The following is a 56,508-nucleotide window of genomic DNA, read 5'->3' as shown; positions in this document are numbered from 1 at the left end:
TCCCCGGGTTACGCTGTGAAAAGTCCGTCCGAATTTCCGTTATCGTAACAATTCCTGATGCTTCCATTTCCTTCTTGATTTGATGTAGTTCCGGTAAAAGAAATTCTGCATCTGCCATGGATATGTTGCCTGCAATAGCTGTCTCGTTACTTTTAATTCCCGGTGTCACAACAGAAATAACATGTACTTCTGCTTTTTCTGTAATTGACGCCTGATTCTTTGCCTCTTTAATCGCCTTTTTACTACGATTTGAACCATCATACGATACGAGAATTTTTCGATTCATTTGCATTCCTCACTTTATTAAAGGTTAGCTACTTAATCCACTTAATTTATTATACATGGATACGTCTAGAGAGGTTAATTTTTTAATGGCTTTCGTCAGACTTCATATTTGGTAAGTTGACGCTGATGTACGGACTGCGCCCCATATTTTGGAGTAGGTTCGACTTATCGAACATTCCTGCGCAGGTGATTCACTCCAGGGTATAAGTGCTACTAATCTATGTCTTCCCAAGTCGGTAAGTCTTCGTTATCGTGTCATAAGGTATTTATCCACAGCATTCCCTGGTATCAAAAAAAGGAATAAGCTTCACTGCTTACTCCTTTTCTCTAACTTAATATCCGATTGCGTTTTTCACTTCATAGGCCGCTACTAGTTTACAAATAGACGCTCTTTCTGACTCCGTCAATGGTACAAGTGGTAGACGAACACCACCAACTGGTACTCCAATATGGTTCAGTGCTTCTTTTACTGGGGTAGGGCTTGGAGCTGAAAACAATGCTTTCATTACTGGCAAAATATGTCGGTGTATAGCACTGGCATTAGCTACATCACCATTCTGAAAAAGCTTTACCATCTCTTGCATCTCATTACCTAATATGTGTGATGCTACAGAAATAACCCCAGTTCCACCTACAGCAAGTGTCGGCAATGTCAGGCTATCATCCCCGCTGTAAACAGTAAAATTATCAGAAGTATGGCTTATAATCTCCGAAACCTTATCTAAATCCCCACTAGCTTCTTTTAGTGAAACAATGTTTGGGATTCTAGAAAGTCGAACAATCGTTTCTAATTCCATGTTTACCACACTTCTACCTGGAATATTATAAAGCATGACAGGAAGTGCTGTACTTTCTGCAATCGATTTAAAATGCTGATACATGCCTTCTTGTGACGGTTTATTATAGTAAGGAACAACAAGCATAATCCCGTCAACACCTGTAGCCGCTGCCTCTTTCGTTAATTCAATAGATGCTCTTGTATTATTCGTACCAGTTCCCGCAATAACAGGAATCCTTCCATTTACTTCTTCTACAACTGTTTGAAATAACTTCACTTTTTCATTATTAGAAAGTGTTGGTGATTCCCCCGTTGTCCCAGCAACAACTAAACCTTCTGTACCGTTTGCTATCAAGTAATTAACTAACCCCTTTGTTCGTTCAAAATCAATTTCTCCCGCCTCATTAAACGGAGTAACCATTGCTGTTAATACATTACCAAAATTCATATCAATACACCCTTTTCATCCAATATTTTATTGATGCTTTAGGACCAAATTAAAAAGCAGCAACGAGAGAGAGCTCGCTGCCGCTTATAGAACATTATTTACCGTTCTAAGCTTGATAGCCCTCCATATAGTTTCCTATATGACAGTCCCGTATCTATTTGATAACAGGCCCAGCTTCAGAAGATGAGTCTTCTTCCACTTCGGCAAATCCCCCTTTCCTCACATTTCTTCAGAGCTCATTCTCCTCCATGTAAGTATTAATGGTCTTTGCACCTCTACCCTTACTTTACAAATCTAAAATAAGAAAGTATTTAATTATTATGTGTATTATAACAGGGATATATCTAGAAAACAAGCATTTGAACCACATGAAAAGAACATCATAACTTTCAAAATGATGGGCAGGATAAGCGAACAAAACATACGCTATTACATAACTTAATTCTGAGGAGGTAATTAAGATGGAGCGAAATTCATATCGTGACCTCCCTGCAAATTTCGGTGATAAGCTAATTCTAGTAGGTGGTTTAATTAGTACCATTGGAAGTAATTTGGCAGTTATTGGTTCCTTTATCACATACGAACAGGAAAAAGAAGTGGAACTACAAGTAAATCAGGAAAAGATACAGATGGATCAGCAGATTCTATTGATGCAGCAGCAAATAACAGACTTGCAAAAAAAGATAGATATGCTATATCAAGATCAAAATCACGGGAAGTCATAGTTGCATGTTAAGCAAAGAAACTGTTGTCCAAACTTATGTTTAGAGAACAGTTTCATGCATTTTAGCTAAATGTATCATAATGTACAATTTCTTCTCTTGCTAGGTGTTTTTTCGGTTTTAATGCTTCTTGAGGATACCCCATTCCCAAAATAGCGACAATACGGTGTTCTTCCGGAATGCTAAGCAGCTTTCGCACATGATTTTCCCTAACGATGGATTCGTTCTCATCCTCGGAATGATAAACCGCTCCAAACGCTGCACCAAGCCCAACCTCAACTGCTTCGAGCCAAATAAACGCACAAGCAATTGATGCATCCTGCAGCCAGTATTTACTTATTTGGGGCTTTCCCGTGACGACAATCGCCGCCTGTGCCTCTTTTAACCATTTCATATAAGGTGTTGTTGCAGCAAGACTGTCCAAGGTAGAACGATTCCTTACTACAATTAACGACTTTGACGGAAGATTATTTCCTGATGGTGCATAATAACCTGCATCCACGACTTTTTCTAGTACTTCATTCGGAATGCAACGGTTAACATACGCAGTAATTTCGCGCCTTTCTTGTATCGCTTGAAAAACATCCATCGTACAACCTCTCTCCCTTTATTTTTATTTTCTGAATTAATCATATCAAACTAATATGATTTAGACCACCAAACGTCAAGTTATTTTTAACAATCCATGAGTATGTGTTTAGTGACAGACCCTTCAAAAGTGCTATAATAAAAATTAGCATTCTAGAGGAGGTTCTATCAATGACAATGAAAAAAACGTTAACACTTGCAGGTTCGGACACAAGTGGAGGTGCAGGTATCGCTGCTGATTTAAAAACGTTTCAGGAGCATGATGTATATGGTATGACTGCATTAACCTGCATCGTTACAATGAATCCAGAGGGATGGAATCATCACGTAACACCAATTGACCTGGATCTTGTAAACAGACAATTAGACACGATTCTATCCGTCGGAGTAGACGCGATGAAATCCGGTATGTTAGGATCGGTTGATATCATTAAGCTTGGTGCAGAAAAAATCGATGCATATAAAATTAATAATTTCGTACTAGATCCAGTTATGGTTTGTAAAGGCGAAGATGAAGTATTACAGCCGGAAAATACAGACGCAATGCGTGAATATCTTCTTCCGCGCGCACTCGTTACAACACCTAACTTATTTGAAGCTAGTCAATTAGCACAGACTAAGCCCTTAAAATCAATTGAAGATATGAAACAAGCTGCATTAAAAATCCACGAGCTCGGTGCCAAGAATGTTGTCATTAAAGGCGGCAAGGCGCTGGATCATGAAAAAGCGATTGATTTATTTTATGATGGTACAGACTTTGAAATACTTGAAAAAGAAAAAGTCGATACCACATATAATCATGGAGCTGGATGTACATTTGCTGCAGCAATCACAGCAAATCTAGCAAATGGCAAAAGTGTAAAGGAATCCGTATTTGCTGCTAAGGATTTTGTTACTGCAGCAATTGCTAATGGTTGGAAGCTAAATGAATATGTTGGCCCAGTTATGCATGGTGCCTACAACAAAGTAACAAACAACAAATAAATATTAGAACAAGCCTTGGAAACGAATGCATTCGATTTTCAAGGCTTTTAATAAGCATTAGAATTCACAATCACTTCCTGATACAAATTACTTAGAATATTCTAGTTCTATCATTCGAATCTACAATTAAGATTCTTACCATAGGTGAAAAGATACAAAATGCTATTACATCGTTTAGTTTTTAGGCTTTTGGGCAATATAGTGGTATAAACTATTAGATAGGAGTGAGCACCATGAAAAAGTTTATGGTACTAATAACAATAACAACATTAGCCTTTCTTATTGCAGCATGTGGAGGAACTACGGAAGAAGATACAAATCCTCCAGCGGATAATAATGCGGGAGAGACGGAAAACAACGCCACAAACGATCAAGATAATGCTTCTAACGATCAAAATAATGGCAATACAGACAGTGGTTCAGCGACAGATAATAATGCAACGAATGACAGTGATAATGTAACAACAGATACGGAATCCGATTACGCGTTTACTAGCTTTGATTTAGAAGCAGATTTCGAAGGAACAGAAGATATTGTCGAAGTAGAATATGAGCAGGATACGAACGAAACGGAAGCATCCTATCGAAATGAAACACAAGGAATTCAATTACGAGGCGATGAAGCGATGCAAGAGCTTGATAGCATCTTCTCTACTTTTGACTTTGATGAAAATACGCCAAAGGAAGAGGTTCTAAGTACTGTCCTTGAAGCTTTCAATATCCCAACTGACGCGCAGAATGTTGAACTAGACATCGAGTATGCTGGTGGTACGGAAGTCGAATATCAACAGTAAACCATTTGCAGCATAAGCTTCAACTAAAAACTCCGCTGTTTTGTATACGATACAAGCAGCGGAGTTTACTATTAATCATTATTTTACATCAGCAGTTACTTTAAAACTTTCAGTCCAGCTAACAAAATTCGTTACAACGGAATCAATAAATTGAACAGTTGGCTCATCTGTCAGATTCCCTTGTGCGTCAATTTTTTCATGAACAGAGCCAACAAAAACTTCATTTCCAGGCAATGTCAATGTTGCTACTCCTGGCGCATTCAAAATTTGACGTAAATGCAGTTGTGCTTTCACTGTACCTAACGCCCCCATTGAAGCTCCAACAATCATTGCTGGCTTTTTCACCATTACTTTTTCTACACGAGAAAACCAATCAATTGCATTTTTTAGCATTCCAGAAATAGAGCCATTGTATTCTGGAGTTGCAAATAAGATTCCATCACTTGCCATTATTTTCGCACGGATTTCTTTTACAACCTCTGGCGGATTTAGTTCGTCATCTTCGTTATACATCGGCAGCTGATCAATCGGTAAAATTTCAATATCAACTTTTCCTGCATATCTATTCTGCATGAATTGAACAAGCTTCATGTTATAGGACTCTTTACGGTTACTTCCTACCATCGCAACAATTTTCATTCTATAATTCCTCCATCTATAGTTACGTATCTTATTGTAATACTTTAATTACATAACTATATGTTTATCAAATTCAGGTCATATATTCAAGTAATGTGACTTCTCGAACTCACTTTCAGCTTTCACTCAAAATAATTGTTATTTCAGATATGAAAATAAAACGCTTACAAAATGAAATGTTTAATTATTGTAGAAAATAGGCTAAAATAAATCTAGTTGAAAGGAGATTCATATGAAAAAATTAATAATGCTTTTATTAATATCGACCGTACTTTCCGGTTGTTCCTTCATTGAGGAGACGAATAATACATTGGACTATGCAACAGAGGCAACGGAGTATTTAAATGAATTGAGCAGCTTTACAGAAGAGGTTCCAGGACTTGTAGATCAAGCAGTTTCCGACCCGGCAGTACAAGAAGATTTAAAAAGTCATTTCATAGCCTTAGAGGAATCCATTGCTGATTTTAATGCCATAGATGTTCCTGAACTCGCAGTAGGTCTGCATCAAAATTTCACAGAAAAAAATCAAGAACTCTTGGACATTACATCAAATGTTATTCAAAATGGAGAAGTCGCTGTTGAGAAGCTAGAGGAATCGGAATTATTCCAAACGATTGAAACGATTACTGAACTCCAAAATCAAATCGAAGACCTTGGATTTTAATATATGAATCGGTTATGATGCATCGCCTGCGTTCATAGCCGGTTTATTTTTCATCTGGTCTTATGCCAAAGAAATAAAATTTCCCTAGCTAGACTATCCGCTTGATCATGGTACTAAACTCGGCCCGCTCACTTTGAAATTTAGTTTGTTCAACAAAGCCCGCTTTTTCATAAAGACGAATGGCTCGTTTATTAAAGGTAGCAACGGTTAGTCTTATATCTATTCCTTCATAGTTTTCTGCTACAAAATCAAGAATAGCTGAAAAAAACGAAAAGCCAAGCCCTTTTCCAGTAAATGCTGGCTTCATACCTAATCCCACATCTACACAAGCTTCTTGATATGCACCATGTGGATAGCCAGCAGGCACCTTAGCAGAAGCTCCAACACAGAAAAATCCTATCAACACATCGTATCGGTCAAAGACAACATAGTATTTATTTCCCGTCAATTCCATAATTGCATGACTTGTTAATACTTGATTATAGAAATTATATGGTCGTTCATATTTCCAGCAAAGAACCTCAATCGCATACGTTTCTGTCATGTTCCTTATCGTATATTGCATGTCATTTCCTCGCTTTTTCTGCGGTATGTATTATCCCAATATATACTTAATTATAACAAGGAGAATTGATGATTGTCTAAAAAATGATAGCCAGCTCTCCATTAATATTTTAGAGGCGGCCCAATTTGAACCACCTCTACAACAATTAATTATAGTTTCTTTTAGCCTTCCGATTTTTCCACAGTTTTCTAATGATTGGATAAAGAATCGGACCATATCGAATAAGTCTTCGTAGTAATCTGCTCATATGCATCTCCCTTACAGTAGTCGATTTTAATCCTATATCATTATCATTCCTTTGAATCAACATAATTAAACTAATCTAATTATTTCACATAAAGAAGTTATTTTTCCGCTTCTGCTTCTTTAATTTTTTCAATGAAAGTCCATAGCAGCTGGAAGACTTGTCGTTCATTGCCAATTACTTCTCGTTCATCAACTATTTTTGACAAAGACATGAGAACACTTTCTACTAAAAAGAGTCGTGGTTTTTCCATTTCTAATTCACCGATTAAAAATTGCAGATATTCACCTTTCTTTGTATGATTTCCTTCTCGTTTGTTTACTTCTTTAAGTAATGTCTCTAACTGAGAAATTGTTTGTATTTTTAAAGACATGATATTCTCACCTATATCTTCTGGAACGTTTGAAATCATATCCGCATGAAAAAGCACTTCCTGGGAGTGTCCTTTCACAATGGGCTTTATAGAATCGATAGCAAATTGTATCACTTTTCTTGGCGTTATTTCTTTATTCTCATTGATTTTCAAAAGATGAACGGCGTGATGGATAGTCCCCAAAAGAATGACAGCATGATCCAATGCAAAGCGTTCTGTATTCGCTCCATTAACCTCTTTTAGTCTTTTTGCAACCCATTGTAATTCCCTTCTGTGTTGCTTACCAATGAATGCTTGTAAATCTTCATCATCTAAAAGCGATATCGAAGAAAAAAGCGCCATCATGCTATGCTTGCGATTCGTATCCATCCGAATAGCTATTTGTTCAGCTAAAACCTTCTCATCATTTATATTTTTCCCATGCGCAATCTCATTTCTTTTTTGGTTCGTTTCTTCATATACAAATTCCAATATTGCCATTAAGCATTCATTTTTTGAAGTAAAGTAATTATAAAACGTCCCCTTTGCAATTTCCGCTTCATCTAAAATATCTTGAATTGATGTTGCTACAAATCCTTTTTCAATAAACAAACGATGTGCAGCATTTATAATTTGCTTTTTCTTACGGTTCATTTAATCACCTTTTTATAATAGTCGTCTAGTTATAATATAGTCTTTTAAACTTGTTATATCAATTTTTACATAGAAAATAAATTATATACTTGATATTATTAGACTGTGAGTATAGAATATACTTTGTCCTAAATGCAGGACTATTTAATTATAGAAAGAAGGATTAGGAATAATGAGTGAAATAAATCCTATTCAACATAAACCTCCATATGGTATGATTGCAATTTTATTTATCGGCGCCTTTGTTTCCATCTTAAATGAAACCCTGTTAAATATTGCTCTGCCATCTATTATGGATGAATTTCAAGTAAATCCTACAGCTGTCCAATGGTTGTCTACAGGATACATGCTTATTAACGGAATTTTAATTCCTGCGAGTGCATTTTTTATTCAACGTTTTACGAATCGCAGTCTATTTCTGACTGCAATGACATTGTTTACGATAGGCACATTGCTTGCAAGCTTGTCTCCAACATTCGGTATACTTCTTACTGCAAGAATGATTCAAGCAGCAGGATCAGCGATGATGATGCCATTGTTAATGAATATCATGCTAACTGCCTTTCCAATCGAAAAAAGAGGTACTGCGATGGGTATCTTTGGAATGGTTATGTTTGTGGCACCAGCAATCGGGCCAACACTTTCTGGCTGGATTGTTGAACACTACAGTTGGAGAATGCTGTTCGACATTGTATTACCTTTTGCTGTCTTTACCTTAATTTATTCCATTTTCAAACTGAAAAATATTACACCACAGCGTCATATAAAGCTCGATGTATTTTCCATTGTTTTATCTAGTTTCGGCTTTGGCGGACTATTATACGGCTTCAGTTCAGCTGGTGACAAGGGATGGGATCACCCACTTGTATACAGCACAATTATCGTCGGTATCATAGCTTTAATTGCCTTGATACTTCGTCAGCTTCGAATGGATGACCCAATGCTCGAATTCCGGATATTCAAATATCCAATGTTCGCATTATCATCAGCAATCTCCATTGTTTTATCCATGGCAATGTTCTCTGCGATGATATTAGTACCGATTTATATTCAAACCATTCGTGGTTTTTCTCCAATGGACGCTGGATTACTCATGCTTCCTGGAGCAGTCGTAATGGGATTCATGTCCCCGATCACCGGCCGTCTTTTTGATAAATACGGAGCAAGAACGCTTGCCATTATAGGGCTAATTATTGTCGTAACAACGACCTTTTTCTTCAGTCAACTAGATATGGAAATGTCCTATGTGAGTCTCATGCTTTTATTTACTTTCCGTAGCTTTGGAATGTCTATGGTAATGATGCCAGTCATGACAAATGGATTAAATCAGTTACCCATGGAAGCAAACCCACACGGGACTGCAATGAATAATACGCTTCAACAGGTTTCTGGTGCAATTGGTGCTGCATTATTAGTTACCTTAATGAATAATCGTACAGAAGCAAAAGCACTTGAATTAACTGAAAATGCGATGGCAACAATAGATTCTAGTATAGCACAATCTAACCAAGCAATTGCAGAGGCACAGGCACAAATTATCAATGAAGCAATGCTTCATGGAATCAATTTTTCTTTCTTTGTTTCCACCATAATCGGAGCTGTAGCACTAGTTCTGGCTTTCTTTATTCGTCGTGTTAAATCAGATGGTACGATTGAAAAAAGGAATGTAAAGAAAAAGGAAGCGGATAAAGCAATTGCAGGATAATAACTGATATAACAAAAAAATCCCTTGAAATTCAACTAAATTCCAAGGGATTTTTAATGCATTAAATTTCTATATCAATTAAGGAAAAGGAATCGAAATGGAATAACCCCTGATCCGTAAGCTTTAATTCAGGTATTACTGGTAAGGTTAAGAAAGATAGAGTTAGAAACAAATTAAATGATTCACTTGCACCTAACTTGCTTGTTGCAGCATTCATTTTTTGTAGCGTTTTGTAAGTATCTTCATAAGTAGTGTTAGACATCAATCCTCCAACAGGTAAAGATAAGGAAGCTAACACTTCTTTTCCATCTACAACTACTAATCCACCATTTGTTTTTAAAACTTCATCGACCGCGCGAAGCATCTCCTTATCAGATACTCCAACAACAACAATATTGTGAGAATCATGTGCCACTGAAGTAGCAATTGCCCCTTTTTGCAATCGAAATCCTTTCACAATCCCTATTCCAACATTTCCGGTACCCTTATGTCTTTCAATCACAGCCACCTTCAGATGATCAGTTTTTGCTGAAGCAACAAACAATCCATTTTCTACGTGTACACTTTCTTTTAAATGCTTCGTCACAATACTGTTCGGCATAATTTCGATAATATTACAATCAGTTGATTTAAGAGGAAGCTCTAAATCATTTTCAGTTAGCTTTTTTGTATGAAATGCGGGAAGAGAAGCCATCGTGCTTTGAATTGATCGCACCTCAGAAAATGATGCTTTATTAATTTCTCCCTTATCTACAACACACTTGCCACCCTTATATACTTGATGAATGGAGACAGACTGTAAGTCATCTAACAGCAGAAAATCTGCCTGATATCCTGATGCAACAGCTCCAATATGACGTAAACCAAAACATTCAGCAGCATTCAAGCTTGCCATCTGAATCGCAATTGCCGGGTCTAGTCCCTTTTCCATTGCAAGTCGGACAATATGATCAATGCTTCCTTGCTCTACAAGATCATCTAACAATATATCATCTGTTACAAACATACACCTTCTGGAATTTTGTGCTGTGATAATCGGAAGTAATGCCTCTAAGTCCTTGGCAACAGTACCTTCTCTTACCATTAGATACATCCCTAAATCAAGACGGGCTTTTCCTTCTTGACTGCTTACACTTTCATGATCCGTGCGAATTCCCGCAGCCATATAGACGTTTAAATCTTCCTTATCAACTCCTGCTGCATGTCCGTCAATTACTCCTCCATTCGCTTGAACCATTGCTATCTTGTTAATAATCTGTTTCTCTCCATTTTTCACAGAAGAAAAATCCATGACCTCAGCAAGACCCAGAACATTTGAATGAGCCAAAAAGGGCTGTAAATCTTTCGCATCTAATGTTGCACCATTGTTTTCAAACATAGTTGCCGGTACACTGGATGGCAAATTGATGAAAATATCCATCGGCAGATCTTCGGCGTCATTCAAAAAAAACTGGATTCCTTCTGCTCCGGCTACATTGGCAATCTCATGTGGATCCGTTATAACTGTCGTTACACCATGTTGTAGCGAAAGCTTGGAAAATTCCCGTGGAGTGAGCATCGTACTTTCGATATGAACGTGACCATCAATAAATCCTGGTACCACTGTTTTCCCACTGGCATCTATTTCTTCCATTCCGTCATACGATCCAATTCCAGCAATATAGCCATCGACAATCGCAATATCTCCATCCATCATTTCTCCTGTAAAAACATTTAGAATATCAGCATTTTTAATAACGGTATCGGCAGGAGTTCTTTTGCCAGCTACTGCTATTCTTTTTTTAATTGCTTCTGAATTGCTCATCAAAACAACTCCTATTCATGTTCTGGAAATACTTCTTTCGTCACAGCTATTTAAACTCCATCATAGCTTTTTCATTATTGAACCGTCAACTTGTACCCAACGTATAATATTCCTGCGCTTGAAATGTTCGAAAGCCACAGGATTCATATAATTTCAGCGCATTGGAATTTTTCGCTTCTACATCTAGAAATACATCGTAACCATTTCTATATTCATTCATTATTACTTGCCTTAAAGCTCTTCTTCCAATTCCTTTTCCTTGAAATTCAGGAAAAACAGCGAATCCATAAATCCAAGCTTCTGACTCTTCATGAGAAATACGTATTTTTCCAACGGACCTCTTTTCATGTTCAATGATAAAAAATCGCTGTTTATCATCTCTCCTTATCCGCTGATTATAATCAACTGCTTCGTCTTCTAAGAAATTAAAACAGCTTATATCTAATTGTATTTCTGTTTTAAAATCCTGTTCTGATAGAGAAGGTCTAACTATAACTTCTATGTCTTCATGAAGGTCCATATTCGACCACTTCATTTGATATTCTGTTGATGTACGGTCACATTTAATTGTTTTTAAAAATTCCTTTGCTGTTGCAGATGCAGCTGGTGCATTCAATAAAATCTCTCTATACTTCCGGTTTTTACAAATGGCAAGTGCTTCATCAAGCAACCTTGAAAATATACCTTTCCTACGATACGCCGGCTTAACCATTCCACATATCTCTGCTTTATTCCCAAATCCATACAAACCTAAAAATGCAATCAGTTCTTCATCTTCATAATAAAAAAAGTCATTCTTTTCGTTTGCCTCTCTATTTTGCAACATATCCCAATTCAATTTTAGCGTTATTTGATCGTCTGCTTCACAGAGATACTGAAGCGCTTTGATATCACGTAATTGTTTTGTCGTTAACATATATTCCCCCATGTTTCTAGCTTATTGGCACATATTCTTCAAGCGGAAAAACGTTATATGCTATGACGTCTTCCGCTTCATAAGCAAACCGATATTCATATGTATTTTCTTCTTCTAGCATCTGCGACAAATAATAGTGCAGATTAGCTATGCCAGTATTTTCGGGATGCAGAATCCAATCGATTTTTTTCCAGTCTAATATTCCTTCTTCAGTTTTGAATGGCGTTTGATAAGTATAATTTTTAGGCACCTCTGCAATAAATGCGTGCATGCCGCCTGAATAATGGCTCTTGTCTCCCCATGTAACCGTTCCTTTATACTGAACCACTGATAAGAGGATTCCGGTTTCCTCTCTCACTTCACGTAAAATACAATCAGTTGGCGTTTCCCCAGGTTCGATTTTCCCTCCTACACCATTCCACCTGCCCATCCAAATAGGCTTTTCTCGATTTAGCATTAATAGTTCATCACCCCGTCTAATGAAACAAATGGTATATTTAAACATTATTCATTTCCCTTCATTTTGAAACCAACGAGTGCCCCTAGTGAACAGCCTGCAACATGAGCAGTGTCGATTTCTAAATAATCCATCGTCTCCAACAAAACCTTTGCAGATTCGTTAAAATAATCCACATACGCTTCCGAATCGGATTTCCCATGACCACATAAATCCGGTAAAATCACCTGATATTTCCACGAAAATAAGAGTTTGTTCCGCAAGCTCCGTTCCACCTGTCTGTAGCGCTGTATGCAGGAAAATAATCGTTCCCCCTTCCCTTGACTTTTCCGTATGTAAAATCATTTATTTCCGTCCGATTACTCAACCAGCTCCTCTCTTCCTGTTTTAGAGAGAGGAGCAGCGCTTTTTTTCTTCTTTTTCTGTTTACCAAATTAGTGCAACCGCACCTGCAACACCTAAATTGCGATCCATGATTCAATATTCATCTGTTTCCATACAAACCAGTCATTATCACATCTCACTTCTGCTTGCACAACTTCTATCGTCTATTATTCCACATAGGTTAACCATTCACTTTTCATACGCCCGTTCAGCAACCTTCTGCAACTGTTTCAAATCCGACCATCCATAAACAATTTCATGCATGAACGCACCAGCTATTTTGATTTCTAAACGATCGACAATATGCGCCCCTAATGATTCATAAAAAACCCTTGATGGATTTTCTTCAATCACCTTAACAATCATTGTAGTTATTCCTTTTTGCAGCAATTCTTCCACGACAGGTTGAATAAGCAGCTTTCCGATACCTTGCCGCTGATATGCTTTTAAAATATAAATCGCATTAAGTTCCCCTTCATACCCGTCATACATTTCTGTTCTTTCCTTTTCACCGATAGAAAAACCAACAACTTTGCCCTCAGCATTTTCCGCAACGTATACATTCTGTTCCAATGTATTACGCTCCCAAAGCATTGTTCGTTGTTCATAGGATAAACGATTTAAAAATTCGTCAGGTAAGATCCCCTTATAAGCTGTCTTCCAGCTGTCTACATGTACTTTAGCAATATCTTCTGCATCAACAATCGTTGCTTTTCTTATCATCATTGTTTCTCTCTCCCTTTAATTAGATAGGTTATTTCCCTAGACGCAATACCATTCGAACCGTATTCAACATGTGCCCCTCTAAGTTATCATCATACTCAGCTACCACTTCGAATCCTTTAGCATGATAGAAATTCATTCCAATTTGGTTATTTTTCTCCACATTCAAATGAAGTTCTCTCAAACCAAATTGGTCAATACCGGCTCTTAAAAACGCAGTACCAATTCCTGCCCCTTGATACTCCGGATATATATAAATCGCTCCTAATTCTACTCGCCCACTTTCAGGAACTTGAAAAAAATTAGCAAACCCTACTATTCGGTGATTTATCTCAGCAACAAAAAAGGTAGTGTTTTTTAGACGCCATTTTAAATTTTGCTTACTGTAAACAGTTTTTAGGAAGCGCTCTTGAATATCCATAGGAATAATCCCTTCGTAAGTGGCACTCCAGCTTGTTTTCGCAACGTCTTGCACCTGCTTCATATCTCGCTTTTTCATTTTGCGAATCAAATAATCCATAAAACTCATCCTTTTGAACACTCTTTTTAATTGTTGCTTAATTCGAATAGTTTCTAACATTATATCATCAATTAATTTAAAAAGGAGTAGGCAATCACAATTTTTTACATACAAAAAGCATTGCAGCTGTTTGCAATGCTTTAATCTATTAACGATTTTTCTTTATTTTTTATTCCCTTTTTCCAAATGCTTTTCCGCTCCCTATTACCTCTGCAGAGAAAGGAAGTTCATATCGTCTATGTATCTCAAAATACCTATTATTGGGAATGTTTATTAGAATCATCTGTGAATGCATTACTATATGCTATTTTCTCTATTAATGTAAATAAAGTAATCAGAACTCATTAAAAGAGATAATAGCTTATACCCGGGATGAAGTCACTCCAAAGGAAAAAGCCACTACATACAACCTGGAAGATTCAGAAATTGTTCAGCTTTATGACTAGTATATCTTGATGCAGATCTGTACCATGGATAGAAATCAATTTCATAAAGATATTTTAAACTACCTGTGAAAGCAGCTAAACAAGGGACGTTCGTTCAGTCCCTTGTTTTACTTAGTAATGAAATCGAGCTTCCACAACAGCCCTAATACCAACCTCACCAGGTTCAATTGGTGTAGAAAAGCTTTCTGCTGAAACTGCCATTGTTTTGAATGCAGCAGGCGTTTCTGAGACTTCTTCCGTTATTTTGATTGGTGTAAGATCAAGGTCTACTTGCAAGCTTTCCGCGATCGTACTAGCTTTTGCTTGTGCATTCTCCAGTGCTTGGATAAGTGCTTGCTGGTAATAGTTTTCTACATTCGTAACTGAAAATTGAATGGATGATACCCGATTTACACCGTTTTGTACTGCAGTATCAATAACTGTTCCAACCTCAGAAATCGGACTAATACGAACCGTAATCTGATTTGTAACCTCATAGCCGCGTAATAACTGCTCACCATCTACAAAATCATACCTAGGGAATATTTGATATGAAGTTGTACGGATATTTTCCCTTGGTATACCTAAATCTACTAACGACTGAATAACTTGATTCATTGTTTGCGCATTGTCCTGTTGAGCCTTACTTAACGATTCATCCTCTGTAATAACAGCAAGCTGAATACTCGCTATATCGGGTTCAACCGAAACTCTACCATTTCCAGTCACTATAAGCATACGATCTTGTTGCCTGGAAACAGGCTGTCTGTATGGAGGTCCATACGAATAATACATCCTTATCCCGCCCCTCATTATCTTTAGCTTCAATAGATAATATGCAAAGGAAAGGGAAAAGATTAAATTTAATTAAATTGACTATCAATGCTTACTCCCAATAGTTAGGATCAGACATTCGAATCTCCTCTACAGCATCATCTAAATCTGCTGGTGTAATCGTAAAAATAGGATAATCCTTATTTGCGTTTTTTGCTGCTTCATAAAAGAATCGATTGCTTCCTGGATATTCTTCATCCATTAAAAGGAGACAGCCATCACTCTTGTCCACAAACCACATATTTTTGGCCTTGAATTGATAAGGTCCTTTATAATCTCCTTGATAAATTGGTTTATAAAAATCTGCAATCATCATTAATTCTTGGTATTTTTCTTTTATAGAATCGGGCCAACGGTTATCCTGATTTTCAAATGGAGGAAAGACACCAATATTAATATCATACATCTCCTTCAATTCGAGCACTAAATCTGCTGTCCATAATTCAACACCCATTTGTCCAGAAATTAATACCCATTCCAGGCCTTCTTCAATAAAGCCGATTAGCCTTTTTTCAATTGCTGCTTTTATAAAAGTAATACGTGGATCATCTTCTTTAAAAATATTTAATTCCATTGGTTTGTATCCAGATACGGTTAAAATCTTCATATGTACGAACACCTCATTTAAATACCTTCTTTACACTTATTAATAGGATAGTTACTTTCCTTCCAATTTGTCAAAAGGAAAAGCTGGCAACATATAATTTGCCAGCCCTTTTCTTTCGTTAGCACCATTTTTGTGGCTTTTTACAATTATGGTTTCCATGCCCATATCCTGGTGACATAGATCCTGCTACTTGGCCTCCTTGACCATAGCCTCCTTGGCCATATCCCGGTGACATAGCTCCCGCAACTTGGCCTCCTTGACCATATCCTGGTGACATAGCTCCTGCTACTTGTCCCGGACCGCCCGGAACTTGGAAAGATCCACCGTATGCATCAACACTATTTGTTGTATTTTGAAAAGATGTTGAGTGCGGGAAGAAATGATTATTTTTAACTAAATGATGGTTTGTAACAGTTGTATGAGAAGGATGCACATGGTTAACTGTACTTTGTGAGAAAGTATCAACACAATTATACTTTGTCGGATGTACAATTGTTTTACAAGAATTACAACCACAATGACGTCCATGACGATGTCTCATTGAATAATCCCCTTTCTATTATTGGTTCACTTCTAACCTATGTTAGTTAATCGCGGATTGTATGAGACATGTACCTATTTCCTGAAATTTTTCTAAGAAAACACCTTTTCTGTTACTACTAATAATGTGCCATTAATCCTTTCTTCATCGCAACTCGTTCACAATATAAGAATACCCCAATGCCTATTGCAAAATAAAAAAGTGCATTAAATCCTAATATCATAAAATCTCCGACTTGAAGCTGGTTAAATGCAGCCCCATGGATCATCACTTCACGAACCATGTCAATCCCTTGCACAAAAGGTAAGAAAGCGAGAACTGGTGACACGGATAAGGGAATAAAGGTTAGTGCCATTAAAATAAATTGCAGGATTTGTAAGAATGCTTGAACCTGCTTTAGAATAATGGATATTCCTGCGATAATGAATCCTACACCAAACATACTAATCACGGTAAGCAATAAAATTGGAGCTATCGTTATCACATCGATATTCAGCCATTGTCCCGCAGTTGCCATCGACAAATATAATAGCACAATCACAATAACTAAATTTATGAACGTCGTAGAAATTAGCCGTACCGTCATAATACGCCACATTCCCATCGGTGACATCGAGAGCTGCTCCAACGTCCCTTTCATCGCCTCATTAATAATTTCATAGCCAATACTATTGATAACCATAAAGGATAAAAACCAGAAAATATAATTTACAATCGCATATTGGATGTTGCTATCCTGTGTACTTGGATCGCCAATTAGCTGAATTCCAGCAAACATTCCGACAAAAATAATGTAAAAGGTAAGCAGCATCGCTATTGTATTTGGTAAATAGCGCTTTAATTCAATATATTCCTTTTTTGTATTTGCTTTAAGAAGATTGAGCCAACGCATCCTGCTTTTCCCCCTTTACAATTTTCATAAAGATTTGTTCAAAATTAATGGTTCTTCGATCAATTGCCTCTACAGGTGTATTATTCAATTTGAGCACATCGAATAAATCATAAATTCCTTCACTTTTTGCTAATTCGATATTTAAAATGGATTGATAAGTATCTTGTTGATAGTCATGTTGTGGAAATTTTTGTAGAAGTAATTGTTGTTGCTGACTGTTCAAAATGTCACCAAGTGTAATGGTGTAGGCGCGAATCTCAAATAATTTCAATAGGTTTTCTACTCGATCATCTGTTACAATTTTCCCTTGATTAATAATCACTGTGCGCTCACAAATATCCTGAATAACATCCATATCATGCGAGCTAATAATAATGGTTCGATTGTAATCCCGAACAATCGCCTTTAAAATTTCTCGTACCTCATAGCCTGTTTCAACATCCAATCCAAGAGTCGGCTCATCCAGTAAAATAACATCACTTTCGGCCAGCATTGCCACTGCTATTGCCAGCTTTTGCTGCATTCCTCTAGAAAGTCGATTAACAAGTTCATTTTCCTTACCCTTTAAATTGAATTTTAGTAACAGATCCTCAACTTGATCAATGACGTCCTTTCGCGACATTCCCCGATTTCCTGCAAAGTACTCCAAATTCTCCCTGACAGTCAAACGCCAGTATAGATTGCGATTCCCTTCAAGCACTGCACTGATATGCCGTAATGCTTTCAGCCGTTTCTCCTTATTATCAATTCCATTAATCCGAATCATACCTGAATCAGGTATCAGCAATCCGCAGATCATTTTAATTGTCGTCGTTTTTCCCGCTCCATTTGGACCTAGCAAGCCCAGAATTTCACCTCGATTTACTTTAAAAGAGATATCACTGACCGCGTGTACATATTCTTTTGATCTTCTTTTCCTGTACGTTTTCCTAAGATTCTGAACTTCGATAATCGATTCCATTTATTTCATCCTTTCTTCAATCTATTTTCATTCTAATTAGGAATTGGCCCTGCATCCACTACCCGAAGTTGTAAATCATCTACGTCTAAAGACTGATATTCACATATTACGCAGTGCAGTGATTCGTTTAATTGCAATTGCTTCATTTGATGAGTGACCGATTTACTTGGCTTTCTCTTTTTTGGGGCACTCATCACCTTGATGAGTAACCGATTCTCTTGGCTTTCTCTTTTTTGGGTCACTCATCACCTTGATGAGTGACCGAATGACATGGAGTTGAATATCAATCAACCTCACTATCGTACAAAATCTGCAAGATGTTACTTTATCAGAACTAAATGACATTATTTAAGAAAAACGAAACCTAACTCACTTTTGAATCGTATTTATTAATAGTACTTTTTAGAACGGGGGTGAATACAGATGCTTATCGAGCTCTTATCCGAATTATTTAACGAGTTCTCGCCAATCTATTTCTATATCGGTTTATTGCTCTCCATCATTCCATTGCGAATTTACAATCAACCAAATACTTATCAAACAGATGTGTATCTTCGAAGATCACATGCATTGCAATTTCAATTGCTTTCCTTACCTGACTTAACCGCAACAGCTCTGGATATACGTAATTGGATTACCAATAGAACGAAACGTATTGAGGTACCGGATGATAATGAAGAAGACAGCTCTTCTCTAGTTTTTTATCGTTATAAAAATCTAGGAGGGCTAAAATGGAAACAACTTCTGTATTCATCAAAATTAAAAAATATAGCTTCATCATACTTGGGCTTTTATCAATTGTATTACTTGCTGGATGCCAAGGCACAACCGAGCCAATAAGCGCTAATTCCACTGGTTGGTTTGATCATTATTTCGTCTATACGTTTTCTGTACTAATCAAGGGTTTAGCCGGTTTTTTCAATGACAATTACGGGTTATCCATTATCCTATTGACTCTATTTATTCGATTTGCATTGATGCCTATCATGCTAAAACAAATTAAAAATAATACTGCAATGAAAGAGAAAATGAATGTATTAAAACCTGAAATGGATGCGATACAAGTGAAGTACCGCAACAAGCAGGATTTAGACGAGCAGAAGAAAATGCAGGCGGAATTAATGCAGCTTTATGGAAAACACCAAGTAAATCCATTAGCTTCACTTGGTGGATGTTTACCGATGATCATACAGTTTCCGATATTAATTGGATTTTACTATGCGATTCTTCGAACACCTGAAATTGCAGCCCACTCTTTTCTTTGGTTTAATCTTGGGCAGTCGGATATCATCCTAACCATACTGGCTGTGGTCATCTACTATTTCCAGTTCAAAGTGTCTCTACTCGGTATGGACCCAAAAACAAAAAAGCAGATGACCATCATGGGGCTCCTCTCACCAATCATGATCGGCGTAATTTCGTTAAATGCCCCAGCAGCATTGCCGCTATACTGGGCAGTTGGTGGACTATTCATGATTGTGCAACAACTGATTGCTAAGAAAATGTACAACTCTTATAAAAACAGCGAAAAACCTGCAGAAGCATAATCTGCAGGTTTTATTTTACGTTTTGTTCTTTTAATAGATCTCTAATCTCAGTAAGCAGCTGTTCTTGCTTATCGATTACTTCTTCAACAACTTTTTCTTCTTTCTTTTTAAATTTAGACAGGACGCGGATTGCCATAAAGATTGCAAATGCAATAATCAAAAAATCAACAAAGGATTGAATAAAATTGCCATATAATACTTCCGCATTTCCAACAGTTATACTTAATCCGGTAAAATCAATACCCCCTGCTAAAATTCCTACGAGAGGCGTAATAATATTCTCAACAAAGGATGTTACAATTGCACCAAAAGCTGAACCAATTACAACTGCAACAGCTAGGTCAAAGATATTCCCTTGAAAAGCAAATTTTTTAAAATCTTTCCACATTAATAAATTCTCCTTTTAAAAAGTATACCTACCACTAAATATCAATTCGCAGCACAATTATAATTTTAGGGGATAGAATGGAAAAGAGCAATAATCGTAACTGATTATGCTCTTTTAATAGAAGAAAAACAATTATAAACCATGGTGTGGATTATGATTTTGTCTAGAATGATTTGCATTTTTATCCTTTTTAGAACCACTTAATGGCTCACCATATGGCTGAACTGGACTTTTAGGTAAGTTCACTTTCTCTTGCTGCTTTGGTCCCTTTGGTTTTCCTGCCATGATGTATCACTCCTTTCCCCTTTCTCTTAGTTTCTATTTTAAGTGTGATATTATGCATATTTTTTAATTGGCAAACCAACGCAAAATACTGCTATATCAGTACTTTAAGTAACAATATAAATCTCCTCAAAACTTTTTTGAAAAAAAGTGGATATTTTTAAGAAATCTATGCTATAATATAAATAATTATTGTTGTTCGTGAGAAATACAGGATAGACAGTAGTATCTCTTTAGTGATTTCGTCTTGAGTTGTATCTTGAACAAAAATAGTAATAAACGTGCAAAATGCACATGGAGGTTTTTTTAATGAACACAGGTTCAGTAAAATGGTTTAACGCAGATAAAGGCTTCGGTTTCATCGAAGTTGAAGGTGGAGACGATGTATTCGTACATTTCTCAGCAATTCAAGGCGAAGGATTCAAAACTTTAGAAGAAGGTCAAACAGTAACTTTCGATATCGAAGAAGGTAACCGTGGACCACAAGCTACTAACGTTAACAAAGCGTAAGTATTGATAAAAAAGCTTTCCCATTTGGGAAAGCTTTTTTATTTTATATGCGACTAAATAGAAAGGATCTCTAACCTAAGATAGGACCAGAGATCCTTTTCCATTACTTATTTTAAAAACTCGTCTGTTAACGTTGTAACAATTTGCTTCTTGCGTGATACGACGCCTTTTAACATTGCTCTATTGTTTCCTGCAAATGTTACATCAAATCCAGATGCTACTTTATCTTTCCCGCTACCGATTGCAAGTACTTCGGAGTCATTATTTAAAATATCCGTTGCAACAAATAGAAATAGATCCAATCCCTTCGCTTCTACAACCTTCTCTATTTCCGCTTCAATTTGGTCCTGGCTTTTATAAATATCACTCGTGTCAACCGCATTTACTTGAGCAATCTCGACTTTTGCCTCACCCATAGAAAATTCTTTAGCGTCCATCGTAATTAAGTCACGTGCAGACTTATCACTTAGATCAGCTCCAGCTTGAAGCATTTTCAGACCATAGGTTTCAATGTTCACTTCTGCGATTTCTGCAAGCTCATGTGCTGCTTGCACATCTTCATCCGTACAGGTTGGAGATTTTAGCAATAAAGAATCAGAGATGATCGCTGATAAAAGCAAACCAGCAATTTCCTTTGTAACAGTAATACCTTTTTCTTTATACATCTTATTTAAAATCGTAGCTGTACAGCCTACTGGCTCTGCACGAAAATATAATGCTTCTCTCGTTTCAAAATTAGAGACACGATGGTGATCGACAACTTCTAGAATATGCGCATTTTCAATGTTTTCCACACTTTGCTGGAATTCGTTATGGTCCACTAAGATAACCTTCGCACCGTCTTCTACTTTTTCAATCTGTTCAGGTGCTTTGACACCAAAATAATCTAATGCAAATTGCGTTTCATTATTAACGGCTCCAAGTCTTACCGGAACTGCTTCTTCGCCAATTTTATTTTTTAAATCCGCAAAAGCTAAAGCCGAGCAAATTGTATCTGTATCTGGATTCTGATGTCCAAAAATGAATGGTTTAGTCATACTTTTTTTATAACTCCTTTAATGTGAATTTTCTCTTGGCAGTTAAGAAAGTCCAATATTTTCTTACTGCATAAACAGGTGCAACTGAGGTTTGCCACCTAGACTCTTGGTAACAATCAAGTTTTCCAATACTAGAGTACCATATTTTTTGTCGCTATGTATTATTTTTTGACTTATTCTATGTCTTTTAATGTTTCCGTTACATTCCAGATTCGGTCAAAGGTTGTGTAATTATTCAGTGCAATATCTAAATCATGAAAATAACGATGCAAATCACGAACAATGTCACTATCTTGCTCATCCGATATACGGTTTGCTATATCAACAATATGATTTAAATCCGCAAGTAGTGATTCATCTGTAACTTCTGTTTTTAGCTGTTCGATCTTATCGATGACAGTTTCTGCTTGTCCCCTTTGCTCATCCCAATCCAGATTATTAATCCCACCATATCCAGTTGTGTTATTATAAAACTCGTGCATCGTGGCAATAAAACGGCTTATCTCCGTATTTTCACTCCCAACGGTAGCACGTACCCGATCAATTTCTTCCATTGACTCTTGTGAAATATCCTTCTGATTAGTTGAGCCAACCAAATCCTCATCCTGGAATAGGGACTTTATATCTAGATGGAATACATTAAAAAAGAAGAGACTAGATGCAATTACTATAATTACGACGACCCAAGTCATCGTCCAACCAAACCAACCCATTTTCAGTTTTCTCTTTTTCAAAAAAGCCACCCCTTGTTGCAATTAATAAAATACAGTTTTTCCACTCCATCCAAGTGCTTCTTTCGTTCCTTATGCTTCCTGTTTATTTTTCATCCGTGTAACATATCTCCATTTTAAGAAAGTCATTGGAAACGAATTCACGAAAAATCTGTATCAAAACATCTCCCTTCTTTTATTATTCTTGAAAAGTTTACAATTTCCTTTATAAAAATCCATATAATTGTTAAAGTAGTGCTGTTTCTATTATAATCAATACTATTGGAGGGATAAATATGTCACGAAAACAATTCAATTTAACAAGAACTTCTTTACTGACATTTATAAAAGAGCTAGACGAATCTACCATTGATCGCCAATCGGAATACTTTAGTAATACGATTCGCTGGCACATTGGACATGCAATTGTTGTAACTGAGAAATTTTTATTTAGATATCCTGCAAAGTCAACAAATATTCCAAAGGTTTTTGCAGAGCTTTTTAGTTCGGGTACCAAGCCGAGTGATTGGACTTCAGAAGCACCATCACTTGATGTATTAATTGAAGCACTCGAAGATCAGCAAAATCGTGTAAATGAATTTGATGATTTATTTTGGAAATCCAACGTTAAGTTTAAGGTACCGTTTGGCAGCATCGAAACACATGGAGATTTGTTAATCATGCTTGCTTATCATGAAGCAGAGCATATTGGAAAAATCAAAGCAATGCACCAAGTTGTGAAAGCTGGGTAACATGGTCAAGAAATGCATTATAATTGGCTCTGGAATACTAGGGGCAAGCACTGCCTACCATCTCGCCAAAAAAGGCGTCAATGTTATTGTTATTGATCGAAATGATCAAGGACAAGCAACAGATGCCGCCGCGGGAATCGTTTGCCCCTGGCTTTCCCAGCGCCGAAATAAAGCATGGTATAATTTAGCGAAAAACGGGGCGCGGATGTACCATAAGTTAATCAATGAATTGCAAAAAGATGGTGAAGAGGACGTTGGTTATGCTCAAATCGGTGCGATTAGTCTCCATACGGATGAAAAAAAGCTTCTTGCAATGCGTGATCGAGCACTTAAACGCCGGGAGACCGCCCCTGAAATTGGTGAAATTACCTTACTTGATTCGAAACAGACTACATCAATGTTCCCTTTACTTTCAGAAGCGTATAGTTCCGTGCATGTGAGTGGTGCAGCTAGAGTCGATGGGCGCAAACTACGGGATGCGCTGCTTCGAGCTGCAAAAAAGAATGGTGCTGAATTTATAACTGGAAATGCGAGCCTTGTTAGAAATGGCTTTGAAATTACTGGAGTTTCTGTAAATGGTACAAACATTGATGGAGATTGCGTAATTGCAGCAACAGGTGCATGGATGAATGAACTAATCGAACCACTTGGAGTGACTTTTCAAGTTACCCCACAACGTGCGCAAATCATGCATTTAGCAGTTCCTGATATGGATACATCCACATGGCCTGTTGTCATGCCTCCGAATAACCAATACTTGCTAGCATTTGATGGTGGACGAATTGTGGTTGGTACAACATACGAAGATGACACTGGATTTGATTATCGAAATACTGCTGGTGGCATACAGGAAATTTTAAATAAAGCAATTGATGCAGCTCCTGGCTTACAGAGTAGTACCATATTAGAAACAAGAGTTGGTTTTAGACCAGTTACCCCTGGTTTTCTACCTGTAATTGGGGAACTGCCTAATTTTAAAAGGCTACTGCTTGCCAATGGACTAGGCTCTACCGGGTTAACAATGGGACCCTATATTGGTAACCAATTAGCAAGCCTGGCATTAGGGAAGCCGCCTGAAATTAATTTAGACAACTATCCAGTAGCTGGTGCTGTTAAATAGGTTGGGTATTTAATCCTTCCTATTTCTAATAATAAACAAAAAACTGCCCTCATGATAGGGCAGTTTTTCAATATAATTATTTAACAATCAAGACCGGGCATGCTGTTCGTTTAGCAACCTTGTGGCTGACGCTCCCCAAAAGAAAGGATTGTACTTGATTTAATCCGCGGCTTCCGATTACCACACAATCAACTTCTCTTTCTTCTGCAAACTGAACAATACATGGGCCAGGTTCTCCATGGAGTACGTGTGTACCAAAAACAACATTCGATTGTTCCAATAAATTCCGAATCGGTTTTATTTTTTCCTTCCGCTTCGCTTCAATTTCAAGCTTATTTGCAGCATACAATACATCTTTCTTAGTGGTATTTTCGTCTACAACATAAACGGTTTCAATGACACCATCAAACTTTTCAGCCAGTTCGATCGCATATTTTACCGCGCGAACGGAATGATCTGATCCATCAACCGCTAGCAAAATTCGTTTAAACAAACGCACCACCCCCGTTTTTTCCATCATAGCACAATCAGCTTAATATTCGGAAGAGATACCATGTATTTTGTTTTTCAACTGCATACTTTCCTTGTTTAGCCCAGTATACATAACTCGAATGTTAGCATCCTTAAACTTTGATTCGATTTTATCCAATGCAGCTATTGCTGAATCATCCCATAAGTGCGCATTCAGCAAATCTATTTCAACACTTTCAACTGCATCTTCATAGTTAAACCGCTTTGGAAGGTCACTAACAGAAGCAAAGAACAATTGTCCGACTACATGATAGATTCGTTTATTTCCTGCCTCATCAAGACTATCTGTCACCGTTACTTTCGAAATTTTCGCTGCAAAGAAGATTGCACTTAATATTACACCTGCAAATACTCCTAAGGCTAGATTATTCGTTACAACAACAATTATAACCGTTGCTACCATTACGAACGCATCGGTTCTTGGCACTTTGAAAATATTGCGTACCGAAGACCAATCAAACGTACTAATGGAAACCATCACCATTACCCCAGCCAAAGCTGCCATCGGTATTTGAACAACAAGGTCACCCAAAACGACTATAAGAAACATTAAAAATGCACCAGCAACAAATGTCGATAACCGACCTCTTCCACCTGATTTCACATTGATACCAGATTGTCCAATCATCGCGCATCCAGCCATACCGCCAAAAAATCCGGTTACGATATTTGCGATTCCTTGACCGCGGCTTTCCCTATTCTTATCACTTTCCGTATCTGTCATATCATCCACAATATTCGCCGTTAGAAGCGATTCTAATAAACCAACAATTGCCAATGCAAGAGAATATGGGAAAATAATCATTAATGTTTCCAATGTTAATGGAATAGACGGAATCAGAAAGACTGGCAATTGCTGTGTCAATGCCCCCATATCACCAACCGTTCGAATATCAACATTGCCGAATATCACAATTGCAGTCACAACTACAATTGCCACCAATGTAGAAGGTATTGCTTTTGTAAAACGTGGAAAAAGATAAATGATTGCTAACGTTAAGCCAACAAGTGCATACATAATCCATGTTTCCCCGACAAAGTGCTCAAGCTGAGCAGCAAATATTAAGATAGCTAATGCATTAACAAAACCAATCATGACGGAGTGCGGTACAAATTTCATTGCTTTTGCTAATTTACATACCCCAAAAACAACTTGAATAATTCCTGTTAAAATAGTTGCTGCTAATAGATATTGCAGCCCATGCTCTGCTACGAGGTTTACCATTAATAATGCCATCGCACCTGTTGCAGCTGATATCATGCCTGGTCTTCCCCCAACAAAGGCAATGACAATCGCAATGCAAAAAGATGCGTATAAACCTACCATTGGATCTACACCAGCAATAATCGAAAATGCGATTGCTTCTGGAATAAGTGCAAGTGCAACAACAATTCCAGACAAAATATCACCCTTCACATTTCCAAACCATTCTTGCTTTAATTGCTCAATTTTCAATTTTTTACCTCTTTCTAATTTATATATTATTGCTTATAAACTACCTAGATTATCATTTTCCAAAAGCTTATCATACCATAATACAAGCTTCTTATCAAAGTCATAATATAGCACATACACGGGTGATTTCTTCGTGTTCGGAATTTTATATTTACAGGTAATGACGAATTTGATAACCTATCTGTAGACGAAAGAGGTGTCTTCCATGAAGGGTAAAGTTGTTATACTTATCATTGTGCTTGTTACTGTAATTGCTATGCTTCTAACCTGGTGGTTTATGGAGAATATCATTGAGGATTATGATGTTGATAGAAAATCATTAGAAGAAAGCACAGAGCTTTTCATTTGAGATAGCCAGAGAAGTGTTTATTTCTTTGGTTTTTCGATTTTATCTTCTTCCACCCGCACACTCTAATTAAAACCAGTATCATTATGCCTGTGGTAATACTGCGATTCTTTCGTTGAATAACACTCGATTATCTCAACACTTTTCAAATGTTAATTCATTATTCCCCAAAACTGTTATAAGGCGAGCTTCATTATCCTGATATACTCTTTTAACGATTTCATATCAGCTTGCTTAGAATCCTTATCCAATAGTATTGGAGTATCTGTATTTACCTCAATTAAACTGCTGATCGTACAATAAAAGTCTTCTCCAAATGGCATTAACAAACCACTGATAAGATCCCCGTTCTTCAGAGATGGATAGTGATTACAATACACAACACTTATCCTTTGGTGAATCACATCTTGAAAAATAAAGATACTACCACTCCTGTTGCCTGCTTCCGTTACACGATAAAAACCAGGTCGCAGCTCAAGCCAGCTAAATAGAACATTACGCAGCTTTATATTGATACCTTCCAAGCAATTCCTTCTTTTGTTTAAATAATGCTGATATATTGTTAAACCATCTGCATCACGATCGCAAAAAATAACAATCCAGATAAATGATTTAAATAATCCGCCTTGAAAATCTTCACGAATACCAAGTTGCAGGATCATCCATTCGATTTTCTTATAAAGGCGCACTCGATAATGTTCTTTAGCAAAGAATAACAGATCGTCTAGAATACCATATAGTTCTTCTGTAAGCTTATCTCTATCATAAACCACATTCACATACCTCTCCCCCTCTTTAATTATTTCCTTCATTCTAGCATAGCTAAAATATATTTCCAGAATAGTAAATATCATTATCAGTTTGCTTATCCCTACCAAAATCGAATTCTTTCCTTTGTTAAAATTAAATTTCCAATAAATAAAAGTTATTAATTTTTAACTTTTATATAAAATTTCCAGTATCTTGGCATCTAATTCCTTTAGGAGTGTGCCTTTGCTTTCTATATTGCAAAAAAAATAAACATGCAGGACATGTCTATTTTTTTTCTTCTGGATTCCAATTCTTTATATCATCTGTTTCGACAATCCCTAACAAAACATCGGCAACTTCTGGCTCCCTTAATAAAACGTCTCTTAAGCGATATTTAATATCATCCGCCTCATCTAAACTTAGTCCTTTTTTCAGTTCAACCGTGCCTTCCACATGATAAAGCCTGCCTTCTTGTATCATTCGTATCCGTTTAATATCAACGACATCTTCATCTTTTAATACGATGTTATATATTTTATCCTGAATCTCCGCTGGAGCAGATACACCGATTAAACCAACCATGTTATCATAGCCAACCCGAAAGGCAACATATAACATTAGAATCCCAATAATCATAGACGCTATTCCATCTGCGGCAAGTATACTGAAAAATTGCGCCAATACAATCCCAATAATCGCTAATACTGCACCTGCCGTAGCAACCAAATCTTCATAAAACACAAGCCTTGTTGCAGGTGAAGCCTTATTTACATTTTTAAATGCATAAGGAATGATAGCGACAGCTTTATCGCCTCCAGTCTCCATCCTGATTTCCTTCATTGCTTTATACAAGATAAACCCGTCAACCAATAACGCAACCAATAAAATAATTAGATTAAGCCAAAAGTGCGTTGATTCTGCTGGATGCTGTAATAAATGCCAGCCTTCTTTAATTGTTTCATACGCCATTATCGTAACGACAACTACGGCAATCATGCAAAAGATATTAATAACACGGCCAAATCCTGCTGGAAAACGCTTCGAGGGTGGCAATTCAGCAAGAACACTTCCAAAATAAACAAAGCCTTGATTAACCGCATCTGCTAAGGAATGCATTGCGGATGCAAACATCGTACCACTGCCACTGAACGCAGCAGCTACACCTTTGATAGCAGCAAGAAACGTATTTCCAAGTGCAGCAATACCTGATGATGTATTTCCCTGTTTCAATCTTTCAATAATACCCATCACATACCTCCTATATAAATAGCTATACCCATAGTTGCCCTGTTATATTAGGAGAATTTATTTTGCATTAGATGCTCTTTCCGGATGCTTATAATCCCGTCGAAGCACAACCTTACCAAGCCTTAAATATGTAAATTGAAAGATTGGACTTTGAATAAACGTAAAGATAAATGTAAAAATAAAGACTGGTCCACCAATTAAAAGTCCAATAACAAGTACACTGCACTCTGTAATTATTCGTACTCTGCCAATCGGCGCTCCCAGCTTTTCTGCTATCGAAAGCATAAAGCCATCTCTTGGTCCTGCCCCCAAGCCTGCCGCATTGTACATTCCACCACCAAATCCCATAATGACAATACCAAGAATGATGAACAGAAAATCAATCCATGTATGTGTCGCGTTTGGCAAGATATCCATCCAACGATACAGATCGACAAACAAACCAACTAAAATTGCATTCAAAAACGTACCAAGCTTAATATAATTTTTACCTATGATCCAGGTTATTATGATTAATACAGCAGAAATGATAATATTCCATGATCCAATCGATAGCCCCACCTTTTCAAAAAAGGCGACGCTTAGCACATCCCACGGATGAATCCCCAAGTGCTGCATATTAATTGTTAATGTAATACCTGCACTGAACACAATAACGCCTATGAAATAAAACGCTAAACGAAGTGGATAATTAATTTTAACCTCCCCCATCTGTGACCATAAAAAATGCTTTATATCCATACTCCTTTTTTCAAATGTAGAGTCTGTTCCTCGAAATATAAAGCCGTGCTACTTCATCTTTTTTTACTTTTTTACCCATTCCTTTGCTACCTGTGTATAGAAATCTTCATCATGACGATGGTCACGAAGCTTAATAAAAGAATCGATCAACTGTATGGAAAGCTTATTCTTGCCTTCGACGGATCCTTTTGTTAAATCCTCATGGAGCTGATTATTTTCCACCAATATGGTATGATAATTTCTCATGAGCGCTTCAGATTCGTAACGATTCGTTTTTAACAGTGTATTCAACGATTTCTTTGCGATGAAAAGCTGACTATACGATTTCATTTTTTGTAACATACTTCCTATCCTTTCATTAATTCTTATAGAATATAGTTTCTTCATCAATTACTTGCATTCCCACTAATCGTCCCAGACATAGTCATCGCTGCATCCATATCGACAAAGAATAAAACAACAGTCGTGTCTTCTATTGCTGTAATGGCTGGAAGTGGGTTATCCAAGTCTGTTACCGCTTCCTTCGGATTTAACTGAACATCATCGATTGCAACTTCTCCATCTAGTACATATAAAAAAGGCACGAGCTCTGGGTAAACAGGAATATCCAAGACATCTCCCTTTTTTGGGTGTGCGTCAAGAATATATACATTATTTCTAACATACAACGGTGTCTGACTATCCTCTGGCCCTACCATCACATACCAATTTCGATTAGCTACCTCTTTCTCATGAAATTGAATTCTAGGTTCCAGGTCTGCTTCTCTCGGCCGCACGAAAATTTGCAGCATCTCTACGTCTTCATTTTTTACTTTCTCTTCATGCCAAAAGCTAGAACCAGCATTCATCATCATAAGTTTCCCAGGAAATATTGGAGTGTCTAACCCTGATGAGTCTTTGTGATTTGATGTCCCCTTATAAACATAACTTAGTATCTCATCGTTCATATGCTCATGCATTTTTATCGTTAACCCTTTTTTCATAACAGCATGATCAATAACGCTTAAAGGACCAAATGCAGTATCATGAAACTTTTGATCAACAATATCGCCTGGATGCACACGAGTTATTGTGAAATAGCCTTTGTAGGGCTGTTTATGTTTGTCTGCGAATAACTTTTGCAGCATCCAAAGCCCTCCTTTTCATTTATACATTCTGCTATTATTATAGCAAACTATAACGATTTTAGAGCTACCTGAAACAATTATGTATTCTTATCTGCCTTCTGAAATTGCACTCTCCCTCGTGCCACCTGTACATCTTGGACTGTTCCCTTGACTTCAAGCCATTGTAAATCGTTTTTCTCTTCTACAATCAGTTGCAGTTCATCATTCACATATACTGGCTGCAGAAAATTCATCTCATAATCGGAAATTATCACATTGCTTTCCAAAAGACTAGAACAAAGCGCAGCACCAATACCCATGATTAGCATTCCATGGGCAATCGGCTGCCTATACTTGTATTGCTTTGCAATCTTTTCATCATGATGAATTTGATTTTGATCACCTGATAATAGCGTATATTGTTTTACTTTTTCTTCTGTTAAGAAGACCTTACAATTAGTTCGGATACACATCGAAAGCTCTCCTTTCCTTCTAAGTCGAAACCTACAAGGGTTTGTGTATAAAATGTATTCATTCCTCTTCTCACTTTTCGATCAAGCAAAACTTCACATTCGTAACTTTCGCCAATCATGAGTTGAGAATGACAAACACATTTTTGCTTTCGATGAATAGGTTCTGCTTCGTATTTCCATGGTACTTCGATATACTTATAAAATAACATCGGAAAAGTCGGTGGCAATTGTTTTTGTTTGCCAAAAATCGCTTCATACCTTTCCACCATTTTTTCAGTAATCGTCACACAAACCCTTTTTGATTTCATTTTATTCTCTCCCAGAGCACCGCTATACCAAGGCCACCGCCAATTCCAATAGTTGAAATGCAGTAATTGGGCTCAAGTCTTTGTGCCTCATAAAACAATCTTGTCACAAGAATCGCTCCTGATGCACCGTATGGATGTCCTAACGCAATCGCACCGCCTTCTGGATTTATACGGTCATACGAAAACGAAAGCGCTTGAGCAAATAATGCAACCTTCACCGCAAATGCTTCATTTAGTTCAATGAGATCAATGTCTTCTATGGATAATTTATTTTTAAATAGGAGCTTCGAAACGGCTGGAATCGGACCTGACGCAGGGTAGTTCGGATCGACTCCGATTACACTGCTATCTACAAAGCGAAGGATTGGTTGCAGATTCAGCTCCTTTGCTTTATCTTCTGACATAATTAGAACAGCTGCCGCCCCATCATTAACGCCACAAGAATTACCCGCTGTTACCGTTCCATTCTTCTTAAAACAGGGGGACACGCGCTTTAACATCCGCTCATAATTCAAATCTGGTTTTAATCCTTCATCTCTAAACGAAATATCTGCAATCCGGACCATCTCATCAGAAAAGTATCCTTTTTCATGGGAATCAAGTGATCGCTGATAGCTTAAATTCGCGAATTCATCCTGCATTTCTCTTGTAATCCTGTATTTTTCAGCAATATTCTCGGCTGCAATCCCCATATCAGGGTCACCGATATACGCTGGCGAAAAACGAGCTCGACTTTTAAAGGGGGACGTGCTCACACTTTCCACACCACCAGCAATATAGATATCGCCTGCGCCTCCCTGAATGAGATGACAGGCAAGACGGATTGCTTCTAGCCCGGAACCACATTGCCGATCAACTGTTAATCCTGGAACCATGTATGGCAGACCACTTTCCAATGCTGAAAGTCGCCCAAGGTTTCCACCTGGACCAACCGTATTTCCTAAAATGATATCATCAACTGATTCGTTAAGTTCTTTTGTAAGATCATGGATAACAAAAGATGCTAACTGTTCTGGAGAATAGTGTTTCAAAACACCATTTTTCTTTCCAATTACCGTTCGTTTCGCATTTACAATCACTGCATTTCTCATACATAAAAACCTTGTTCGAACCGCTTTTTCAATTCTTGACGGGAAACTTTGCCACCAGCTGTTTCCGGAAAAGAGTCGATTTTCCTCCAAATTCTAGGTATCTTGTATGCCGCTAAGTTTTTAAGACAATAGTTTTTTAAGGATTGGATCGAAAGATCGCCCTGGATAAAAGCAGCCACCTTCTCTCCCCAATACACATCACTGATTCCAATGACTGCAGCCTCTTTTACACCAAGATGGCTTTTAAGCATCTTTTCTATTTCCTGTGGATAAATGTTGTACGCTCCATATAAAATCATGTCATTTTTCCGACCAAGAATGTATATATACCCATCTTCATCCATTTTGGCAACATCATACACTGTAGCCCAATCTCCTTGAAGAACCTTTTTCGTTTCGCCTGGATTATCAATGTATCCATCAAAAAACATATTGCTTATCACATATAATATTCCTTCTTCTCCCACTTCCGCTTTTTTACCATCTTCCTTCATGATGCAAATCTCTACGTTATGAAAAGCTTTGCCAACAGATGTATCATATTTTTCATTCGCATCGTCTTTTATAAGGGAAACAAAACTAAGCTCTGACGCACCATAAAATTCATGAATGAGCACACTGGGAAATTGTTTTCGAAACGCCTTCTTCACACTTGGCAACAGCTTGGCCCCCGTTGAAATAATGGTCACCTTTCTGTCACTTTGATATCCTTCATTTATCATTGCCTGTATCATTGTCGGAACAACATAAACTGTCGATATAGGATATATATCAATGGTCCTCATCAGATATTGAGCATTAAATTTCTTCAGCAAATAAACTGTACCACCATCAAAGAGCGTACTTATTGCCCCATAAAGAAACGTTGAATTTACAAATGACCCAGGGATCAGTACGTGTTCACTTCCATTCACCCCCAAATCTTCTCGATTGCATGTAAATGTCTCAATCCACGAAGCATGCGAACGTACAAAAGCTTTTGGCATTCCAGTTGAGCCGGAAGTAAATCCAATATAAAATGGGACATTTTCTTCTAAATCTGCCTTTTGAAGACTTTTACTATTTACCCATTGAGCCAAATCATCGGAAAACACAACCTTGATAGGGAAATCAGCCAGAATTTTTCTCATTTTTTTATCAGCTATAATGAAATCGGGTGACGTTTGTTTCAATCGTGCTTCTATTTCTCTCTTTTTCCATCTCATATCACCAATAATACTAGCCCAGCCAGCCTCACATGCACCTGCAAATACTTGTAAAAACACGTCATCATTTGGCAAAAAAAGTGCAACCCTTCTTGTGGTGCCCGCTTCCATCGAAAAAGCGGCTGCTGTTCGTTGTACGGATTCATACCATTCCCCATAGGTCAGATGTTTTTGTTCTGTAATAATTGCAGGCTTATTAGGGTATAATTCGTTATGTTTTTTATATGTACTCGTCACTTTCAATTTAAAGCTTTGACCTCCTTTAAAAGCGGAACACGCTTCTGTAATTTAATAGCTAGTAACGAAGCAATCATGACTTTTGTGAAATCACCTGGTAGATAGATCAAATTTAAGAGAGCTGCTTGCCCAATCGAGATTTCCATCACAAAAGCCTGAAACGGTATCCCAAACAAATAGATAACCAACATACCGCCAACAAGATTAGCTACCATTAATTTAAATAAGGATGTTTCTTTCATTTTATAGGATATGTAGCCAATGATAAATGCACCAGCAACCCAGCCAATGAGAAAACCACCTGAGGGTGTAACAAACACGCCCAGACCGCCTCTGCCACCTGACAATAATGGCAGTCCTGTAGCAACTAATAATAAAAATAAAATTAAACTATACGAAGCATACTTGGGTCCAAAACGAGCACCTAACACACTTCCAGCAAGCATAACACCTAATGTTTGCAGCGTTATCGGAACTGGTGAAAACCCCAATGGAATCGGAGGAAATAACCCTAATACCCCAATGACTGTTGCAAATAATGATACATATACAAGTTTTCTTACATCCATTGTCAACCACCCCTGATTATAAGTTAACAATAGTGTAGTATAAATATCATTTTTAGTAAATTGATACGACCACTTGCTAATTTTGATGCATTATGGATAAGCGTTACGATGGTGAACTTTTAATATATTCTTTTCCTTTGTTAAATATTGAATTACACTATCTTCAACGTTTGTTTTTTTATAATGAATATAGCTAAACCAATTCCTGTAAAAATTAAAAAAACTAATAGGACAACCCCTATTTTTCTCATTTGATAAACTCCTCAGGAAAAAATTTATTGAACTATTTTGCTCTTAAACACAAGAAGTGTCTATTTATTTCATTTCTCCTTTTAATTTGTTACTATTCTATAAATTGTTAAAAATCCCTTCTTAATACCGATTAGGAATAAGAATATACCTTTGAAACTTTGCGCCATTTAGTTGCATTAAACCTTAAAGGTTTGAATTAGACATAGTTCATCATCAATTAGGTTTTGCTCTCAAAAAAGAAATAGGCAATTATTTTGAGATCGCCTAGTTATACTCTTGCCCTTATAAAAAATAATAAAAAAGGCTCTGATTTATCAAAGTCTAATAATGATTCTAGACCTTTTGTGCCTGTTCGTATCTGAAACACCTTCAATTATGTGTTGTATTAGTCTTTTTGGAACATTTATAAACAGTGTCTCCAAAAGACCGAATGTCGTTGAGGTAGTCGTACCCTTCCGATGAACCATAACGATTAAACATTCTTACTGCTACTACATTTTCCTCTGGAATGACAAGCAGAGCTACATTTGTGTAGCCAAGTAATTGATAAGAACCTTTTGGAACTGTATCGCCTATTTGGTTAAAGGTATGGTTCGTGTCTTTTACAAACCATAAAAATCCGTTCTTATGAATAGGTAGTCTCGGATTAGGAGTCTGAATCGATGTTGCCATTTGCATGATTTCTCTAGGAATAAGCTGTTTTCCTGCCCATTTCCCACCTGTTAAATGAAGGTAGCCCCATAAAGCAAGCTCTTGTGCAGAAACATACATATTCATTCCAGAACCATCTAATACATCCGTCACAGTCCAGAATGAGTTATCTGGGGCCCGAATAGTGTTTGCAATTTTTGAATGAGGCTGACTCATCTTAATCCATTCTGTCGATTGAAAGCCGACTGGCTCAATGACCTGCTCTTTTATAATATCAGCAACGGACTGTCCCGTTGTTTTTTTGATAATCGTTGTCAACAACTCAATACTCGGACCTCTATATGCCCATGATCTACCAGGTTTATATTCACTTACTAGTTTACCATCAACTATTTTAAGTCCATGTGTATGGGTTAATAAGTGACGAATGGTTACACCTTCATATGCAGGCAAATAAGAATCTTCAACAAACAGTCGAATCGGATCATCAATGGAAAAGTAGCCATTATATATAGCGTAAGCAGCAGCAAAACCAATATAAGTCTTTCTTACAGATGCAATGTGGAATTGAGTGTCTGCTTTAACATCTCGAGCATGTTTAGCATTCGACTGTTTACCAAAGTAAGACTCTGTTACGATTTTGTCGTTATGGATAATAAATAGAGCAGCACCACTAGAACCCAACTTTTCAGCACTTTCTTTTACTTGAGTATATACATCTTCAAACAAGTTTGAGTAATCATTTTTTAATAGCAACTTATTCACTCTCCTTTTAAAATTTAAAAATGCCCCCAATATGATTGGAGGCACTGTGCAACATTACTGTTTTTAACCATTAAGGACACCAACATAAGTTATCTAACTTAAGTCACCTGTATAATTATTGTGAGACTAGCATATCCTACTAAACAATTTTAGCAATACTCTGTTAATAATTCAAATACCATATACAATTAAATTACTATTTCTTCAAGTAACCTGTCGCCTTAGCACAATAGCTGCAGTTTGATCTTATCTTCAACTCTTGCACCAATTAATACAATAAGAAAATAAGGCTCATTTGGTCTTTAGTTGCAATGTTTCTTAATCATCCAATTACTTTGCATATAGAATGAAACTGTTTAATGACTTCTCATTTTCATTTGACACATTCATCAGTTCATAATAGCTGGTAACCAATGTTTGAATCATCGAGGGGACATTGGCGAACTCTTTACGAATGCTATTGGCATAACTCTTTTCCCACTGTGCGTCCTGTAAATACGAGGCATCGACCATACCTTGTTTAACGATTTGAAAACCTGCCTTTTCAAGCAACTCCCGAATTTGTTCTTTATGAAACACGTTTTGTATATTTCCATCATTCCCCACAAAATTCGCGTACAAGGCTAGAATGGAAGCAGCACAAAAATGGGCACGCTGCGATATGTGAGTAAAGTCAAGATCCCACTCTGCTAAGCATATACATTTCGTCATTCTACGCAATTTCTTAAAATAACGGAGTAAATCTTCAGGTCTTTTAAAATACCAGGAACTATGAGACAACACTGCCACATCAAATATTTCACTTGATTCAAATGATTCAAGATCCACTTCAAAATGGAATGTAATACGCTCTCCCAATACAGAACTCTTGATTACGTCTGTTGCTTGTCCTAATGTCAACGGAGCTCCATAGTCCCGACTGGCAATATCAATGCCGATAACTTTCCCATAATCTCCTACTGTATCTGCTAATGCTACGGATGTATCACCCTGTCCAAAGCCAATTTCTAGTACACTCATTCCCTTTTTAACTTCAAATGCTTCCATTAAATCCAAACGGTGTTGCAGTTGGACTTGTTGTATTTTATCTGTTTCAAAGAGCTTATATTTAGATAAAAACGTTGTTGTTTTACTGTTTAACTCAACAAATGTCATTGTCCACCTCCAGATTACTTAATGACTTATTCTGTTTCTAGATAATTTCAAGCACTTTAGACAAATATTATAGTCATTCACTAAACAGTAATTCCCTTGTTAAAACAAACCTGCCATTTAGTACAATAATCGAACGTCAATCGATCTTTCGTTAAAGCACCGTATAGTTGAAGTAGGAAAGAGAAGTTTATTTCACAATCGTGCCCAGTTCTTGAATTCTTTTTCTGCTTTTAGCTGGTAATACCACAGATGTTAGTTAAAAAGTATCTTTTTTAAATTTTCATTAGCCTAACAATTTGTTTCCTCGGCTTCTAGTAATTCACCGCTTTGGTCATCTACTTGAACAGCACCAAACTCACAATTCTTATCGATTTCCCATTCAACGATGTACTTTCCTCTACTGTTGCTCACTGATTTTAGTTTAATTTTAATTTCGACTTTGTTTCGGTCTTCAATAAGATGTTGCAAAACAATTGCTTCTGCTTTGGTTTGAGTAATTTTAGGTTCTGAAATATCATGACCGCACCCAACTGTAATTAATAAAAGAATGATCAAGAAAATAAGTCTTTTACAGTCAATTTGCCTCCTTTTCGTATTAGACGGTGCAATATCAAAAGATGTTTAAAATTACCTGTCTGATTGATTATAAATATTCAAACAAAAAAGGATAGGATCGCACCCATTTGTTTAAGTTCTTTCTGAAACCAACAGTTATCCAAAGTGATTATGAAACCACCAAACAATAAGAATCATACTCACTATTCCCCAAGCTGTGGTACTCACTATCCACCAAATTATGGATGTAGCTTTTGTTGAACTTTCCTCGTCTTCCTTACTTGTTGTTATAAAAGCGAGCTTACTTTCCATACCTTTTTTCATAGAAGTAAGAACAACAAATCCGATTATTATGAAACCAATAGTTATCCAGAGTAATAAGTCCACCTTTTATACCTCCCTTTGTTGTGAATTACTTTCCTTTCAATCTTCTATATTCAATTATCCTCCCCCGTTCGTACAATAACTTCTATGTCAAATAGCGTTAATCCTTTTTAATTAACGCACCATATACTATAAGTACATCTTTTTCACAGTATTTTGTTCAGCTTATCATATATTTAAAGTTTTTAATATATTCAAAAATAAAAACCCGAGCATGCAAAGTGACTTCACATGCTCGGGTTAGATTTGTATTTACACTAATATTTGTTCTTGTTTCCTAACCTTTTCAGTTTCCTTAGCCATTGCTTTCAGTGCTACCTGATTTAGGAAATTTACTGGTTTATTGTAATGTGGCTGGAAAAAGAAATCGGTTAATGCCAATTGTTCAATCGTCATATGGTTGGCAATACCGACACTTATCGTGTTGATTGCCTGCGTAAAGTCGGCATCAGAAATGACTTGCGCCCCAACAATACGATGTGTTTCTGTTTCATACACAAGCTTTATTTGGATCACCGCATTTTCCGGCATGAATTCCGGACGATAATTATCTTCCATAGTGGCACTTGCTACAGATAATCCTGCTAATTTTGCAGCACTTTCGGTTAATCCTGTTGAAGCAATGTTATGATTGTATATTTTCAATCCAGATGTTCCTTGTGTTCCAGGATGTTCCAAGATAGGATTCAACAGATTATGAGCCACAAGTGTACCCATTCTTACTGCATTCGTTGCCAATGGAATATAGCTATGCTGTTTTGTTGCATTATTTGGCACAGCACAACAATCACCCGCAGCATACACATCTTGCACACTTGTTCGCATATACGAATCAACGATAATTGCTCCATTCTCCAACATCTCTATTTGCCCTTTAAATAGTCCTGTATTCGGTCTAAATCCAACACACATTACAACTAAGTCTGCGTTATATTCTCCTTTGTCCGTGATTACCTTTTTAACAGTCCCGGTTCCTTCAAATTGGGAAACTGTTTGGTTAAGAGCAAGTTCAATGCCCCGCTGTTTGAAGCTTGCTTCCACAGGGGAAGTGAATGTGTCATCTAAATAACGATTTAGAATTCTTTCCTCACTATCGATCAATGTGACGTTTTTTCCGTTTTCTTCAAACGCTTCAACGAGTTCCACACCAATGTATCCTGCACCAACAACGACAACATTTCGAGCAGATTCAGAACATTTAATGATCTCTTTTGCATGTTCGAAGTTCTTACATAGCAATACGTTTTCTAAATCAGATCCTGGAATTGGCGGTGTTACAGGCCAAGAACCAGAAGCGATAATCAATTTATCATAGCTATAGCTTTTTGTTTCATCTGTTTTCATATCTCTTGCCTGGATTTGTTTCCCATCTAGATTGCAGGCTGTTACTTCATGATTCATATGCATGTTTACACCAAGTCGCTCGAAATGCTCCACAGAAGCGTAAAACAGTCCATTCGGATCCTTCACGACACCACCTACATAAAGAGCAATACCGCAAGAAAGGAATGAAACATTATCATTTTTTTCAAAAACATCAATCTGTGCGTTTGGGTAAAGGTTCACTATATTATTAATCGCTGCTGTTCCAGCGTGTGTACATCCAATAACTGCTACTTTCATTATTCATCATCCTCCAATTGTTTGTTCAATACTTCACATATTTACATCGTAAATATACTATATCACTTTGTTCATCATTTCACAAGTGGTGATGAGAAATTTTTTTGAATGTCACGTCTATGCTGCCGGACACATAGACATCATTAATTTTGTCTTTGCTAACATCGTTTACAATAAGAGAATCTAAACCACCTGCATTTAAATTCTCTATTTCATTCACTGCCTTTTATCTTAATCCAGGATATTTCTAATTATAATCGGCATATTAGTTTCTAAAGAAGAAACAGAGAGCCAATTGTGTTGTATTAAGTTCTTACAATGTAGTAATAATCGGTCCTTCCTTCGTAAGAATAATCGTATGTTCGTATTGAGCTACAAAGCTTTCATCAGTTAGGAAGGTCCATCCATCTTCGGATTGAAAAACTTCTTCTTCAAATGTAGAGATAAAAGGTTCAAAGGCAATTACCATACGATCTTGTAAAATTTCGTCATCCCAACGAGAGAAGTAATTGAAAATATGTTCTGGTGCTTCATGAATCGAGCGCCCAACACCATGCCCGGTGAGATTTTTTATGACAGTTAAGCCATGCCTTTTCGCTACATTATGTACAGCTTTTCCGAGAGCACTTTTTTTCGAACCCGGTTTTGCCTTCTCAAGTCCAGCGTCGAATGCTTCTTTAGCAACGTCACATATTTTCTGCAAAGTTTTATCTCCCTTCCCAACAACAAAGGAAATACCAGTATCTGCGAAATATCCATTTTTAGAGCCTGAAACATCAATATTTACAAGATCCCCTTCTTGTATGATCCGCTCACTCGGAATCCCATGCGCTACTTCTTCATTTATGCTAATGCACGTAATCCCTGGAAAATCGTATTCTCCTTTTGGCGCAGATTGAGCTCCTGCCTTTTTAAACATCTCCTCAGCAATTTCATCGAGTTCTTTTGTCGTAATTCCAGGTTTCGTACATTGAACTAATTCATCTCGAATAGCTCCACAAATTTTACCAATTTCTTTTAGTCCATTAAAATCCTCTTCCGTCTTTGCAATCATCGTGGATCCTCACTTCTTTAAGTATTTTATAATTTTAAATTTTAGCAGAAATGGAACTGCCCTTTCTTTTTCAATGTGGCCGATAGTTGAACACAAGTTAAACAACACTCTTAAGATAACCTTCGTTGTCAGGATAAATACAATTTCATGTCTTTAATTATAAAAAAACTTAACATTCCTGTCATTATAATTATAAAAGCTGTCTAATTTCAGGCAGCTTTTATTAGCCATTTGATCGTTCCATTTAATTTGATTCTTTATGTACGCCTCAATACGGAATTATCCCAAAAGAAGCTGATGGATCTAATGGCAATAACAAACGCTATCGCCAGGTGTCATCAGCTTTTCGTGTTGCATTTATTGTATTTTATAACAGCAAATTTGAAAAAGGAACTTAGAAACTTAAAAAATAGAAATGTCATCATGGTGATTGCGATTATTGTGTTTGGTCTTTCGGGGATTTTTACCGCTTATACATTTATTGAGCCGATGCTTCGAAAAATTGCTGGTTTTGATATTACAGGCGTCACAATCGGATTATTCTTCTTATTTTTGATTAGACTATTCAAAAGTAATTCGGTATAAAATTGCTGTTATTAAATAAACTAAGCAAAATTCACTAGCCTCTGTTTTTGTTTTTTAGAACAGGGGCTAGTGGAAACAAAATTTAAATTTCATGATAAAAGACGTCATCATCTTCAATTTCGCTATATTTTTTATCAAAAAAGTTTAGCATAGTTAAACAAAATCACTCATATAGTTAAATGGAATTCATCCTTTTCTTCCCTTATCTAATATGTCTTCAACATATTCCTTTAAATCATCATTATTTTTACAAAACACAGGGTACAACTCCTTTAAAGCCTTTAATTATTGAATATCATGTACTTGAAAAGAGGTTTTTATACATGAGAATAGAAATTGAAATGAAAGATGAAACGTATGAAAAGATAAAGAATGTAATTGACTGGATTAATTTAGATAATTCATTCCGTGGGAGAAGTGATACTCCAGAAGCCAAAATTGAGGATTTTATTAAAGGAGCAGCCATTTCTAAATTATTGGATGTTGAAGCAATGTCCCCTGTACTAAATTCTGGGGGCTTGGATAGTTTAGAAGTTAAAAATCGATTTAAGGACATTGCGAAAGAAAAGAAAATTAGACAAGTTGATATTTGTAAAAGGACTGGACTTAAAAAGGCAAACCTTAGTTTGATCTTTAATAATGAAAAAACGTTAAGAGCGGAAACTTTTTTTGCTATTTGGCTGGCATTAGGCTGTCCACCTATTCATGAGTGTTTATATATTAAAAAATCCGACTGAGATGGAGATAGAACGAGTAAAAAAACTCGTTTTTTTTATTTTTTTTGGAATAGTACAAGTCATCCTCACCATACGTTTAACTAAACTAAATAAAAACAAAGCAAAAGTTTCTAATGATTAAACTTCAGGGGTTTATTAACTAATTGAATCACTGTGGTTGTATTGCAGCAACAGCAATTTGAAGATTCTAGATAAATTTAATGTGTGCAGGACTTTACCTGGTGGCTCATCCCTTTGATTCAAGAAGAAAGGGGCTGAGATAATGACGGTATTTGAAAGCTTGGTCATCTGTATGTCATTTGCTTCTTTGATCGTATCCGTACTGTCTTTTCACCAAAAAAAATAACCACCCATATCGCCCAGCCAGCAATTCGTGTGGTTATTTTTCGCTGATTTGTGAGCTGCCCTTTAAAAAGCTTCTGCACAAACCCGCTTGGTGTTACAGCACCAAGCCTTTTTTATATTGTATGACTATAGATATATATTGATACCCGATTTTAGGCTTTAAAAAAACTTTGCTGAGGAGATTGTTTGTTGCTCATTGAACTTGCCTTAAATCACCTACTCTACGGGTATAATACAATATGACATGGTAAAAATAAATTAGATGATTATATAGATAATATGAAATTAAACAATGTCTCGTTCTTCCTTACTTGATTTTTCAGTGTCCCGTCTTCCCCATAACACATTCTGCATCACAATACCAAAAAGCCCAATCAGTGCTGTAATCATTCCTATCACTTGGAAAATAGTGAACACACCAAATAATTGTACAAGGAATCCACCAGTAATGGGGGCAACCAGTAAAATGATTCCATTCAGGGAATTGTACATTCCCGACATCTGACCTACCTTTCCATCTGGACTTTCCATTTGTAATATATAACTAAAAACTACACTAAATATACCAGTTCCTACACCTATTATAAGCGAGGCTCCAATCAGCCACCAATAACTCACCCCAGGCCAAACCACTATATTCCATCATCTACTTAACAGTATGCTCAATTTGTCAGGGATATTGCTTTCAAGTCTACAACTGCAACAAAAGAAGCGATTAGCGAATCATTTTTTGGCATGATATTGTCCTTCCTATTTTTACATGTGATGCTTACATGAATAAGATTACCGGTACTAGTCTTATTATAGCCGCTAATTAAATCACAGAAATTAAACCCAAATTTGCATCGAAAACGTATGGTAAAGAAGACATAAAAAATAAAGCGATAGAATAGCTCTCAAGCTAGACTATCGCTTATTAATGTGTATTAAGATCATTTAATCCTGCTTATTATTTGATGATTACTTCTCCAACCATTCCTTCATTTTCATGAAACCGACAAATAAGTTCGTATGTACCGGCTTCTTGCGGTTCTATGGTAATGGTTTTCTGTTCTCTCGGCTGAAGCTCGGCGTCAATACCAAGCTTTTCCACGGTGAAGGTATGTTGCTTCTGACCTACATTTTCCAATAATAGTTCTGTCGATTCCCCACTAGCAATCGTAATCACATCTGGATTAAAGAAATCATCGTGCAACTCGACCATCATCTCATTTACCGGCTCCATTGGCTCTGTTCCAGCCCCGCTTGCTGCAAACACATGTAGTGGCACTGAAATAGACATAACCATCATTAACGCAAGTAATCCAGCTAAGGATTTTTTGATAGACATATAATCCCTCCTTTCCTTACACTATTTTCTTCAAGTTATTACAAATTATTAGGATATTTATTTTAGGAAACATGAATGGTTTTTAGGGATTTTAAAAAGAGCAATAAAATTTAAAATGGATTTCTTAATATTATTGATTACCTTAACATAAACCCTTTTAACATGATTCCATACGATTCAAACCTACTTCTCCGCTATTTTATGACTCATTATAAAGACTGGTATAAATAGTATAATCACCACTAAAGCTTTTAAATTTGTAGTCAAATCAAAGATTTTTTGATGATACAGTTCGTGAAAAAAGATGATGTTGTATGAAATAATACGTAATATTGTTGTCCATAATCCTGGAACATAACATTTTAATACAAATGCCTGAAGGGGATAGATAAAGATATTTAAAGCAAAAATAATGTTGATCCCTACCCTAGGAATAAGTAATATTGATTGGTTGTTATTGTTATTAAAGCAGATGCGAGAATAAAGAGTATACCCACAACCAAGGAAAAACGAGCTGCAGTCATTGTTTCGAATTGATCGATCTCTCTTTTGACGAACGGAATTATTCGCTCACGGACAACTGGGTATGTTTTTTTACCATCTTTCAATCAGGATAATTTCTTCAAAATTATGAAGCATGAAGATGATTAAAAAGGACCAAATTAATAGATTGATATCCACAGACATCCACCTTTAAAAGTAATTTTATTCATTGGATTAACGGCAATCATAATTGTAAAAACAAATAGCCAAGTACTGCTTTCTTACAATTCAGTCGAAATATTTTTTACATTGTGCCTTTTTGCTTTTTCGGGAATAACGTATAGCTGATACTTATTATAAAATCAATGACCAAAACCAGCGTCCAGAACTGTATGGTACGTAACAATACTTGAGTCTGTGAATGATCGTTGATATAAAGAATAATACCCACTAATATTCCCCCACCGATTAACCAGGACAACAAATGACGATACCATCCCTCCCGTTCTTTTCTGGCATGTGCTTTTCCATATTTTATTTTCATCGGTTCATTACCATTTCCGAATCGATAACTAAAACGCGCATCCGCCCATTTAATCATTTGATGGCCAAAGGCTACACTTACTCCAATATAAATCGCAGCAATTCCATGGAAGATAGTCGCAACTGCTCCATTTTTCAAATCAAATACAGTTACAATAAGCAATATGAGGTCGACAATTGGTGAACAAATGAGTAAAAATGTTCCCAATCGCTTTTTCTTAAAAATATATCTAGATGTCAATCCAGCTAAAACAAACACCCAAAATCCAATCTCACAGGCTATAATCAACCAACCAATCAACAGGAACACTTCCTCTACATTTTATTTAATACGTTTGCATTAAAATAATAACAGAATGGTTTATTTAATACAAGTGTGTTAAAATAAAAATATGCCAAAAATAGTTGATCATTATAAACGAAAAATTCAGATCGCAGAAGCTACATGGAAAGTCATTGTAGAGGAGGGAATCGAACAAGCAACAGTAAGGAAAATTGCCGAGACTACTGGACTGTCCGTTGGTGCAGTAAGACACTATTTTGCATCACAGTCAGAATTGCTGCGCTTTTCCATGGAATTGGTTTCAGATCGTGTCAAGCAACGGGTAAAAACAAGAAAATTTCCAAAGGGTCCGGTATCGTTGGAATTTATTGCAGATGGTGTGTGTGAAGTTCTACCCATCGATGATGAGCGAAAGATAGAAATGGAGGTATGGCTGGCTTTTTCTGCAAAAGTACTTGTCGATAACACCCTCCATGAACTGAGCAATAAAATGTACAACGACATGCATCAAGGATTTAAGAAAGTCATAGAGACCTTGCAATTATTACAATTTGCAAAGGACGAACTTGATCTCAATATGGAAGTAAACAGGCTTCATGCAATCGTTGACGGTATGGCTATGCATCACGTATTGAATTCGAAGCAACTTACTCAAGAAAAAATGATCCAGACTTTAAACTATCACCTTCAATCACTTTGCAAATAAGTTATTCAATGCGTTAGTTTATTTATTACAATACCGCCTAAACCGTAAAAAGCTGATGAACTGTTACGACGATAACGAATGCTATCGCCAGGTATCATCAGCTTTTTAGCAATTTCACCCTACTAATAGTGCTCACCTCAACCAACCATATTGACACCCTCCGCTTTCTCAGCTATGATAATTAGGAATGAAACACAGAATCGGAAGAGGTTCATAGCTGATACCCTCTATAAAAAACTATGGATACATTGACGATTAGCCATGTCCATATTGGATGTGGCTTTTTTTGTTAAAATCGTAGTTTGCTATAGCCTCTCTTAGTGTTTTTGAAAAATACGGGGAGGTTTTTTCATGTCTGGAAATAGGCATATATAGGAGTTAAAAGAATTAGACAAACAAGTATTTCGACTGGTCCTTTCCTGTTTAAAATCTAGGTTATACAAAGGTATGGTCATACATATTCCGAGAAGAATATAATCTTTAAAACGAATAAAAAGAGGTTTTTAGCTACCCTCTTAAAAAAACTAAGAAAACAGCCTTTCTTAGTGCTGTATTTTCTTTTTAAAAGGAGTTTTTACATGAAAAAAGATAAAGCCATTGTTGTCTTTAGCGGAGGACAGGATAGCACGACCTGTTTATTCTGGGCAATGGAACAATTTAGAGAAGTTGAAACAGTTACGTTTGATTATGGGCAACGCCATAAATTAGAAATTGAATGTGCGAAAGAGATTGCAGAAGACGTTGGTGTAAAACATCATATTTTAGATATGTCGCTGCTTCATCAACTGGCACCAAATGCCTTAACGCGAAACGATATTGAGGTAGCTGATGGAGATGAAACGGAGCTACCAAACACTTTTGTACCAGGAAGAAATTTACTTTTTCTATCCTTCGCTGGTGTGTTGGCAAAACAAGTTGGTGCTAAGCATTTAGTGACAGGGGTTAGTGAAACGGATTTTAGTGGTTATCCAGATTGTCGAGATAGTTTTATCAAGTCATTAAATGTAACGCTAAATCTGGCGATTGATGAACCGTTTGTAATCCATACACCGCTAATGTGGTTGGATAAAGAGGAAGTCTGGGGGCTTTCAGATGAGTTAGGCGTATTGAATGTCATTCGGGAAAAGACACTGACTTGCTATAACGGTGTAAAGGCTGATGGCTGTGGAGCATGTCCAGCTTGCAAGCTTCGAAATAATGGGTTAGAGCAATACTTGCTGAAAAAGGGAGAGAAATAAATATGTTACGTGTATTCTTTTATTTAATTTCAATTGTCACGGCTAATGTTATTACTGCGGCAATGATGCCTTTAGAGATTGGTATATTTATTATTCCTATGGGAACATTTCTAATCGGTGCGACATTTATCTTTCGTGACTTGGTGCAAAACAAGTACGGAAGAGCAAAGACCTATTTATTCATTCTTACCGCATTGATATTATCCGGTGTGGTCTCCTCTTTACTGGGAGATACATTAATGATTGTTGCAGCTTCCGCCCTATCCTTTATTATTTCTGAAACGGCAGATACAGAGATTTATACGAGGTTAAAACTGCCAATCGCATGGCGCGTATTTTATAGCGGAATTGTTGGTGGATTACTAGATTCCGTTGTTTTCGTAATTGTTGGATTAAGTCCACTAGGTGCAGGTTTTATCCCTTGGGGGGCCGTTCCAGCAGCAATTACAGGCCAGGTAATTGCGAAAACCGTTATTCAGCTGATTGGAGCTCTGGCACTAAATCAAGTGTATGTGATGAGAGCAAGAAGGGTAACAGCAAGCTAAATTCACGTAAACAGGGGGTTAGGAGTTTCAAAGGAATATATTTTGAGGTGCCATATCATATAAAATGAAATTGCCCAAATGACGTATGAATTGGCTACGTCATTTGGGCTGTTATCTCAATGTTTAATAGCTAATTCAGGCTGTTTTGCCATCAAAATATTAAAGTTCTTTTCAGATAATATATAGCTATTACGCACAGACAAATCGATGTCAATTGCATTGTCATTTAGGAAGTACCGTTATTTATTCATACAACAATTTCTTATGAAGCTAAAGAAACCTCGTTAGTTCAAAAAAATTCCTCTTAAATCCACTCCTTTCCATTTTCACGAATAAATTTAATATCATTATGATAATGTTCAAGATGCCCTGCTTCTATCATTTTTTGAAAAGAAATATCGCCTTCTTTGGCTTTTCTTCTTATTGTTTGACATAACCCCTCTAATCGTAGTAATACCATTTCCAGATAACCTTCCTCAATTCCTTCACCATAGGATTCAAAAAACAGTGTAATTCTTTGTTTTATACGATCGGCATGCAGTGAGGAATTATAATGAACTGCCTCACCTGCTTCAGAATAGTAAAATCTACTTAATGGGATACACGTGTAAAGAGTATAGGCTATGTCCCAAAGTTTTGGACCAGGACCAACAAGGTCAAAATCAATAATACCTACTGGTCTTTTATGATTAAAAATAATGTTGTATATTGCAAAATCATTATGGCATAGTACCTCAAATGGTTGGGGGGTATTATCTATTGATTGCCAACTCGCTTCAATTAAAAAATCACTCACGGCATCATGATAATGACGAAGCATTTTCGCTATTTCCTTTAAAACATCATTAGACCACATGTATTTTTTTAAAGGATAGTTGCCAGCTTCTCCTTCAATAAATGATAATATCTCTCTACCTTTTTCATCAATACCTAGAAACGTTGGTGCATAGCTGAATCCTTTGTTTTCCAAATGCTTTAATATCTTGTGAGTTTTAGTGCTTTCTCGCTTTAATTCTCGTCGAACAGTATCCCCTGAACGATATACTTTTGAGACGTTCCCTCCAGTTAGCATTTCTTCGTTTTCATAATTTGACACCTGAGAACCCCCTCCATTATTGGGACAACTAGACATTCTCAAAACAAATCCTGATTTCCAATAGTCCTACCTCTTTCGTTTATTAACTCCACCTTTAATAATAACGCAACATTCAAAATAAAGATTTTAAACATGGTGATTGTTCTAGGATCGTTTTTGTACTCTTGCACGCTATAGTTGAAAAAGTACTATATAAATTAAAATAAACTATAGAAAAATTATCTTTGCTATTTAAAATCACTTAAAATATTTTTCATAGCAAACACATTCATAAATTCGCTCGTTGTCTGATTCAAATTGCTCAATATCTTCTCCTACATAGTGAGCGAATGTATTTACTAGGTGGAGATTAGGTATGGTACTTTGAATTCGATTTTTCATTTCATATCCTTCGAAGTAAATATGGTAATAGGAATAGACTTTTTTAAACTGCACTTTTTCATACCAATTCCGTACCCAGCAATCATCTCGAGTCCATGCTTCAAATCGATTTAATCCTAAATTAGTAGCTCGCTTTTCTGCTTCTTGAAGAAGTTGCTTTCCAATTCCTTGGCGATAGTAGTCTGGATGTACTGCAACATGCCAAATCATCCCCCCTAAGCCTTGTCCTCTTGAACAGACAGTCTTTTCTTTCTTTTCATACTCTACATCAATGAGCCCGATAATTTGTCCGTTTAATTCGGCTACTAATTCAATTGCAGGATTTTCGTATTTTTCTTTTTTATTTAACACATTATCAAAGTAGGCTGTATTTAAAAATGATAGGGTTCTACATCGAACCCAACTGATTTCATCAGTATCTTTATATTCACGAATAAACATTTTATATTTTCTCCCATCGATACAGAATTTAAGACCCTCATAATTGAAGTGAAAAATATAACACCCTATATAAAAAATAGTTCTACACAATAAACCTGCCTCGATAGCTTAAAATCCGTTTATTTAAAAAAAGAATTTCACATTCTGGTTGCCTTATTTATCTCGTGCACCAGATCGTTTAATACATAATTTAAGGCAACCTGATAATTTTTTTACTTCGTAATCTTTGCTTCAAATTTTTCGTGTTCTTCTAAAAACTCCGTTGTAATTGAGTCAAAATCTATTAGTAGATTTATCCAATCATCCTTTATAAATCCTTTTTCACGGTATATGTCGAAGAATAAATCAGTATTTACCGTTCCTGTATCTGGATTTATTCCATTTATATTATTAATCAGGGCCTCCCTCCATAAGGAATTTAATGCCTGGATAGTATGTATGTGCTCTAGTTCATCCTCATTCAATTTAATCCTTTCATTTTTACTCAGTATAGTCGTCAAATCTGATAAATTATCAAGTTTTTCTTCATAGACAATATCCCACTGTATTTCATAAAAAAATGAATTAATATCAGACGCTGTAAATGCAGTTATGGAATTTAATTCCTCATCCGATGCACGTTCAAAAAAGTTAACCGCTATCATTTTTAATTCCCGAACTTTTACTCCGAAACTACCATTATAACTCAAGATCATATCCATTTGCTCCAATGTAATGCTTCTGGAATCAAGAATTTCTTCATACATTATTTGGTTATTATATAAAGCAGAAGACATACCCGAAACAGCACCTGATAACTGATGAGACATATACCTTACATAGTGTTGTTTATCCATATATTGATAAAATCCAAAACATAATATTAATAGAATTATTAAAACGGTAACGATCTTTCTATATTTCATATTCCCTCCTATTTCTAACGTGAATTCTACAAGTTCTTAGTCATACTATGCTACCTATTAGTTGAATAACTTTACTTTTTTCCAGTAGTCTTCCAGTTACTGATCGAGATTACTATAACCTGCCCTAAAATATAAATTACTGAAGTACCTAAAACCACAGTATCTCTTCCAAAGGGTTTAAACCAGCCTCCGTCATCAGATATAAAGAAATAACTTAATAACAATGAAAGGATGGTCATAAAAATGACTGATAGGAATATTCGAAGTAGTTTAACCTTTCTTAGCTGTAATCCAACAATTATTATGAATAGTAAGAATCCTGGGAATAGGAAAACTGGCTCTTGTCTCGTCAAATGGCTATTATATTCATAAAAATGAAATAGGAATGGAATTGGAAGTACTGGTAGTATAATTCGTAAAAATTTAATATAATCACCTCTTAACCAACATTAATACAATATTATCATTCTTATTGAATTACCTATCGCATTAGCTACTTTAGTAACTTATCTATGAATTTACTTGCTTATCCTTTTTGATGAGACCAACTATTACAAAAATAAATCCCAAACCAATAGATAAATTTCATAGCCACTTATTCTAAAACCCGCTTTATGTGGTACATAGTACGCAACAAGCATCCGTGCAATACCCAGTAACATTATTTTAGTAGAGGTCATCTATATCCCCTTATTGCTCTCTAAAAATTCAACAAAAAAAGAGTGCATATCCTTCTTTTAGGACAGTCCATTTAGTTGATTAAACAATATCATTAATACCCTTAACTAAACACAATTTTAATTTTGAAAAGTACCATTTGATTAGGTACTGCTCTTTCATAAAATGCTTCTAATTTCTCCAATTTCAGGTTATGCAAGTTTATAACTGTTTTGGGAACTTCAAAACTATCTACACTATAGTCATCTTGTAATACTCGCCAAAGCTCAAGTTCCTTCCATGTATCTGAAAATCCCCGAAATATGCTGCAAGATGGGAAACTACCTTTTCTGCATTTGTTACTTTATAAATAAACTTCTTATCCGTTAAAAAACGAGCATAAGGATTATGGAAATCCTCCTCGATAACCAACGGACTGTTTTGAAGCTCCTCTGGGAGATTAATTAAAAATACTTTCTTATTACGATCTATTTTACTTAGATCAATTACACGAATTTGTATTTGTTCCTCTTTAAATCCTATTTTAAGTAGTTCGTTGTAAGACTTTATCTCTTCATCTGATAATGCTTCTTCAAAGGATTTTAGTTTCTGATTACAAGCGATAAATTCGTAAACAGCCAAAATTTAACCTCTTATCCAAAATAAATCTTTAACAAACCTACTCCTATACTTCAATAAGAAAGAGCCAATATTCTCCTTACACTAACCTGCCCGTTGCATTAAGTACATCATTTCACAAAGTTATCTTACCATATATTATCATTACATTTAAGTCATATTTTTAAAAATTACAGCTTAGACATAATATCAGAACCTTTACATACAAAAAGGCGAGTTCTAATCAAATCTCGCCCTTAATAATCTTTCATTCTTAAAAATTACTAAATACAAGTAAATTTGCTGTAACGTTTATTCCTTATTGGCATACATAGTCTCCGTACTATGACTGTAAAGTTCAATAATATTTCCAAATGGATCTTCACAATAAACTAAATAATAAGGCTTCCCTTTCCATGTATTCCAGATCTCACTCCGCTTTTCCCCACCTGAATTTGCAATTTTATCCGCAAGTTTTTCCAAGTCATCTGCTATTAAACAAATATGAAAATAGCCTTGATAATCCTGCTTTCTTCTTTCTTCCATTTTTGGTTCTTGAAATTCAAAAAGCTCGAGACCAACCTGATTCTGCGAAACCAAATGCGCATTCCTCATTTTTTTGATGTTTTTACCCAATAAGTCATTGGTCATATTATGTTCCTTTTCTAATTCTGAGACAAAGGTATATGGCCCAGCAATTAGTTTAAAGCCCAAGACCTCCCCATACCACTTGATAGCTGCCTCAATATCGGGAACGGATAAACCTATATGTGTAATTGCTGTCATTATAAATCCCTCCTGATAAGCTAATTCCCTTTGTAAGTGGCTGTCACTCCCCGGATTTTGTTAAAATGACGGTTTAAGTAGTAAGGCTCTTAACCTGTTACAGATTAATGGCTAAGAATGCCTCCTTCACATATTAGCGTAAATCCCTCCTTTAATAGGGATTTCGATAAGGCAATCCAAGCATTAAAGCACGTACCTGCATTATGTAAAAGAACATGCATCTCTTCTGCACAGCTAACGATAAAGAATACGAGACTAGGCTTATACCTATTGCTTTTTTAAATCCTATCGAGGGAATATGGGGACATTTTACAGGTCAAGGAATCAAGAGAAAATGATTGATGACAAGCTTAAACTCTTGTTGAAGTTCATTACAAATAACTGATCATTATTTATAATTACTGCGTAAAAAAGGCTCTCAACATAAACGTTGAAAGCCTTGATAGCCTAAGTGATAGATACCAATGTGCGGGGTCGTAGATTATATCAAAACACTGATTTAAAAAGCTTTTGTCAAAGCCCCGAGAGATATAATCAGGGACTTTCTATTAAAAATTCAATCTATTAAGTCGATGTCTATCTTGGTTCCGATTCCACAACATCTCCATTTTGAAAAACATCATAGAATCCAACCGTGCCAGTACCTCCGTCATCAATAAAATCCTGACTTTGTGCTCTTAAAGAATAAAATAAGTTGCCGTCTGAGTCCTCATGAAGCTCGCCAGCGCTACTAAATACTAAATCATCATTATCAAGGGCATCCTCTGCATAAGCAATCGCTGTTTCTACTGTAAACAACTCTGCTTGATATTCGTCAAGTAGTAGTGTCCATGTATCAACACCGACAATCCCGTCCCGGACTAAACCATGCTCTGCTTGTAATTCACGGACTTGTTGGTCTGTATGTGGGCCAAAATTTCCATCGACTTCTGTTTCATGTCCAAAGTGATTTAACATCACTTGTATAAATTCAACTTCAAAACTTTGGCTACCCTGTTTGACAATCGGCTGTTCTTCAGGCGGCCAATTTAATATCGCTTCGTATCCTGGTGGTATTTCTGATTCTGATAGTTGAATCGAATCATTTTCCGAGGCTGCGTCTACAGTTTGAAAGGGAACAACTTGCACTGCTACAAGCATAACTGCAGGTATTACTGCTAACCATTTCTTTTTCAACATAATCTCCTCCTAAAATAATATAGACTTCGGCAGTCGCATAGGCAGATACGACAGTCGATCCCTTGTCATATCTTTTGTTATCCTCAGCTGATAGCCCGCACTATTATCCCGATGTATCGACGTCTGCATACAGATGGTGCATGGTGAGGCCAGTTTGGTCACAAGCGATAGGTCTATTTCCCTTTTTCCTTTCGCTCTCGACCACCTCCTTCGCCTTCTTATTCCAAGAGGTAATTAATTGAATATTTTACATATACCCTATTAAAAATGTGTGAAACACTTTATTGTGTACTTATTTTTATTTTTATCAATAATATTATCTATGAAACCTCAAAATGGCCATACATTTGCCAACCGCTATCTCTCCTATCTATCATTCGAATGTTGCTTTTCTTAATAGTAGCTTACCAGGTAGATTATACAAGAACATCTAGTTATCTCGTTCTATTGCTTGAATCTAACAAAGATTTTTTACTATTAGATTCTAAAATCCACAAAAAAACTCCTAAACCCTTAGATATAAAGGTTTAGGAGCCAAAATCCTTTTGTAATTTACTTAAATCATAATATCGATACCGGTGGTCGGGGTCGAACCGACACGTCCGTGAAGACACGGGATTTTGAGTCCCGCGCGTCTGCCAATTCCGCCACACCGGCATAGGTATGGAGGCGGTAACCGGATTTGAACCGGTGATAAAGGTTTTGCAGACCTCTGCCTTACCACTTGGCTATACCGCCAAAAATAAAATGGAGCGGAAGACGGGATTCGAACCCGCGACCCCCACCTTGGCAAGGTGATGTTCTACCACTGAACTACTTCCGCATATGGCTGGGCCACTAGGATTCGAACCTAGGGTACACGGGATCAAAACCCGATGCCTTACCGCTTGGCTATGGCCCAATCAATAAATTTGTTAATTATATGAGGGCGATCGATGGGGATCGAACCCACGTGTGCCGGAGCCACAATCCGGTGCGTTAACCACTTCGCCACGACCGCCATATAATTGTAAATGGCAGGGGTAGTAGGAATCGAACCCACATTGACGGTTTTGGAGACCGTAGTTCTACCGTTAAACTATACCCCTATTATTTATTAAAATGGTGGAGGGGGGCAGATTCGAACTGCCGAACCCTGAGGGAGCGGATTTACAGTCCGCCGCGTTTAGCCACTTCGCTACCCCTCCAACTAAATTGAAGTAAATGGTGGCTCGGGACGGAATCGAACCGCCGACACACGGATTTTCAGTCCGTTGCTCTACCGACTGAGCTACCGAGCCATAATTAAAATATTTTAAATGGCGGTCCGGACGGGACTCGAACCCGCGACCTCCTGCGTGACAGGCAGGCATTCTAACCAACTGAACTACCGGACCATTTTTGGTTGCGGGGGCAGGATTTGAACCTACGACCTTTGGGTTATGAGCCCAACGAGCTACCAGACTGCTCCACCCCGCGGTATGAAATAAAGTATTAAGATGAAATATGGTGGAGGATGCAGGGCTCGAACCTGCGACCCCCTGCTTGTAAGGCAGGTGCTCTCCCAGCTGAGCTAATCCTCCATATTGGTGACCCGTACGGGATTCGAACCCGTGTTACCGCCGTGAAAGGGCGGTGTCTTAACCGCTTGACCAACGGGCCTTATTTTATGTAATAGTGGCGGAGAGCGAGGGATTCGAACCCTCGAGGCCGCGTAAACGGCCTACACGATTTCCAATCGTGCTCCTTCGGCCACTCGGACAGCTCTCCGTATGGCTCCACAGGTAGGATTCGAACCTACGACCGATCGGTTAACAGCCGATTGCTCTACCACTGAGCTACTGTGGAATAATCCAAAATGAAATCTATTTGGTTTTTCAAACAGAAATTGCTCGTCCTACCAAATGAGATATTTTAGAGTAGCTTCATTCCTGTCATACAGCTCTTGTATGGTAAGGAATTTACTTGCCTGGCGGCGTCCTACTCTTGCAGGGGCAAAGCCCCAACTACCATCGGCGCTGAAGAGCTTAACTTCTGTGTTCGGCATGGGAACAGGTGTGACCTCTTCGCTATTGCTACCAGACAATATAATTATCACCCAAGTGAACCTCAAGAAAATCAGTGACAACCAATATTATAATCGTTTTTGAAAAAAAATCAAGTATAAAGTTGGGTTTTTATAAGGTTTATACCTTAAAAACTAAATAAGAGAAAACAAGACATCAAATAAAGAATTTAGTTAAGTCCTCGATCGATTAGTATCCGTAAGCTCCACGTGTCACCACGCTTCCACACCGAACCTATCAACCTCATCGTCTCTGAGGGATCTTACTCACTCG

General features: G+C 36.8%; 65 protein-coding genes, 14 tRNA genes, 2 rRNA genes and 3 riboswitches (1 of these 84 only partly in view). Of the genes, 17 read left to right on the top strand and 64 right to left on the bottom strand.

Going from position 1 to position 56,508, the window contains the following annotated elements:
• Both D1B32_RS03490 and dapA read right to left on the bottom strand, forming a co-directional pair.
• On the bottom strand, nt 1-286 hold the 5' portion of the coding sequence (locus tag D1B32_RS03490; protein WP_158586200.1) for a universal stress protein. 149 nt of this gene lie to the left of the window's left edge; the window shows 286 of its 435 coding nt (coding positions 1-286); it begins with the start codon at nt 284-286; the stop codon falls past the left edge of the window.
• A gap of 331 nt (nt 287-617) precedes the next feature.
• Nucleotides 618-1,511, bottom strand: a complete 894-nt coding sequence (gene dapA, locus D1B32_RS03485; protein WP_118888629.1) for a 4-hydroxy-tetrahydrodipicolinate synthase — start codon at nt 1,509-1,511, stop codon at nt 618-620.
• Between the two features lie 108 nt (nt 1,512-1,619).
• A riboswitch (Lysine riboswitch) is annotated at nt 1,620-1,797 on the bottom strand.
• 175 nt (nt 1,798-1,972) lie between these two features.
• Here dapA and D1B32_RS03480 point away from each other — a divergent pair.
• A complete protein-coding gene (locus D1B32_RS03480; protein ID WP_095309926.1) occupies nt 1,973-2,236 on the top strand; it encodes a hypothetical protein in 264 nt (87 codons plus the stop codon).
• Nucleotides 2,237-2,297: 61 nt separating this feature from the next.
• On the opposite strand, the gene D1B32_RS03475 is transcribed toward D1B32_RS03480, so the two are convergent.
• Nucleotides 2,298-2,822 carry a nitroreductase family protein gene (locus D1B32_RS03475; protein ID WP_095309928.1) on the bottom strand — a complete coding sequence of 175 codons (525 nt, stop codon included), beginning with the start codon at nt 2,820-2,822 and terminating at the stop codon, nt 2,298-2,300.
• Nucleotides 2,823-2,992: 170 nt separating this feature from the next.
• Between D1B32_RS03475 and pdxK the strand changes: the two genes are divergently transcribed.
• Both pdxK and D1B32_RS03465 read left to right on the top strand, forming a co-directional pair.
• A complete protein-coding gene (gene pdxK / locus D1B32_RS03470; protein WP_095309930.1) occupies nt 2,993-3,805 on the top strand; it encodes a pyridoxine/pyridoxal/pyridoxamine kinase in 813 nt (270 codons plus the stop codon).
• Nucleotides 3,806-4,038: 233 nt separating this feature from the next.
• The gene (locus D1B32_RS03465; RefSeq protein ID WP_095309932.1) at nt 4,039-4,599 is read left to right on the top strand and encodes a YusW family protein; all 561 of its coding nucleotides are present in this window, start codon (nt 4,039-4,041) and stop codon (nt 4,597-4,599) included.
• Between the two features lie 78 nt (nt 4,600-4,677).
• Here D1B32_RS03465 and D1B32_RS03460 read toward each other — a convergent pair whose 3' ends face one another.
• A complete protein-coding gene (locus D1B32_RS03460; RefSeq protein ID WP_118888628.1) occupies nt 4,678-5,238 on the bottom strand; it encodes an NADPH-dependent FMN reductase in 561 nt (186 codons plus the stop codon).
• Between the two features lie 232 nt (nt 5,239-5,470).
• Here D1B32_RS03460 and D1B32_RS03455 point away from each other — a divergent pair, with 232 nt between their 5' ends.
• Nucleotides 5,471-5,902 carry a DUF6376 family protein gene (locus D1B32_RS03455; protein ID WP_095309936.1) on the top strand — a complete coding sequence of 144 codons (432 nt, stop codon included), beginning with the start codon at nt 5,471-5,473 and terminating at the stop codon, nt 5,900-5,902.
• Between the two features lie 88 nt (nt 5,903-5,990).
• Here D1B32_RS03455 and D1B32_RS03450 read toward each other — a convergent pair whose 3' ends face one another.
• Nucleotides 5,991-6,467 carry a GNAT family N-acetyltransferase gene (locus D1B32_RS03450; protein WP_095309938.1) on the bottom strand — a complete coding sequence of 159 codons (477 nt, stop codon included), beginning with the start codon at nt 6,465-6,467 and terminating at the stop codon, nt 5,991-5,993.
• A gap of 344 nt (nt 6,468-6,811) precedes the next feature.
• A complete protein-coding gene (locus tag D1B32_RS03445) occupies nt 6,812-7,717 on the bottom strand; it encodes a TetR/AcrR family transcriptional regulator (protein ID WP_118888627.1) in 906 nt (301 codons plus the stop codon).
• 172 nt (nt 7,718-7,889) lie between these two features.
• On the opposite strand from D1B32_RS03445, the gene D1B32_RS03440 reads away from it, so the two are divergent.
• Entirely contained in the window at nt 7,890-9,422 is a 1,533-nt protein-coding gene (locus D1B32_RS03440; protein ID WP_095309942.1) for a DHA2 family efflux MFS transporter permease subunit, read from the top strand.
• A gap of 61 nt (nt 9,423-9,483) precedes the next feature.
• Here D1B32_RS03440 and ade read toward each other — a convergent pair whose 3' ends face one another.
• From ade to D1B32_RS03385, 11 genes are all read right to left on the bottom strand, one after another.
• Nucleotides 9,484-11,226, bottom strand: coding sequence for an adenine deaminase (ade, locus tag D1B32_RS03435; RefSeq protein ID WP_095309944.1), 1,743 nt, complete (start codon nt 11,224-11,226; stop codon nt 9,484-9,486).
• Nucleotides 11,227-11,311: 85 nt separating this feature from the next.
• A complete protein-coding gene (locus D1B32_RS03430; RefSeq protein ID WP_095309946.1) occupies nt 11,312-12,142 on the bottom strand; it encodes a GNAT family N-acetyltransferase in 831 nt (276 codons plus the stop codon).
• 16 nt (nt 12,143-12,158) lie between these two features.
• The gene (locus D1B32_RS03425) at nt 12,159-12,647 is read right to left on the bottom strand and encodes an NUDIX hydrolase (protein ID WP_095309948.1); all 489 of its coding nucleotides are present in this window, start codon (nt 12,645-12,647) and stop codon (nt 12,159-12,161) included.
• Complete coding sequence (locus D1B32_RS03420) at nt 12,647-12,862, bottom strand: alpha/beta fold hydrolase (RefSeq protein WP_095309950.1); 216 nt, start codon at nt 12,860-12,862, stop codon at nt 12,647-12,649. Before D1B32_RS03420 ends, D1B32_RS03425 begins: the two co-directional genes overlap by 1 nt.
• Before the next feature lie 310 nt (nt 12,863-13,172).
• Nucleotides 13,173-13,709 (bottom strand): GNAT family N-acetyltransferase, encoded by a 537-nt coding sequence (locus tag D1B32_RS03415; RefSeq protein WP_095309952.1) that lies wholly within the window; start codon nt 13,707-13,709, stop codon nt 13,173-13,175.
• 28 nt (nt 13,710-13,737) lie between these two features.
• On the bottom strand, nt 13,738-14,226 hold the full coding sequence (locus tag D1B32_RS03410) for a GNAT family N-acetyltransferase (RefSeq protein WP_095309954.1): 489 nt from the start codon (nt 14,224-14,226) through the stop codon (nt 13,738-13,740).
• A 557-nt stretch (nt 14,227-14,783) separates the two neighbouring features.
• Entirely contained in the window at nt 14,784-15,446 is a 663-nt protein-coding gene (locus tag D1B32_RS03405; protein ID WP_095309956.1) for an SIMPL domain-containing protein, read from the bottom strand.
• Between the two features lie 91 nt (nt 15,447-15,537).
• Nucleotides 15,538-16,092, bottom strand: a complete 555-nt coding sequence (locus D1B32_RS03400) for an SLOG family protein (RefSeq protein ID WP_095309957.1) — start codon at nt 16,090-16,092, stop codon at nt 15,538-15,540.
• Between the two features lie 118 nt (nt 16,093-16,210).
• Complete coding sequence (locus D1B32_RS03395) at nt 16,211-16,633, bottom strand: spore coat protein (RefSeq protein ID WP_095309964.1); 423 nt, start codon at nt 16,631-16,633, stop codon at nt 16,211-16,213.
• A gap of 118 nt (nt 16,634-16,751) precedes the next feature.
• Nucleotides 16,752-17,525: an ABC transporter permease gene (locus tag D1B32_RS03390; protein ID WP_095309968.1), complete on the bottom strand. Its 774-nt coding sequence runs from the start codon at nt 17,523-17,525 to the stop codon at nt 16,752-16,754.
• The gene (locus tag D1B32_RS03385) at nt 17,503-18,486 is read right to left on the bottom strand and encodes an ABC transporter ATP-binding protein (RefSeq protein ID WP_118888626.1); all 984 of its coding nucleotides are present in this window, start codon (nt 18,484-18,486) and stop codon (nt 17,503-17,505) included. Before D1B32_RS03385 ends, D1B32_RS03390 begins: the two co-directional genes overlap by 23 nt.
• A 423-nt stretch (nt 18,487-18,909) precedes the next feature.
• Between D1B32_RS03385 and D1B32_RS23655 the strand changes: the two genes are divergently transcribed.
• A complete protein-coding gene (locus D1B32_RS23655; RefSeq protein WP_158586199.1) occupies nt 18,910-19,326 on the top strand; it encodes a hypothetical protein in 417 nt (138 codons plus the stop codon).
• The gene (gene yidC, locus D1B32_RS03380; RefSeq protein WP_118888625.1) at nt 19,218-20,033 is read left to right on the top strand and encodes a membrane protein insertase YidC; all 816 of its coding nucleotides are present in this window, start codon (nt 19,218-19,220) and stop codon (nt 20,031-20,033) included. Before D1B32_RS23655 ends, yidC begins: the two co-directional genes overlap by 109 nt.
• A 10-nt stretch (nt 20,034-20,043) precedes the next feature.
• Here the strand turns inward: yidC and mscL are convergent, their stop codons facing one another.
• Together mscL and D1B32_RS03370 are read right to left on the bottom strand one after the other, a co-directional pair.
• Complete coding sequence (gene mscL / locus D1B32_RS03375) at nt 20,044-20,421, bottom strand: large conductance mechanosensitive channel protein MscL (protein WP_095309977.1); 378 nt, start codon at nt 20,419-20,421, stop codon at nt 20,044-20,046.
• A 132-nt stretch (nt 20,422-20,553) separates the two neighbouring features.
• Nucleotides 20,554-20,706, bottom strand: coding sequence for a small acid-soluble spore protein P (locus D1B32_RS03370; RefSeq protein WP_095309980.1), 153 nt, complete (start codon nt 20,704-20,706; stop codon nt 20,554-20,556).
• 306 nt (nt 20,707-21,012) lie between these two features.
• On the opposite strand from D1B32_RS03370, the gene D1B32_RS03365 reads away from it, so the two are divergent.
• The gene (locus D1B32_RS03365; RefSeq protein ID WP_067724698.1) at nt 21,013-21,213 is read left to right on the top strand and encodes a cold-shock protein; all 201 of its coding nucleotides are present in this window, start codon (nt 21,013-21,015) and stop codon (nt 21,211-21,213) included.
• A 107-nt stretch (nt 21,214-21,320) separates the two neighbouring features.
• On the opposite strand, the gene D1B32_RS03360 is transcribed toward D1B32_RS03365, so the two are convergent.
• Together D1B32_RS03360 and D1B32_RS03355 are read right to left on the bottom strand one after the other, a co-directional pair.
• Nucleotides 21,321-22,250 carry a manganese-dependent inorganic pyrophosphatase gene (locus tag D1B32_RS03360; protein WP_095309982.1) on the bottom strand — a complete coding sequence of 310 codons (930 nt, stop codon included), beginning with the start codon at nt 22,248-22,250 and terminating at the stop codon, nt 21,321-21,323.
• Nucleotides 22,251-22,423: 173 nt separating this feature from the next.
• Complete coding sequence (locus tag D1B32_RS03355) at nt 22,424-22,984, bottom strand: hypothetical protein (RefSeq protein ID WP_240033718.1); 561 nt, start codon at nt 22,982-22,984, stop codon at nt 22,424-22,426.
• Between the two features lie 272 nt (nt 22,985-23,256).
• Here D1B32_RS03355 and D1B32_RS03350 point away from each other — a divergent pair, with 272 nt between their 5' ends.
• Together D1B32_RS03350 and D1B32_RS03345 are read left to right on the top strand one after the other, a co-directional pair.
• Nucleotides 23,257-23,712 carry a DinB family protein gene (locus D1B32_RS03350; protein ID WP_095309984.1) on the top strand — a complete coding sequence of 152 codons (456 nt, stop codon included), beginning with the start codon at nt 23,257-23,259 and terminating at the stop codon, nt 23,710-23,712.
• A gap of 1 nt (nt 23,713) precedes the next feature.
• A complete protein-coding gene (locus tag D1B32_RS03345; RefSeq protein WP_095309986.1) occupies nt 23,714-24,832 on the top strand; it encodes an NAD(P)/FAD-dependent oxidoreductase in 1,119 nt (372 codons plus the stop codon).
• Nucleotides 24,833-24,908: 76 nt separating this feature from the next.
• Here the strand turns inward: D1B32_RS03345 and D1B32_RS03340 are convergent, their stop codons facing one another.
• Nucleotides 24,909-25,331 (bottom strand): universal stress protein, encoded by a 423-nt coding sequence (locus D1B32_RS03340; RefSeq protein WP_316246653.1) that lies wholly within the window; start codon nt 25,329-25,331, stop codon nt 24,909-24,911.
• A gap of 33 nt (nt 25,332-25,364) precedes the next feature.
• Complete coding sequence (locus tag D1B32_RS03335; RefSeq protein ID WP_118888623.1) at nt 25,365-26,819, bottom strand: SulP family inorganic anion transporter; 1,455 nt, start codon at nt 26,817-26,819, stop codon at nt 25,365-25,367.
• A gap of 205 nt (nt 26,820-27,024) precedes the next feature.
• Between D1B32_RS03335 and D1B32_RS23650 the strand changes: the two genes are divergently transcribed.
• Nucleotides 27,025-27,168 (top strand): hypothetical protein, encoded by a 144-nt coding sequence (locus D1B32_RS23650; protein WP_158586198.1) that lies wholly within the window; start codon nt 27,025-27,027, stop codon nt 27,166-27,168.
• Nucleotides 27,169-27,341: 173 nt separating this feature from the next.
• Here the strand turns inward: D1B32_RS23650 and D1B32_RS03330 are convergent, their stop codons facing one another.
• The 16 genes from D1B32_RS03330 to map form a co-directional block, all read right to left on the bottom strand.
• Nucleotides 27,342-27,944, bottom strand: a complete 603-nt coding sequence (locus D1B32_RS03330) for a hypothetical protein (RefSeq protein ID WP_095309992.1) — start codon at nt 27,942-27,944, stop codon at nt 27,342-27,344.
• A gap of 256 nt (nt 27,945-28,200) precedes the next feature.
• Nucleotides 28,201-29,163 carry a cation diffusion facilitator family transporter gene (locus D1B32_RS03325; RefSeq protein ID WP_095309994.1) on the bottom strand — a complete coding sequence of 321 codons (963 nt, stop codon included), beginning with the start codon at nt 29,161-29,163 and terminating at the stop codon, nt 28,201-28,203.
• 57 nt (nt 29,164-29,220) lie between these two features.
• Entirely contained in the window at nt 29,221-29,904 is a 684-nt protein-coding gene (locus D1B32_RS03320; protein ID WP_240033717.1) for a YczE/YyaS/YitT family protein, read from the bottom strand.
• 63 nt (nt 29,905-29,967) lie between these two features.
• Nucleotides 29,968-30,246, bottom strand: coding sequence for a hypothetical protein (locus tag D1B32_RS03315; RefSeq protein WP_095309996.1), 279 nt, complete (start codon nt 30,244-30,246; stop codon nt 29,968-29,970).
• A gap of 44 nt (nt 30,247-30,290) precedes the next feature.
• The gene (locus D1B32_RS03310; RefSeq protein ID WP_118888622.1) at nt 30,291-31,031 is read right to left on the bottom strand and encodes a pirin family protein; all 741 of its coding nucleotides are present in this window, start codon (nt 31,029-31,031) and stop codon (nt 30,291-30,293) included.
• Nucleotides 31,032-31,108: 77 nt separating this feature from the next.
• Nucleotides 31,109-31,483: a MaoC family dehydratase gene (locus tag D1B32_RS03305; RefSeq protein WP_095310000.1), complete on the bottom strand. Its 375-nt coding sequence runs from the start codon at nt 31,481-31,483 to the stop codon at nt 31,109-31,111.
• On the bottom strand, nt 31,450-31,791 hold the full coding sequence (locus D1B32_RS03300; protein WP_095310002.1) for a hypothetical protein: 342 nt from the start codon (nt 31,789-31,791) through the stop codon (nt 31,450-31,452). Before D1B32_RS03300 ends, D1B32_RS03305 begins: the two co-directional genes overlap by 34 nt.
• A complete protein-coding gene (locus D1B32_RS03295; protein ID WP_118888621.1) occupies nt 31,788-32,882 on the bottom strand; it encodes an acetyl-CoA C-acyltransferase in 1,095 nt (364 codons plus the stop codon). Before D1B32_RS03295 ends, D1B32_RS03300 begins: the two co-directional genes overlap by 4 nt.
• On the bottom strand, nt 32,879-34,324 hold the full coding sequence (locus tag D1B32_RS03290) for an AMP-binding protein (protein WP_158586197.1): 1,446 nt from the start codon (nt 34,322-34,324) through the stop codon (nt 32,879-32,881). Before D1B32_RS03290 ends, D1B32_RS03295 begins: the two co-directional genes overlap by 4 nt.
• Before the next feature lie 2 nt (nt 34,325-34,326).
• Entirely contained in the window at nt 34,327-34,893 is a 567-nt protein-coding gene (locus D1B32_RS03285) for a biotin transporter BioY (RefSeq protein WP_118888619.1), read from the bottom strand.
• 621 nt (nt 34,894-35,514) lie between these two features.
• Nucleotides 35,515-36,552 carry a serine hydrolase domain-containing protein gene (locus D1B32_RS03280; RefSeq protein ID WP_392391092.1) on the bottom strand — a complete coding sequence of 346 codons (1,038 nt, stop codon included), beginning with the start codon at nt 36,550-36,552 and terminating at the stop codon, nt 35,515-35,517.
• 339 nt (nt 36,553-36,891) lie between these two features.
• Nucleotides 36,892-37,716: an SAM-dependent methyltransferase gene (locus D1B32_RS03275; RefSeq protein ID WP_118888617.1), complete on the bottom strand. Its 825-nt coding sequence runs from the start codon at nt 37,714-37,716 to the stop codon at nt 36,892-36,894.
• Nucleotides 37,717-38,004: 288 nt separating this feature from the next.
• A complete protein-coding gene (locus tag D1B32_RS03270) occupies nt 38,005-38,184 on the bottom strand; it encodes a hypothetical protein (protein ID WP_187393125.1) in 180 nt (59 codons plus the stop codon).
• Nucleotides 38,185-38,427: 243 nt separating this feature from the next.
• Nucleotides 38,428-38,658 (bottom strand): hypothetical protein, encoded by a 231-nt coding sequence (locus D1B32_RS03265; RefSeq protein WP_118888615.1) that lies wholly within the window; start codon nt 38,656-38,658, stop codon nt 38,428-38,430.
• A gap of 249 nt (nt 38,659-38,907) precedes the next feature.
• Nucleotides 38,908-40,278, bottom strand: coding sequence for an FAD-dependent oxidoreductase (locus D1B32_RS03260; protein ID WP_095310016.1), 1,371 nt, complete (start codon nt 40,276-40,278; stop codon nt 38,908-38,910).
• A gap of 313 nt (nt 40,279-40,591) precedes the next feature.
• Complete coding sequence (gene map, locus D1B32_RS03255; protein ID WP_095310018.1) at nt 40,592-41,332, bottom strand: type I methionyl aminopeptidase; 741 nt, start codon at nt 41,330-41,332, stop codon at nt 40,592-40,594.
• Between the two features lie 306 nt (nt 41,333-41,638).
• Between map and D1B32_RS24210 the strand changes: the two genes are divergently transcribed.
• The 3 genes from D1B32_RS24210 (at nt 41,639) to D1B32_RS24665 (ending at nt 43,000) form a co-directional block, all read left to right on the top strand.
• Nucleotides 41,639-41,917, top strand: a complete 279-nt coding sequence (locus D1B32_RS24210) for a hypothetical protein (protein ID WP_240033716.1) — start codon at nt 41,639-41,641, stop codon at nt 41,915-41,917.
• Nucleotides 41,918-42,240: 323 nt separating this feature from the next.
• Nucleotides 42,241-42,654, top strand: a complete 414-nt coding sequence (locus D1B32_RS03245; protein WP_095310020.1) for a helix-turn-helix domain-containing protein — start codon at nt 42,241-42,243, stop codon at nt 42,652-42,654.
• Between the two features lie 262 nt (nt 42,655-42,916).
• Complete coding sequence (locus D1B32_RS24665) at nt 42,917-43,000, top strand: putative holin-like toxin (protein WP_474064730.1); 84 nt, start codon at nt 42,917-42,919, stop codon at nt 42,998-43,000.
• 284 nt (nt 43,001-43,284) lie between these two features.
• Here D1B32_RS24665 and D1B32_RS03240 read toward each other — a convergent pair whose 3' ends face one another.
• The 3 genes from D1B32_RS03240 to D1B32_RS03230 all read right to left on the bottom strand — a co-directional run bounded on the left by D1B32_RS03240 (nt 43,285) and on the right by D1B32_RS03230 (nt 45,656).
• Nucleotides 43,285-43,617, bottom strand: a complete 333-nt coding sequence (locus D1B32_RS03240) for an MFS transporter (RefSeq protein WP_158586196.1) — start codon at nt 43,615-43,617, stop codon at nt 43,285-43,287.
• A gap of 331 nt (nt 43,618-43,948) precedes the next feature.
• The gene (locus D1B32_RS03235; RefSeq protein WP_095310024.1) at nt 43,949-44,329 is read right to left on the bottom strand and encodes a cupredoxin domain-containing protein; all 381 of its coding nucleotides are present in this window, start codon (nt 44,327-44,329) and stop codon (nt 43,949-43,951) included.
• Nucleotides 44,330-45,116: 787 nt separating this feature from the next.
• A complete protein-coding gene (locus D1B32_RS03230; RefSeq protein WP_095310026.1) occupies nt 45,117-45,656 on the bottom strand; it encodes a hypothetical protein in 540 nt (179 codons plus the stop codon).
• A gap of 91 nt (nt 45,657-45,747) precedes the next feature.
• On the opposite strand from D1B32_RS03230, the gene D1B32_RS03225 reads away from it, so the two are divergent.
• From D1B32_RS03225 to D1B32_RS03215, 3 genes are all read left to right on the top strand, one after another.
• Complete coding sequence (locus tag D1B32_RS03225; RefSeq protein WP_095310028.1) at nt 45,748-46,344, top strand: TetR/AcrR family transcriptional regulator; 597 nt, start codon at nt 45,748-45,750, stop codon at nt 46,342-46,344.
• A gap of 200 nt (nt 46,345-46,544) precedes the next feature.
• A riboswitch (PreQ1 riboswitch) is annotated at nt 46,545-46,591 on the top strand.
• 243 nt (nt 46,592-46,834) lie between these two features.
• A riboswitch (PreQ1 riboswitch) is annotated at nt 46,835-46,878 on the top strand.
• Nucleotides 46,879-46,922: 44 nt separating this feature from the next.
• The gene (gene queC / locus D1B32_RS03220) at nt 46,923-47,582 is read left to right on the top strand and encodes a 7-cyano-7-deazaguanine synthase QueC (protein ID WP_095310030.1); all 660 of its coding nucleotides are present in this window, start codon (nt 46,923-46,925) and stop codon (nt 47,580-47,582) included.
• Between the two features lie 2 nt (nt 47,583-47,584).
• Complete coding sequence (locus D1B32_RS03215; protein ID WP_118888613.1) at nt 47,585-48,127, top strand: VUT family protein; 543 nt, start codon at nt 47,585-47,587, stop codon at nt 48,125-48,127.
• A 304-nt stretch (nt 48,128-48,431) separates the two neighbouring features.
• On the opposite strand, the gene D1B32_RS03210 is transcribed toward D1B32_RS03215, so the two are convergent.
• The 22 genes from D1B32_RS03210 to D1B32_RS03105 all read right to left on the bottom strand — a co-directional run.
• Nucleotides 48,432-49,223 carry a phosphotransferase gene (locus D1B32_RS03210; RefSeq protein WP_095310034.1) on the bottom strand — a complete coding sequence of 264 codons (792 nt, stop codon included), beginning with the start codon at nt 49,221-49,223 and terminating at the stop codon, nt 48,432-48,434.
• A gap of 237 nt (nt 49,224-49,460) precedes the next feature.
• The gene (locus tag D1B32_RS03205) at nt 49,461-50,045 is read right to left on the bottom strand and encodes a GNAT family N-acetyltransferase (protein ID WP_095310036.1); all 585 of its coding nucleotides are present in this window, start codon (nt 50,043-50,045) and stop codon (nt 49,461-49,463) included.
• A gap of 212 nt (nt 50,046-50,257) precedes the next feature.
• Nucleotides 50,258-50,950, bottom strand: coding sequence for a hypothetical protein (locus D1B32_RS03200; RefSeq protein WP_118888612.1), 693 nt, complete (start codon nt 50,948-50,950; stop codon nt 50,258-50,260).
• A gap of 909 nt (nt 50,951-51,859) precedes the next feature.
• Entirely contained in the window at nt 51,860-52,249 is a 390-nt protein-coding gene (locus tag D1B32_RS03195; RefSeq protein WP_095310041.1) for a hypothetical protein, read from the bottom strand.
• 288 nt (nt 52,250-52,537) lie between these two features.
• Entirely contained in the window at nt 52,538-53,011 is a 474-nt protein-coding gene (locus tag D1B32_RS03190) for a VOC family protein (protein WP_095310043.1), read from the bottom strand.
• A 576-nt stretch (nt 53,012-53,587) separates the two neighbouring features.
• Nucleotides 53,588-54,187, bottom strand: a complete 600-nt coding sequence (locus tag D1B32_RS03185) for a peptidoglycan-binding domain-containing protein (RefSeq protein ID WP_095310063.1) — start codon at nt 54,185-54,187, stop codon at nt 53,588-53,590.
• Between the two features lie 576 nt (nt 54,188-54,763).
• Nucleotides 54,764-54,847 (bottom strand) — tRNA-Leu (locus D1B32_RS03180).
• A gap of 7 nt (nt 54,848-54,854) precedes the next feature.
• A tRNA-Cys gene (locus D1B32_RS03175) sits at nt 54,855-54,928 on the bottom strand.
• 10 nt (nt 54,929-54,938) lie between these two features.
• Nucleotides 54,939-55,013: transfer RNA gene (locus tag D1B32_RS03170), tRNA-Gly, on the bottom strand.
• A 3-nt stretch (nt 55,014-55,016) separates the two neighbouring features.
• Nucleotides 55,017-55,091 (bottom strand) — tRNA-Gln (locus D1B32_RS03165).
• A gap of 26 nt (nt 55,092-55,117) precedes the next feature.
• Nucleotides 55,118-55,190 (bottom strand) — tRNA-His (locus tag D1B32_RS03160).
• Nucleotides 55,191-55,204: 14 nt separating this feature from the next.
• Nucleotides 55,205-55,278, bottom strand: a tRNA-Trp gene (locus D1B32_RS03155).
• A gap of 14 nt (nt 55,279-55,292) precedes the next feature.
• Nucleotides 55,293-55,377 (bottom strand) — tRNA-Tyr (locus tag D1B32_RS03150).
• A 17-nt stretch (nt 55,378-55,394) separates the two neighbouring features.
• Nucleotides 55,395-55,470 (bottom strand) — tRNA-Phe (locus tag D1B32_RS03145).
• Nucleotides 55,471-55,489: 19 nt separating this feature from the next.
• Nucleotides 55,490-55,566, bottom strand: a tRNA-Asp gene (locus D1B32_RS03140).
• A 5-nt stretch (nt 55,567-55,571) separates the two neighbouring features.
• Nucleotides 55,572-55,648 (bottom strand) — tRNA-Met (locus D1B32_RS03135).
• Nucleotides 55,649-55,676: 28 nt separating this feature from the next.
• Nucleotides 55,677-55,752 (bottom strand) — tRNA-Val (locus D1B32_RS03130).
• A gap of 4 nt (nt 55,753-55,756) precedes the next feature.
• Nucleotides 55,757-55,831: transfer RNA gene (locus tag D1B32_RS03125), tRNA-Glu, on the bottom strand.
• A gap of 16 nt (nt 55,832-55,847) precedes the next feature.
• Nucleotides 55,848-55,939, bottom strand: a tRNA-Ser gene (locus D1B32_RS03120).
• 3 nt (nt 55,940-55,942) lie between these two features.
• Nucleotides 55,943-56,017, bottom strand: a tRNA-Asn gene (locus tag D1B32_RS03115).
• 119 nt (nt 56,018-56,136) lie between these two features.
• Nucleotides 56,137-56,252, bottom strand: a 5S ribosomal RNA gene (rrf, locus tag D1B32_RS03110).
• Nucleotides 56,253-56,404: 152 nt separating this feature from the next.
• Nucleotides 56,405-56,508, bottom strand: a 23S ribosomal RNA gene (locus D1B32_RS03105); the annotation flags it as partial.

Origin of the sequence: Oceanobacillus profundus (assembly GCF_003515705.1) — a bacterium.
GTDB lineage: Bacteria > Bacillota > Bacilli > Bacillales > Amphibacillaceae > Oceanobacillus > Oceanobacillus profundus.
Note: the sequence above shows the minus strand (reverse complement) of the source record. Positions and strands in the feature narration are given on the sequence as shown.

Excerpts from the sequence above, each read along its gene's own strand:
- dapA (WP_118888629.1), bottom strand. The coding sequence starts at position 1,511 with ATGAATTTTGGTAATGTATTAACAGCAATGGTTACTCCGTTTAATGAG.
- D1B32_RS03480 (WP_095309926.1), top strand. The coding sequence starts at position 1,973 with ATGGAGCGAAATTCATATCGTGACCTCCCTGCAAATTTCGGTGATAAG.
- D1B32_RS03475 (WP_095309928.1), bottom strand. The coding sequence starts at position 2,822 with ATGGATGTTTTTCAAGCGATACAAGAAAGGCGCGAAATTACTGCGTAT.
- pdxK (WP_095309930.1), top strand. The coding sequence starts at position 2,993 with ATGACAATGAAAAAAACGTTAACACTTGCAGGTTCGGACACAAGTGGA.
- D1B32_RS03465 (WP_095309932.1), top strand. The coding sequence starts at position 4,039 with ATGAAAAAGTTTATGGTACTAATAACAATAACAACATTAGCCTTTCTT.
- D1B32_RS03460 (WP_118888628.1), bottom strand. The coding sequence starts at position 5,238 with ATGAAAATTGTTGCGATGGTAGGAAGTAACCGTAAAGAGTCCTATAAC.
- D1B32_RS03455 (WP_095309936.1), top strand. The coding sequence starts at position 5,471 with ATGAAAAAATTAATAATGCTTTTATTAATATCGACCGTACTTTCCGGT.
- D1B32_RS03450 (WP_095309938.1), bottom strand. The coding sequence starts at position 6,467 with ATGCAATATACGATAAGGAACATGACAGAAACGTATGCGATTGAGGTT.
- D1B32_RS03445 (WP_118888627.1), bottom strand. The coding sequence starts at position 7,717 with ATGAACCGTAAGAAAAAGCAAATTATAAATGCTGCACATCGTTTGTTT.
- D1B32_RS03440 (WP_095309942.1), top strand. The coding sequence starts at position 7,890 with ATGAGTGAAATAAATCCTATTCAACATAAACCTCCATATGGTATGATT.
- ade (WP_095309944.1), bottom strand. The coding sequence starts at position 11,226 with ATGAGCAATTCAGAAGCAATTAAAAAAAGAATAGCAGTAGCTGGCAAA.
- D1B32_RS03430 (WP_095309946.1), bottom strand. The coding sequence starts at position 12,142 with ATGTTAACGACAAAACAATTACGTGATATCAAAGCGCTTCAGTATCTC.
- D1B32_RS03425 (WP_095309948.1), bottom strand. The coding sequence starts at position 12,647 with ATGTTTAAATATACCATTTGTTTCATTAGACGGGGTGATGAACTATTA.
- D1B32_RS03415 (WP_095309952.1), bottom strand. The coding sequence starts at position 13,709 with ATGATGATAAGAAAAGCAACGATTGTTGATGCAGAAGATATTGCTAAA.
- D1B32_RS03410 (WP_095309954.1), bottom strand. The coding sequence starts at position 14,226 with ATGGATTATTTGATTCGCAAAATGAAAAAGCGAGATATGAAGCAGGTG.
- D1B32_RS03405 (WP_095309956.1), bottom strand. The coding sequence starts at position 15,446 with ATGTATTATTCGTATGGACCTCCATACAGACAGCCTGTTTCCAGGCAA.
- D1B32_RS03400 (WP_095309957.1), bottom strand. The coding sequence starts at position 16,092 with ATGAAGATTTTAACCGTATCTGGATACAAACCAATGGAATTAAATATT.
- D1B32_RS03395 (WP_095309964.1), bottom strand. The coding sequence starts at position 16,633 with ATGAGACATCGTCATGGACGTCATTGTGGTTGTAATTCTTGTAAAACA.
- D1B32_RS03390 (WP_095309968.1), bottom strand. The coding sequence starts at position 17,525 with ATGCGTTGGCTCAATCTTCTTAAAGCAAATACAAAAAAGGAATATATT.
- D1B32_RS03385 (WP_118888626.1), bottom strand. The coding sequence starts at position 18,486 with ATGGAATCGATTATCGAAGTTCAGAATCTTAGGAAAACGTACAGGAAA.
- D1B32_RS23655 (WP_158586199.1), top strand. The coding sequence starts at position 18,910 with ATGCTTATCGAGCTCTTATCCGAATTATTTAACGAGTTCTCGCCAATC.
- yidC (WP_118888625.1), top strand. The coding sequence starts at position 19,218 with ATGGAAACAACTTCTGTATTCATCAAAATTAAAAAATATAGCTTCATC.
- mscL (WP_095309977.1), bottom strand. The coding sequence starts at position 20,421 with ATGTGGAAAGATTTTAAAAAATTTGCTTTTCAAGGGAATATCTTTGAC.
- D1B32_RS03370 (WP_095309980.1), bottom strand. The coding sequence starts at position 20,706 with ATGGCAGGAAAACCAAAGGGACCAAAGCAGCAAGAGAAAGTGAACTTA.
- D1B32_RS03365 (WP_067724698.1), top strand. The coding sequence starts at position 21,013 with ATGAACACAGGTTCAGTAAAATGGTTTAACGCAGATAAAGGCTTCGGT.
- D1B32_RS03360 (WP_095309982.1), bottom strand. The coding sequence starts at position 22,250 with ATGACTAAACCATTCATTTTTGGACATCAGAATCCAGATACAGATACA.
- D1B32_RS03350 (WP_095309984.1), top strand. The coding sequence starts at position 23,257 with ATGTCACGAAAACAATTCAATTTAACAAGAACTTCTTTACTGACATTT.
- D1B32_RS03345 (WP_095309986.1), top strand. The coding sequence starts at position 23,714 with ATGGTCAAGAAATGCATTATAATTGGCTCTGGAATACTAGGGGCAAGC.
- D1B32_RS23650 (WP_158586198.1), top strand. The coding sequence starts at position 27,025 with ATGAAGGGTAAAGTTGTTATACTTATCATTGTGCTTGTTACTGTAATT.
- D1B32_RS03325 (WP_095309994.1), bottom strand. The coding sequence starts at position 29,163 with ATGGGTATTATTGAAAGATTGAAACAGGGAAATACATCATCAGGTATT.
- D1B32_RS03320 (WP_240033717.1), bottom strand. The coding sequence starts at position 29,904 with ATGGATATAAAGCATTTTTTATGGTCACAGATGGGGGAGGTTAAAATT.
- D1B32_RS03315 (WP_095309996.1), bottom strand. The coding sequence starts at position 30,246 with ATGTTACAAAAAATGAAATCGTATAGTCAGCTTTTCATCGCAAAGAAA.
- D1B32_RS03310 (WP_118888622.1), bottom strand. The coding sequence starts at position 31,031 with ATGCTGCAAAAGTTATTCGCAGACAAACATAAACAGCCCTACAAAGGC.
- D1B32_RS03305 (WP_095310000.1), bottom strand. The coding sequence starts at position 31,483 with ATGTGTATCCGAACTAATTGTAAGGTCTTCTTAACAGAAGAAAAAGTA.
- D1B32_RS03300 (WP_095310002.1), bottom strand. The coding sequence starts at position 31,791 with ATGAAATCAAAAAGGGTTTGTGTGACGATTACTGAAAAAATGGTGGAA.
- D1B32_RS03295 (WP_118888621.1), bottom strand. The coding sequence starts at position 32,882 with ATGAGAAATGCAGTGATTGTAAATGCGAAACGAACGGTAATTGGAAAG.
- D1B32_RS03285 (WP_118888619.1), bottom strand. The coding sequence starts at position 34,893 with ATGGATGTAAGAAAACTTGTATATGTATCATTATTTGCAACAGTCATT.
- D1B32_RS03275 (WP_118888617.1), bottom strand. The coding sequence starts at position 37,716 with ATGACATTTGTTGAGTTAAACAGTAAAACAACAACGTTTTTATCTAAA.
- D1B32_RS03260 (WP_095310016.1), bottom strand. The coding sequence starts at position 40,278 with ATGAAAGTAGCAGTTATTGGATGTACACACGCTGGAACAGCAGCGATT.
- map (WP_095310018.1), bottom strand. The coding sequence starts at position 41,332 with ATGATTGCAAAGACGGAAGAGGATTTTAATGGACTAAAAGAAATTGGT.
- D1B32_RS24210 (WP_240033716.1), top strand. The coding sequence starts at position 41,639 with ATGGCAATAACAAACGCTATCGCCAGGTGTCATCAGCTTTTCGTGTTG.
- D1B32_RS03245 (WP_095310020.1), top strand. The coding sequence starts at position 42,241 with ATGAGAATAGAAATTGAAATGAAAGATGAAACGTATGAAAAGATAAAG.
- D1B32_RS24665 (WP_474064730.1), top strand. The coding sequence starts at position 42,917 with ATGACGGTATTTGAAAGCTTGGTCATCTGTATGTCATTTGCTTCTTTG.
- D1B32_RS03235 (WP_095310024.1), bottom strand. The coding sequence starts at position 44,329 with ATGTCTATCAAAAAATCCTTAGCTGGATTACTTGCGTTAATGATGGTT.
- D1B32_RS03225 (WP_095310028.1), top strand. The coding sequence starts at position 45,748 with ATGCCAAAAATAGTTGATCATTATAAACGAAAAATTCAGATCGCAGAA.
- queC (WP_095310030.1), top strand. The coding sequence starts at position 46,923 with ATGAAAAAAGATAAAGCCATTGTTGTCTTTAGCGGAGGACAGGATAGC.
- D1B32_RS03215 (WP_118888613.1), top strand. The coding sequence starts at position 47,585 with ATGTTACGTGTATTCTTTTATTTAATTTCAATTGTCACGGCTAATGTT.
- D1B32_RS03205 (WP_095310036.1), bottom strand. The coding sequence starts at position 50,045 with ATGTTTATTCGTGAATATAAAGATACTGATGAAATCAGTTGGGTTCGA.
- D1B32_RS03200 (WP_118888612.1), bottom strand. The coding sequence starts at position 50,950 with ATGAAATATAGAAAGATCGTTACCGTTTTAATAATTCTATTAATATTA.
- D1B32_RS03190 (WP_095310043.1), bottom strand. The coding sequence starts at position 53,011 with ATGACAGCAATTACACATATAGGTTTATCCGTTCCCGATATTGAGGCA.